Genomic DNA, 57,671 nt, shown 5'->3' with positions numbered 1-57,671 from the left:
ATGCCAATGAAAGCGTGGTTTATGAAAAAGCCAAAGCTAAAAAAATGCAAGATTTAGAACAAGAAAACACATCAAGACTTAATACTCAAAATGAGCAAAATAAAATCAACAATGATGATGAAATGAGCGAAAAAATCCTTTTGATTTTAAAAGATAATAATTTTTTAGAAGAACAAAATTTAAGCAAACTTAGCCAAATGGTAAAAAATGCCTTAAATAAAGATGAACGCCTAAGCGATGATAAACTAAAAAGCATTTTACAAAACGCACAAAAAGCCAGCGCAAAAGCTAAGGCAAATTTAGAAAATGCAAATTTTATCAATAAATTTGCGATTTTTTATTATCAAAAATTATTAGAGTATTTTTTTCATACTCCTGCTATGATAGAAAAGCCTTATTATGATTTGAGTGATTTTTACGCACTCATTTTTGTATTTTTAGCTATCGCTTTTCCTTATGTTTTAATCGCTACGATTAATATTTATTTTGCAAGTGTTTATGCTTTTAAATGGCGTGAAGCAATGACCTTTTCTTATCTTAAATTTTGGAAAAATAAAAATGATAATATAGAAGGAAGTTCGCAAAGAATTCAAGAAGATACTTATCGTTTTTCTAAGCTTGTTGAAAGTTTGGGGCTATCTTTTATAAGGGCTTTGATGACTTTGGTTGCTTTTGTACCTATCTTATGGGGTTTAAGCGATATGGTAAGTGCAGGATTGTTTGCAAATTTAGACAAAAATTCGCCTTTTTATTTTTTAAAAGATACAAATGGCTTGCTTGTTTATGTCGCACTTTTAATTTCTTTGGGCGGACTTGTTATCTCTTGGTTTGTAGGTATTAAACTGCCGGGACTTGAATACAACAATCAAAAAGCCGAAGCAGCTTTTAGAAAAGAATTAGTCTATGCAGAAGATGATCGTTTAAATTATGCTAAAAAAGAAACCATGATAGAGCTTTTTACAGGGCTTAAATTTAATTATAAAAGGCTTTTTTTACATTATGGTTATTTTAATATTTGGCTTTATTTATTTGAGCAAGCCATTGTTATCGTTCCTTTTATCATTATGGCACCTAGTCTTTTTGGCGGACTTATCATGCTTGGAGTTGTGATACAAATCAACAATGCCTTTGATCAAGTTAGAAGTTCTTTTAGTGTTTTTATCACAAATTGGACTAGTATCACCGAGCTTAGAAGCATTTATAAGCGTTTGAATGAATTTGAAAAGAATATTGAGTATAAAATTTAAAAACCTCAGCCTTTTAAGGCTGAAACTATACGATTGTAAAGATGTATCATTCTGAAAATATTCCCTTTTAGAAATTAGCAAAAGTAAAAAATTCAAAAAAAAAAAAAAACAAATTTTTAGTTAAAATAATCTAAATTTTAATAATAAATTAAAAGGATTATTAAATGGCAAAAACAATCAAGAAAAAAGCACTCAAAGCTGCGATAGAAGAAGCAAATTTAGAAGAAGTGCAAAATTTACTCTCTGGTGGCGGAGCGGTGGATTTTGAATTCATTCAACAAGCCCAAAATATGGTAAGCGATTTAGAGCAAGAGTATTGGGACGATAAAGCTTTTTATAAAGGTATGCAAGTAGAAAATAGCGATATTTATAAAATTTTAAAACTTCTAGAAAAAGCTCCAAAACCTGTGCATAAAATCAAAGCAAAATTTTATACAACACAAGAATATAAACAAAATCCTTCACTTCTTAATATAGCGCATGATGAAATTGACAAAGCCCTATCGCGCGGTGAAGTGGAGCAAACAAAGGCGTATTTAGCACATTTTGATAAAAGTTTTTTTGACGGATATAAATTAGCTCATCCTAGTTCTTATTTTGCCACAGCTTGCGAATATCCCACAACAGAAATGATTGATGTTTTGCTTGAACTAGGCTTTGATCCAAACACGATAGATAAAGGTTATAACAACCATAACGCCTTACACCGCATCATTTCAAGTGCTGGGGTAAAAAATATCATTTATCTTGTGCAAAAAGGTTGCGATTGCTTACATTATGATCGTTTTGGTAGAACTGCATTGCATTATTGTAAAATTCCTATGATAAAAGCGGCAAAATCTCTTGGCTTAGATCTTAATGTCTTAACAAAAAAAGGCACTTGGATAAAAGAAATTGATTATGACAAAGAAGAAAGAATAAAAGAAGAAGTCCAAGAAAGCAATTTTTACTATAAATACGAAGCCGGTAGAACACCGCTTATATGTGCTGCTTTTGACGATAAACAACACGCTATTAATCTTTTAATCAAATTTGGTGTAAAAATGGGTATAAAAGATGCAAATGACTCTACTGCCTTAGATTATGCTCTCTCTTATCCAAAAACTGGTGCTTTTGTAAAAGGTGGAATTAATAAAGCTTTAGCAAAGGAGCAAATCAAAGGTTTTAAAACCCTAAGCTTTGCCACAATGAAAAGCAGTTATAAAAAATTGCAAGATATACTCGATGAAGGCGATCCAGAAAAACTTAAAAAATTCCTTAATAAATACGACTATGAAAGTGCATTTTGTAAATTTTTAGAACCTTTAAATGATAGCGCTTGGAATTTTGCTTACCTTCTTTATCATGCTTGTGAAGGAGCAAATTCTGAACAAATGCTAGAAACGATAAAAGAAACCACAAAAATTAACTTTAATTATCAAGATTTTGATGATAAAGATAATGTCTTGCATTATTTTGCTAAGTATAGTGATGAAGAATATTTTTATAGAAATTATTGCAAATTTAGAGCTAGAGATTTAAAGCAAGATAAAAAATCGCTGACTTATTTAGTGCAAAATGGTGCTTCGTTTAGTGCGATTAATGAATGTGGCTATACTCCATTTTTATCCGTGATTTTTCCCCCAATAAGCCCTATACGCCTTGCTCATATACAATTTTTTTTAGAACTAGGAGCTAATACTAATGATGTAATCGTCTGCGATGAAAATGTTGTAAATGGTTATAATGCCTTAATGTTTATTGCTGGAAATTTACGATATGACAGAAAAGAATTAAAGGATAATAAAGAAAAACTTGCATTGTATGAAACTTTAATTTTAGATCTTAAAAAATACGGCATTGATGTAAATTATACAAATAATGGCAAAAATGCGATAGATATTCTTTGCGAAAATTTCAAAGAAGAAGAGATAAAAGACTTAAAATCTTGGTTTGAAAATTTACTCAAAGCTTAAATACGAAAGGTTTTTTATGCGCTACACAAACTATGAAAAAGATAAAATTTGTTATTTTGAGATACAAGATACTGATGAGAATTTTTTTGATACTTTTGCAATGATTATGCAAAAAAGTACTTTTAGTGTAGAGATAGAAGAAAGAGAAAAGTATCAAAGCATTCCCTCAAGATTAGAAGAAAATGCACAAGCTATGCAGATCATACAAAATAGCGATATGATGCTATTTATCCGCTTACAAGGAGAGCTCTGCATTTGGTGCTATAAAGAAGGTGTAACTACGATTGTTTTTGATTATATTAATGCACTGAGTGAATTTATTTTAAAAGATTTTTTTAATCTCTATGAAAAATTTCAAAATGGTGAGCTAAATTTAGAGGAAGATGAAGATGATGAAGAATATGATGATAGTGATGAAGAAGACGAAGAAAATAGCGACGCAAATAAACTTGAAGCATTTCGTGGAATAAATCATTTTCAAGGAATTGATGAAAAACTTATGCTTGAATTTGCAAGGCAAATGGACGCAATGCAAAATTACTACAAAGACGAATTTGAGCAAAGTGGCGCAATGAAACCAAAAGATAAGGCACTTAAAATATTTAAAGAAAGAGCAAGACAAAATGCCTTGATGAAAGTTTTAAATTTAAGCTTTGAAGAATTTAACGCCCTTTCGCCGAGTGATTTAGAAAAATGCCAAGAAATAATCGACGAAAAAATGAAAGATTTTATAGCCTATGTAAAAAGTCGCCTTTATTATAAAGATGTTGATCTTATTTTATTTATGCCTTTGCAAAGTACAGAAACCAAACAAAGCGTGGGTTTTATCAAAAATGAAGAAAAAATCAATAACAATCATGAGTATTTTTATAATCTCTTAATAGCAGGTGCAAAAGTAGAGCATAAATATATAGAAACGATCAGGGAAATGAAAAATTTTTATTATTTTTTATTACACAGCCTTTGCGAATCTTATGAAAAATTACATAATATAAAAATTGATCATCAAGCACTTATAGTTTCTTTTCCTAGATATAAAATCTTAACAAAAATCGGCTTAGCTTTATATACTTGCTTGGTGACTAATGGGTTAGATCGCTTAAACGCACTTGAAAATATGGAAGATTTGGACTTAAATGAAAAATGGCAAGATGATGAAATGGTGGATTTTTTTCAAATAAGCTCAGATAGCAAGCCAAAACTTTTAAACTATCAAAGAGTAAATTACACACAAAATGGCAGGATAGAAACTCCTTTAATGGGCGATGAAGTTAGCGGTAAGATTGAGTGTTTTGACTATAAACTTTTAGAGAAATTATTAAAAAACAATCATTTAAATAACAAAAATAAGCCAGAACAAATCAAAACACCAAGCAGTTTTGAAAACGATGATGAAGAATTTATTTCAGATACAGCTAAAGAAAATTTAAATGAATTTTTGAATGAAAAATTAAATGAAAAACTTAGCATTAATGCTTTAAACATACTTTTTGAAGAAATTTTAGAGCAAGTAAGTGGCGAAAATTCGAGCCTTTATGATATTTTAGATGAATATCAAAGTTATGATTTGATTTATAGTGAAGAATTTGCAAATTTACTTCAAAAAAGCGTAAGTAAAAAAAGCTTAGAAAAAATAAATATTTTCGCAATTTATCCTGTTTTTGGTACAAATGTTCATTATGCGCTTAATTTAAAAAACAAAAGAATTCTTTTTGAGCTTAACCAACAAAGCTTTTTATGCTTACTAAAAAGTGGAGTAAAAATCACTGAAGAACAAATTGTACGACTTGAAAAAAGCAAAGAGCTTTATGAAAAAATGCAAATTTTAAATTTAGAACATTTTAATGAAAATTTAGAATTTTATAAAAACAATATTTTAGGACTTTTTGAAAGTGAAAAAGAAGCTTTACAAAAATTAGAAAAAATTGTTCCAAAAGAATTTTTAGTCAAAAACAAAACTTTTACAATGCTAGAGCAAATTTTAGAGCTTTTAAAATCTTGTATCAATTTAGATAAAGAAAAAAGAGTCAATTTCATACAAGAATTTGAGCTTAAAGATTGGCAAGTAACAAAGGGGGAAGTATTTGTTTATGATGAATTTAGCATACAAAATCGCTTTATGGGATTTTTAGGCAAAGAAAGTAAAGATATTAGCAAAACAAGACTTCTTTCTTGCTTAGAAACTGATGAATTTACAGAAATCCATAAATTTGGAAAAACCATTTATGAAAACTTTGTAAAAGGCGAAAAAATCTTTTGCGTAGAGCTTATTTTAAACATTTTAGGCATCATAAAAGAAAGTGAAGAAAAAACGCAAAATTTTGTTTCAAAGGAAAAAATGAGTTTCAAAGAAAAGATTTTAAGCTTTTTACCTTTTTACAAAAAAAATCAAACAGATGAAAAAAACGATTTAACTTTTAATACTCCTGAATTTGGCTTGATAGATAAGCTTAGTTTAACCGAAGAAGATAATTATCATTTAGTATATTTTTTAGATTCTCACAGGGTAAATAACATCATTTTTGCACAAAATGGTGGTGATGTTTTTAACATAATAGAACAAGCTTTAGAGCTTATAGATTGCAATTTTTCTATCAATAATATTGACAAAAATGCAAGCGTGCAATGCTTTATTTTTAGGGATAAAAACATTAAAGATTATACTTTAGCTTTCATTATCTTAGAAGATGCTCGAATTTGTAATGATTTTTTAGATGAAGATTATTTTGATAGAGCATTTTTTGATGGACGCCGTAAAGAAAATTTAGCTTTTTTAAAAAATCTCGCCCCAAAAGAAGGCTATATGATGTTGCATTCTTGTTTTTATCGAGGTCTTATGGAATTAGAAAATCTTAATATCCATCATTTTATTGGGCATTCTCAAGGTTTTTATCAAATTCATTTCAAAACACTTTTAAAACAAAAAAATTATATAAAGATTTTTATCACTTGTATTGATAGAAGTAAAAAAGTAGAATGCGAAAATCTCAAAACTACCTTTGATGAAGAATTTATAGACTATATTTGTGAATGCTATGAAGATAAGGAAGATGATTCTATTTTTCTTTACGAAAAGGATGAAAAGCTTTATATTTTGCTTTGTGAGGATACTTACTACACAAAAGAAGATCAAGACTTGCTTGTAAATTGCATAAGAAATGATTATGAATGTGGTGTTACGCAGCATGTAAGTGATAATTTTTACGAACTACTTTTTGGTAAAAAACTAGAAACTAAAACAGCTAATGATTTGCTTTTTAAAGCGATTACAACTTCAGATTTTGAACTTTTTAAGAAAGCTTTAAATCAAGGGGCAAATATAAACGGCAGAGTAAGTGATCAACAAGAAGTTAGCAAATATACTGATATAGATTGCACGGAAGGAACAAGTTATTATGTTGTGGCAATTTATAAAATACTTGAAAATATAGATCTTGAAGATTTTAGAGAAGAAGCTTTAAAAGAAGAGTGCAAAGAAGCTTTTAAAATTCTTTATTTTATGAGAGATTCTGTAAAAATAGATGAAGAAATGCTTGAAGAAGCTAAAGAAATGCTTGAAGATACGCATGGTGATTGGTGGTATGATACTTATAAAGAAGCAGATTTATGCGGATATGAAGGCAATTTAGATGATGAAGAAGCACTGATAGCTTGGCTTAGCCAAAATAAAGGCTTAAGATATTTTGAGACTTTAGGCAAAGATTTAGGGCTTGATTTAAAATTAAGCTGGAGATGATTATAAACAAGGAAAAATTATGGATTTTAATACCGATATTTTAGAAAGCTTAGATAATTTCAAAGCATTTTTAGATACAAAACCTAGCAAAGAGCTTTTACAAACAATAAAAGATTATTTAGATGATTTTATAAATTCTAATGAGTTATGGGATGCTGATCCTAGAGAGTATGCAGAGGACTTTGAAAACGATACGGGTATTGCTTATTATGAAGCAACTAGCAATGAATTTGATGAGTGGTTTCTTGAAAATTTTATTTTAGGAGATGATTTGGGTGAAATTTATAAAATGCTTGAATCACTTTTAAAAAATAAAGATTTAAGTAAAGCGCTTGAAAAAAGTGATGATGAGCTTTTAGAAGCGATAAAAAATGCGAAAATACTTGAAGCAGTGCGTTTAATCCACACAAAAAAAGATATAAAAATTTCACAAAATGCTATCGATACTTGTCAAAATCTCATAAAAAATATGGCCAAAGAAATCAATGAAGAGAGAAAATCATTTGCCCTAAAGATAGCAAATTCAAGCAGCATAGGAGAATTAAAAAATCTATTGGAAGATATACTTGGTGGGAAAAGCACAGAAAAAGCTCTTGAAAAATCCATTTTTTCTAAAGTGCTTAATGAAAATTTAATCAAAGAAAATTTAAGTTATTGCCCTACAAATAGCGATGAGTTAGTATTTTTAATAGAACAAGCGCAAGAAGAAAGAAATACACTTATTGATAAAGTAGCATTAAATTCAATTAGCCTTATATATCTTAATTCTTTACATAAAGTCTTTAGTTATGAGATAGCACAAGATTATAGTGGGATAGAAACTTGGGATGTTTCGCATATCAAAGATTTTAGTCAGTGTTTTTATGAGTGCAGTAATTTTAATCACGATATTAGCACTTGGGATGTAAGCAATGGCACAAATTTTGAGCGTATGTTTTTTCGTTGCTTAAATTTCAACCAAGATATAAGTAAATGGAATATGAAAAAAGCGAAAAAAATCAACGAAATGTTTGCGTATAGCAATTTTAATCAAAATATTGATTCTTGGCAAATTTCAAGCGAAACTATACTAAAAAATAAAGATATTTTTAAAAAATGTCCTTTGGAAAAAAATCCTCCGCGTTGGATAAAAGAATTTGATAAAAAAGCTAATGCCAACATAGGAATACTAGCAGTTCTTAAGCTTTTAGAGGATAATAGCGATGAATACAATAATAGGTATAATCATCGCCCCGAAAAAACTCTTAGAACCTTTAACACGCTAAAAGAAAGACTAAATAAAACATTAGAGGTTTTTCAAAACACAAACACACAAAAAAAGTTTAGCGACGCAGAACTTAGCAAAATTTATAAAAAAGCAATGCTTAATAAATACTACCGCACTGCTGATGATTATTATGGTGGGGTATTTGGTAGTATTTATATTATACCTTTTGAGCTTATAGAAGCTATTACCAAACTTGCCAAAAATCCACAAAAAGTGCTTATCGAATCAAAAAATACAAATTATCTTAAACTAGCATTGGAAAATGGTCGTGCAGATCTTGCTAAGCTTTTGATAAATTATGGAGCAAATTTTAAAGAACTTGTTAAAGATGATAAAATTTTGCATAATTTTTGGCGTAAAAGCATGGAATATGATTTTTATTTTATAGGTGAAAAATTAGATCTTAAGATACTAGAAAAACGCGAAGAAGAAAGGTGTGAAATATTAGAATTATATATGCAAAATGGTGCGGATTTTGAGCTCTTATTTTTCACTGATGAAAATACCGCAAAGCTTATTTTGGTAAAAAATTATTTTAAATTTGAAGAAAGTTTTTTAAGTGTAGAAAATTCTATATACAAAAGTCCTATACCTTTAATATTTGCATTGGTTGAATTGATAAGATTAGATAATTACTATATGAGCAATCGTCATTTTAATAAAGCTTTGCTAGAATATATGATATTTTTAGGTAAGCATAAAAACATAAAAAGCCCGGATAATGATTATGATAAACGCCTTGAGAATTTGGATTTTATCCAGTATTTAGCCCAATACATAGAATTTATAGAAATGGATAATGAAATAAAAGATTATTTTACTCTGCTTTTAAAATTCATTGATGCAGCAGAAAAACTTAAAAATAATCAAAAAATTAAAATAGAGGATAAAAATTTACTCATTATGCTTGTAAAGATTGATGAGATTAATTTGGGGCTTTTAGATGTAAGCGAATTAGAAGACTTATCTGGAGTTTTTGGGTCTTCTTATCGTAAAGATTACAGCGGGATAGAAACTTGGGATGTGAGCAAAGTTACAAATTTTAATAATTGCTTTAGCAACGCACATTATTTTAACCAAGATATAAATACTTGGAATGTAAGCAATGGCAAAACTTTTAGATCTACGTTTTACCAAACAAGATATTTTAATCAAAATTTAGATAAATGGGATATGAGCAAAGCACAAAATATCGACACAATGTTTCGCTCTGCCGTTACGTTTAATGGCAAGTTGGATACTTGGGATGTAAGCGAGGTAACTTCCATGGTAAGAACTTTTCAAGATGCTATTTGTTTTAATCAAAACTTAGACAATTGGAAAGCTATAAATCTAAAAGAATGTGAATCCACATTTGAAGGTATTCCTTTAGAATATAATCCACCAAAGTGGTATAAGTCAAAATAAAAACGATTTATAAAAATCGCGATTTTCAAACATAACGATGATTTATAAATTTTTATAAATCATTCATTTGAAAATTTATGATTTCACTACAAAAAAACAATAAAATTATTTATAATAATATCTAAACCTAATAAAAACAAATAAAATAATTAAAAGCAAAAAGGCAATCACAAAACACAACATCTGCCAGCCAAAAGTTTGGTAAAAAAAGCTTGGTAAAATAGATCCAAAAGCCCCGCCACTATAATAAAAACTTAAATACAAACCATTTGCGATGCCTTTTTTGTTTGAATTTAAATTCAAAAGTGCTGATAAAACGCAGTGGCAAATAAACATTCCACCACAAAAAACAAACATAGCTCCAAAAACCAAAATAAAACTTGGCAAAGCCATCATTAAAGTCCCTAAAATATAAAGCATAAGCCCTAAAATCACAACCCTAGTCTTTGAACCCAAAATTTTCGTAATTTGCGAAATAAAAGCAGAAACTACAATCCCCATAATAAATCCCATATACAAAAATCCAATTTGGGCTTGACTGATGTTTTCAAAATGGGTTTTAGCGTAAAAAGGCAAAAAAGACATAATGGCTTGGAAAGAAAAAAATACAACAAAAATACTACAAAAAATCAACAAAATTTTAAAATCTTTCACAAAAGGGATAAAATCAAAAAAGTTAGGTTTTTGAAGTTTTACTGTATTATTATCCTTTAAACGCACAAATAATAAAGCACAAAAAATCATACACACAGCAAAAAAATTAAGACTCATCTGCCAAGAAAATAAATCCGCTAAAAAACTACTCATTACCCGACCAAATAACCCGCCAAATGTTGTAGCACCCACATATAAAGCAACATTTTTTTGAACATTCTCACTCTGGGTTCTAGTCAACACAGTTAAAAGAGTCGTTAAAATCGCAGGAAAACACAAGGCTTGTAAAATTCTCAAAAACAAAAAAAGCTCAAAATCTTTCGCAAAAGTGCAAAAAATTTGCAAAATCCCACAAGCAAAAAGCGAAGTGATTAAAATATATTTTGATGAAAATTTTTCCAATAAATATCCATAAATTAAAGGAGCAAATGCCAAAGGAATTAAAGCAAAAGATATGATAAGTGAAACCTTATTTAAGCTGATGTTAAAATACTGAGCAAATAAAGGCAGTAAGGGTTGTGGAGCATAAAGCATTGCCAAAGTCAAAGCCGCCGAAAAAATTGTTAGAATTTTAAGCATTCTCATCACCATTTTAAATCTATATAATTTCTTAAGATTATAAATTTTAAGCTAAAATTATGCTTTAAATTGGATATAATTTTAAAATTTTATTCTAAGGAGTTTCATTGGACCCCAGTCAAACTGTTGCTACCATTGATGTTGGCTATTCTACTTTCATGATTCTTGTTGCACTGCTTTTAGTGCTTTTAAATGGCTTTTTCGTTTTATCTGAATTTAGCATTGTCAAAGTGCGTCGTTCTAAACTTGAAGAACTTGTAAAGGAAAAAAAACGCAACGCCAAAAAAGCTTTAGAGGTTTCTTCAAAACTTGATACTTATCTTAGCGCTTGTCAATTAGGCATTACTTTAAGCTCTCTAGCACTTGGCTGGATAGGCGAGCCCGCTATTGCTAAAGTATTGGAACATTTATTTTCTGGTATGAATTTACCTAACACACTCATTCATACTGTAGCTTTTGTGATTGCTTTTACTATCATCACACTCTTGCATGTTGTTTTAGGCGAGCTTGTCCCAAAAAGCATTGCCATAGCCATTGCAGATAAGGCTGTGCTTTGGATAGCAAGACCACTTCATTGGTTTTGGCTTCTTTTCTTGCCTTTCATTAAAACCTTTGATTTTTTAGCCGCCATCTCATTAAAAATCATAGGTATAAAACCTGCTAAAGAAAGCGAATTAACTCACTCAGAAGAAGAGATTAAAATCATCGCAAGCGAAAGTCAAAAAGGTGGAGTTTTAGACGAGTTTGAAACTGAAATCATACGCAACGCTGTTGATTTTTCCGATACAGTCGCAAAAGAAGTGATGACACCACGCAAAGATATGATATGTCTTAATAAACAAAAAAGTTATGAAGAAAATATGAAAATCGTTTGCGAGTATAAACACACAAGATTTCCTTATATCGATGCTTCAAAAGATAATATTTTGGGGATGATTCACATTAGAGATTTGATACAAAATGAATTAAGCGAACACAAGAAAAATTTGGATGATTTTGTAAGAAATATGATATTAGTGCCTGAAAATATCAGCATTTCAAAAGTTTTAGTAAGGATGAATAAAGAACGCATTCACACCGCTTTAGTGATCGATGAGTATGGCGGAACAGCTGGAATTTTAACCATGGAAGATATTATGGAAGAAATTGTCGGTGATATCAAGGATGAACACGATGATGCTATGGATAATTATAAAAAATTAGCCGACAATATCTACGAATTTCAAGGAAGATGTACCATAGAAAGCGTGGAAGAATTATTACTTATTAGCTACGATGAAAATCTTGAACAAGTTACCATTGGTGGCTATGTGTTTAATCTTTTGGGTCGCTTACCTATTGTGGGCGATCGCATCGAAGATGATCTTTGTTATTACGAAGTTAAAAAAATGAATGGAAATTCTATAGAACGCGTTAAAGTTGTTAAAAAAACCTCCCAAAATCAAGAATAACTCTGCAATTAGCAGAGTTTTCTCTTACATTTTCTTAAGCCACAAGTTGATTTCTTGCTTATCTGCAAAAGTAAGATAGCTTGCTTCACTGGCTAGATAAATTCTATTTTTATCTTTCAAATACCCGTCATCTTTTTCAAAAGCTGCATGTATATCAATTCCTTTTAAAATTTGTGCATTAGGAGCAATTTTTCTTATATCATCAATACAACCCTCGATACTATCTTTTACTTGAGTGCAAAATGGAGCAATAATCTTAGAGCTAAAATCATACTGACTTAAAAAAGTTCGTACAGGAGAAGCAATTCCGCCTGACCAAATAGGTGTTCCTAAAAATATCATATCATAATCATCAAAATTAAGTTCCGCATTTAGGAGTTCTGGTTTGAAATTTTCCTCTCTTTCTTGTTTAGCAATTTCAAGCATTGCTTCAAAATTACTAGGATAATGATAAGTAGTTTGCAAACGCATCATATCTGATTTAGTAATACTTTGTAAATATTTAGCCAAAATATGAGTGTTTAAAGTTCTACTATAATACACAATCAAACTCTTTTTAGCTTCTACTTCCGCCATACTTAATTGCGGATAATACGCCAAAGCACCTAACAAAAATGCTTGTTTTAAAAACTGTCTTCGTGAATTCATGTTTTCCCCCTATCAAATTGAAATTCAAAAAAATTATATAACTTATAAATTAATTATAAATAAATTCATTAAAAATATTTATATTATATAATACTTTTATATTTTTTTAATTTTAAAGATAAAAATTATCTCAATATTTACAGAATTTTAATTCAAATAAGAATTTACCATATTAAAAAATAATTTAAAAATGTAAAAACTTGATATTTTTAAGATAAGATATTAAATCGATTAAAAGAAGTGGCCGGGAGAAAGGGATTCGAACCCCTGGAGGTGTGACCCTCAACGGTTTTCAAGACCGCCGCTTTCGACCACTCAGCCATCTCCCGAAAAGTAAGATTTGAAATTTTATCGCATTGGAGGCGACATCCGGATTCGAACCGGAGATCAAGGCTTTGCAGGCCCATGCCTTACCGCTTGGCTATGTCGCCTTGAGTTTCACCAATATGGTGCCCGAGGCCGGACTTGAACCGGCACGGAAGAAAAATTCCGAGGGATTTTAAGTCCCTTGTGTCTACCAATTCCACCACCCGGGCAGGTGTTGGAGCGGGAAACGAGATTCGAACTCGCGACCCCAACCTTGGCAAGGTTGTGCTCTACCCCTGAGCTATTCCCGCGTTTAAAAATCATAATTTTATCAAACTAAACTTAAAAACATTTGAAGTTTTTAAGTTTAATGAAGAAATCTCATAAGATAAATTTTACTCTAAACAAATCAACTAATTATTAAAGCTTGGAAATTTTTTGTAAAAAATTTTAATTTAACGCTTTAAATAATATATTTTTATATGCTTTCATCAAGCAAAATATTAATTTTGCAAATTTGTACTTCCATTTATTAGCAAGATAAATTTACAAAAGCCACTCGCTATCAAATTCGCAAAATTCCATTACATACTATTATCATTAAAATAAATCTAAAAGCCTACAAATCTTCTATAATCTCACTCGATCAAAGTTTTATCGCATAAGGCTTATTGATTTTTATGTAATTTTTCATTGCAAAATAACATTCAAAAACAAAACATTTAATTTTTTAGCAAAATAAATTTATTTTAAATGATTGCATTTATGATGATTTTAGTTAGAATTTTCATAATTAAACATTTTTAATTATTATAAGTATTTTATTAATAAAAATTTATTTTTAAATAGCAAAAAGCCTTTGTCTAAATCATTTCAAAGACAAAAGCTATTAAAAACTATTCACAAACAAAAGTTAAATTCACTCTTAGACTTTGTTCCTCTTCTTTTACAAGTGGTAAACTCGCCCCAAAGTTATCATTGCCTACTTCTGCACTTTTTATTGCATAAGGCCTCAAACCTGTGTTTGCATTAAGATTTAAAGCCTGCAAAGCACATCTTTTTTGCAAATTAGTTGAATAATATTTTTCATAAGTTAAAGCCTTTTTTAAAGCTTCATTATATAATACTTCTTGATTTTTATCCAATTCTTCCTTAGCAAAACTTGCTTGCAAAGCTGGTATAGACATTCTTATTAAAGTATTATTTTGTAAAATTTTATCTACATCATTAATGAAAGCATTATAAATTTCAAGTTTATCCTTACTAAATTCACATTCAAAACTCGCATTAAGTCTTTGCCCTTTAGGAATTTGCAAACCCTCTTTATACAAAAAAGTTGGCTCTATGCTGTAAGCCCCACCTACGCAAATTTTATCTTTTTGTGCTCTTTCTAAAAGTTCTTTGAAAGTTTGAGAAATACTTGCTTTATCTTCATTTTCAAGTACACTTTTTTGACTTAAAATTTCACTCGCATTTAAATTTAAAATAGCTTTGAAAGTACTAGGACTTAATTTATTTGAAACTTCAATCTGTCTTTGAAGTATAAGTTTATCATCTTTTGTTTTTAAAAACTGCACATTAAAAATCACGCCCGCAACAAAAAACAACAAACACAAAAGCCCTATCCCTAATCCTTTAAAAAAATTTTGCATTTTAACTCCTTGAAAATATTTTTGATATGCAATATAGCAATGAAATTGTATTCTAGCAAAAATTTACATAAAGTATTAAGTGTATTAAAAATAAAAACCATGAAGTATTAACTTAAATTGCCAAATAAGAATATTTTAAATATAAAGCTTAAATTAAGTCAGTATCTTTTCCACTTCCTCTTTAAAAATTTTGCTTTGAGCAAGTAAATTTTGAGCAGTAAAAAAGGGTAAATTTGTTATCTTAACTTTGGTGTAATTTTGTATGAATTCATCTTGCAAAAGATCTTTTTCGCCCATCATTACAAGGGCTAGAATTTCAATATTTCTTTGTTTTAAAGCTTCGATGCTAAGTAAAATATGATTGATGCTTCCAAGATAGTATTTTGCTACTAAAAAAGTAGGATGCTTAAAGCGCGCCATATAATCAATCACTGTTTTTTCATCATCTAAAGGAGTAAAAAGTCCACCCGCACTTTCTATAAGCAAATGTTCACTCTTTGGCAATGCTATATCAAAGGCTTTATAGTTTAAATTTTCTTTTTTTCTACCAAGATGAGGAGAGGCAGGAGTTTTTAAAAGCATTCCTTCTTTAAAAATACGCGTTTTAGGACAAAGTTTGCGTATAAAATCACTGTCCGTTGGCTCGCCTGCTTGTATCAGTTTAAAATAATCAAAACCAAAATTCGCACAAAGTGCCGCACTACAATGTGTTTTGCCTGCATCTGTATGTATACCACTTATATAAATTTTCATAGCTTTAACTTTCAAGAAACAAGTTTTAAACCTACACTGCACAATAAAATCAGCGCAATAAAAAAGAGTTTAAGAAAATTCTTATTTTCCTTAAAAAACACCACTCCAACAATAACTCCACCTCCAGCGCCAATACCCGTCCAAATCGCATAAGCAACACCCATAGAAATACCTTGCATTGCTAAAGACAAAAAACCAAAACTACACATAAACAGCATGATAATGGCAAGTAAAAAAATCTTTCTATTTGTACTTACAAATTTTTTCATCGCAATAACGCCAAAAATTTCCATACAACCTGCCAAAAGTAAAAATATCCAACTCATCTAATGCCTTAGTTTAATTTTTGCAAACCCTCATCAAGCTCATCAAGCCCTAAATTTTGCGCGAGTTCATTAACGGTATTTTCATCATTTTCCTTACTGACGAATTTTAAGCCAATGACACTTAAAAGCAAAAGGGCGATTAAGGAGATTTTTAGCAAAGAAAAATTTTCATTGAAAATAAGCATTTCAGATAACACAACGCCACTCGTACCAATGCCCACAAAAACAGCATAAGCTACGCTAACTTCAATGTGTTTCATCGCAATAATGGCACAGCAAAAAGAAATTAAAATTCCAATACCTGTAAATATATAAAGCGTGAAATTGTCAGCGTATTTCAAACCACTTACCCAAAAGCACTCCACAATGCCACCAATGATAACTAAAATCCAAGCGATTTTTGAATTCAATTTAACTTGTGCCATAAAGCTCCTTTAAAATAGGCGATTATAGCACTTAGAAGATGAAAAATCAAGGCAAAAAACTAGCCTTGATTTTTAGAATTTTTTGCGTTTAACATCACTGACTATGGTATTTGCCATAATATCGATTTCATTAGCAACCAAATGAGTGGTTTTTACAAAATCTGTATTTTGCTGCATAATATGATCAATTTCTGTGATAGAGTTATTAATCTGATCAATACCTTGTGCTTGCTCTTTTATACTTTCATTCATTTCGTTGATAGACTGAAGTAAAACATTTACATTAGCTTCAATTTCTTCAAGTGATTTTTGCGTTCTTTCAGCCAAATTTCTAACCTCATCTGCAACAACAGCAAAACCTCTTCCATGCTCACCAGCCCTTGCAGCTTCTATAGCAGCATTTAATGCCAAAAGATTGATTTGATCAGCTATATCTCTAATAACATTAGTTACTTCTCTAATATCATCGCTTTGTTTAACAACTTCTTCAGTGCGTCCTGCAACTGAATTCATTGATGCATTCATTTGATTAACTGCTGCGACACTTTCTTGGATGGAGCTGACTTGATTATCTGTTCTTTGCGATACTTGCTCCATGTTTTCTTTTAAAATACCAGCTTTATTTTTAAGATCTTCTCCACGACTTAAAGACGCATGAAGCATTTTTCGAATTTCCTCACCTAAGATATTGGATACTTTTTCTACTTCGCCCTTAGCTTGTGCAATGTTTGTCGTAAAATCAAGCTCTTTATAGCTATCAAAAACTCTTTGAATTTCATTGATATTTGTTCCTATGCGAGTTTCTAAAATTTCAAACATAGAGTTTAAAACTTCTTTTAATTCTTGTAATTGTGGGTTAATAGGATTTTCACTAATTCTTAAATTTAAATTTCCTGATTCTATATTTCTGCCTATGCTAGAAATTTGACGCACGGTGCTAATATCTTTTGCAAGCGATTTTTGGATAGAATGAATATTTTCATTAATTTCTAGTGCCATATGACCAAATTCATTTTTACTTTGACAATCAATAAGCACAGGCTTTTCGATCTTATGATTAAGATAATCAAAAAAAGAATCAAGACCTTTAGAAATCGCCTTAATTGGTTTTAAATTCGCAATAATAACAAAACGCATTAAAATAAATGCCACGATAATTGCCACTATACCTATTAAAATTTGTTTTACTAAAATAGCATTAATCGCATCAGTATAAACAGCCTCCTCGGCAATATTACAAATGCTATATTTTGCATTTGAAGATCTATCACAAACCACAGCCTTAGGAGTACCAACATTAACAAGTAAAGGCGTGTGAGCCGGTCTTGCTTTCATTTGATTATTTTGTAAATATTGTTTTGCTATTGCTTTGCTAAGCTCTGTTGAACCTAAAAGTTTTGCAGGATCTTCGCTGAAAATAATTACACCTTCATCTGTTAAAACCTGAGTGTAGCTTTGTGGAGTTTTACCATAGGCCAAAACATCATTAGAAAATTGTTGCATATCATAATCTGAAGCCACAACACCGATAAATCGTCCATTTTCATAAAGTGGCAAAGCATAAGTAACGGTGATTTTACCACTAGAAACTGATTTATAAGGCTCTGTAACTATTAAAACTCCAGCATTTTTTGCTTCTATATACCAAGATCTTTTTCTTGGATCATAATCACTAGTTTGTGGACTTTGATGGTTTTTATTTGATCTTAGCATCAAACCACTATCTTCAAAACCCACATAAGTAAGCTCAAATTTAAAACTTTCTTGAGTATTTTTAAGTAATCCGTAAACTTTATCTATATTTTCTTGAGTATAATGAAAATCCTTTAAACCTTTAGCAAGAACATTTAAAGCATTTTTTCTTTCCAAAGTGTAACGATTAAATGAATTTGAAACACTGTTGACCGAACGCTCTTGATTTGCCACCAAAAGTTTGTAAACATTTTCTTTTGACTCAAAATAACTAAATGCAATAGTTATCAACAAAATTAAGGTAATTAGTAAACTAATAACCAAAGTAAGCCCGTTAACCAAACCCATTTTGTAAAAAATATTTTTTAAAGCCTTAGGCATTAAAAACTCCTTTCAAAATTAAGAATATGTTAACTAAATTATAACTCTGAAAAAATAAAAAATATCTAAATATGATAAAATAAGTCTTTAATAAGAATTTTGAGTAAGTTTTTTTGCTAAATTCACACAAGTTTTCAAATCTTGCTTTTCACAAATGTAAATATTTTTAAAATTTGAAAGTTTTTTGGCTGTGCTTTGTCCTATTGCGATGATTTTATCTTCATTGCTTAAAGAATAATTTTGCAAAAAATTTTCCACACCCAAAGGTGAAGTAAAAATAAAAACTGCCGGTTGCTCTAGTTTTTTTTCGCTTTTTTTAAAAATATTTTCATAAACAATGATTTCGCTTAAATTAATACCATAATTTTTAAGATCTAAATTTAAAGTAGAAGCAATATTTTTAGCTCTTAGATAAAGACATTTTTGATTTTTTAGCTCCTCTTTAAATTCATTAAAAAGATTCTTACCATAAGCAGCTTTAGGAATTTTAATATTTTTAAAACCTAGACTTTTAGCGAATTCAGCTGTGCTTTGCCCTACTGCGTATAAATTAATATTTAAATTTAAAATAATTTTAGCTTTTTCTAAAGCTTTCAAAGCATTTTTAGAAGTACATATCAAGGCGTCAAATTCACTCAAATTCACGCTAAAATCATAAAATTTAATTTCATTTAAAATCAGATTTTCTACACCTTCAAAAGGAGTTTCATTTAAGAGATAAATTTTCATCGATTTTTTGTTTTAATTCTTTGGCCGCTAAAAAAGTATTTTTAGCATCCATTATCGCACGAACGACCGCAACACCGCTTATTTTAATGCCTTTTAGCTCTTTAATCACTTCTTTATCAATCCCACCAATTGCCACTACGCCAATGGGACTTTTTTCACAAATTTGGCTTAAAATTTCAAGACTTATTAGCGAACTTTCTTTGGTTGGAGTGGTTTTAATCGCACCACAACCTAAATAATTCGCCCCTTGTATGTAGTTTAATTGCTCTAATTTTTTAAGGCTTAAACCTATAATTTTTTCTTCCCCTAAAAGCTTTCTAGCGATGCAAATTTGCAAATCTTCTTGTCCTAAATGCACCCCATCAGCATTCAAAGCTAAGGCGATATCGACTCTATCGTTGATTAAAAATGGAATTTTATAAAATTTACAAAGCTTTTGCACTTTTAAGCCAAGCTGATAAAATTCCCTTGAGTTTAATTCTTTTTCGCGAAGTTGGATAATGCTAACTCCGCCTTTTATCGCTTCTTCAAGTGTATTTAAAAAAAGCTCATCGCTTTTTTTACCACGACTTGCCACAAGATAAAGGCTAAGATCGAGTTCATTTTTCATTTAAAAACCTAAAAAAATGATTAGTCGGGCCACAGCCTTTGCCTAAATTTAAAGAATAATAAATGGCATTTCTGACATATTCTTTTGCCTCGCTTACGGCATTAAATAAATCTTTGCCTAAGGCTAAATTGCTAGCAATGGCTGAAGAAAGCGTGCAACCTGTGCCGTGAGTATTTTTTGTTTCTATGCGTTCGCCTTTTAAAATAAAAATTTCTCTACCATCAAAAAGCACATCATTGGCATTTTCTTCGCTATGTCCGCCTTTAAGCAAAACCGCTTTTGCACCAAGATCGCATAAGTGCTTGGCTGCTTTTATCATATCTTTTTCATCGCTAATTTTAAACCCACAAAGAAACTGTGCTTCTGGGATATTTGGCGTAAGAATATCTGCAAATTTCACTATGATCTTTTTAAAAAAATCACAATTTTCTTCAGGCATTAAAGCAAAACCATTTTTTGCAAACATCACAGGATCAATCACGACATTTTGGGGTTTAAATTGTTCTAAATTTTTAGCCACACACTCCATAAGCTCGCATGATCCTATCATCCCTATCTTAGTTGCTTTTGGCACTATATCTTCAAAAACTGCAAGCATTTGCTCATCTACGCTTTTAGTAGGCACATCATGCACTGAAATTACTCTTGCGGTATTTTCAGCCACCACGCTTAAAATCACACTCATACCAAAAAGATTGTGTGCGCTAAAAGTTTTAAGATCAGCTTGCACACCTGCCCCGCCACTACAATCACTTCCAGCTATGCTTAAAACAGGGATTAATTCACTTCCTTTTGCTCTCATTTTTCTTCCTTTAAAATTTTTATCAATTCCTTGCCTTGATCGCTTAATTTTGCACCCTTAAAGGCAATTTTTCCAAAAGCAATGATTTGGGCGTGAAAAATTTGATAAAGCTCATAAAGCTCGTAATTTTTACCCAAAAGTTTATTTAAATTTTCACTTTCATTCTCAATGCCACTTTCAAAAAACTCTCTTAATTCTTCATAATTTTCAAATTCATAACCCAAATAAAAGCTAAGTCTTTGTGTGTAGCTATCTACGACTAAGAATTCTTTTTTACACAAATAATTTAAAATACTATCAACACTCTCATAGCCCAAGCCTTTAATATTTAAAAGCCATTCTCTACTTACGCTTTCTTTGAAATTTTCTAAATTTTCAAAAGTATTTAAAATATTTTCTACTAAACCCTTTAATCTTTTAGCCTTGGTATTATAAAATCCGCTTGGTTTTATAAGTGTGGCAAGTTCTAAATTTGACAAAGAAGTAATTTGTTCTAAATTTGAAATTTGTGCGTTTTTTAAATTTGCTAAGGCTTTTAAAACATTATTCCAATTAGTATTTTGTGTCAAAATTACAGAAATTAAAAGCTCAAACTCGCTAAGTCCTCTATTTTCAAGCCAATCAAACTCACCAAAATCAAGCTTTAAATCAATCAGCTTTGCAAAAATTTCAGCCCCATTCATTTAAAACTCTCCTTAAAAGCCAAATAAAACTGCTTAGCGGTTCGCCCACCCCTACTTGCTCTTAAATTTGCAAATTCCTTCGCTTTAGCGTGCAAAAGTTCTTTATCACACTTAATATCTTTAAAATAAAAATCAACAATTTCTAAATACTCGCTCAAGCTTCCTTGATAAAAACTAAGCCAAAGTCCAAATCTATCACTTAAACTGAGTCTTTCTTCAGCCGCATCACTTTGATGAAGTTCGCCGTGATTTACTTGCATATAATCATTATCGCTTTTATTTTCACTTAGCAAATGACGACGATTTGAACTTGCATAAATGAGTATATTTTTTGGCACCGCTTCAATGCTACCTTCTAAAAGTGGCTTTAAAAATTTATAACTATCATCATCTTTTTCAAAAGAAAAATCATCACAATAAAGTATAAATTTAAAAGGCTCATTTCTTAGCTCATCAATGATATCTGCTAAAGCAAATAAATCTTCTTTTGCGATTTCAACAAGTCTTAAATTTCTTTCTTTAAATTCATTAAAAATAGCTTTGATTAAACTTGATTTTCCTGTGCCTTTTGCACCCCATAAAAGTGCGTGATTTGCCCCTTTTTCTTCTATGAAATTTAAGGTATTTTCAAAAAGAGCCTTTTTTTGCTTTTCTATACCCACTAAATCCTTTAAAGAAATTTCATCAATCTCTAAAACAGGCTTTAAAATATCTTTTCTTGCCCTATAAATTGCTGCTTTATATTTTTGCCAATCCATCATCATTCTTTCTTAAATGTGTTAAAATCGCCTCTATGATATCATCATCGTCTTTGCTTTTTGCTTTGATGAGTTCTTTTTCATCGTTGATTTTTGTAAATTGTATATTTTGCTCAAAATTGCTTATACTCTTAAATTTACCCAAAGCTAAAATTTTAATCACAATAAGCGCTAAAAACTGCTTAGTATAAATATCAAGCTTGCCAAAACGATCTTCAATTTCTCCCTCAATCTCATAAACCTCATTTACACTGCCACACTTACTAAGCCTTCTATAAAGCTCAAGCCTTAAACGATCTTCGCTGATGAGTTCATGATTTAAAAAGGCGTTGATGTTAAGTTTTAAATCGATTTTTTTCTCTTCAAAGCTCTCTTTTTTTGTCAAGGCATTTAACTCATCTTCTAGCATTTTAAGATACAAGCTAAGTCCGATTTGTTCTATATGTCCGCTTTGATCTATGCCTAACAAATTCCCACCGCCGCGAATTTCAAGATCATGATATGCCAAAACCGAGCCTGCGCCCAAATAAGAATTGCTTTCTAAAGAAACAAGGCGTTTTAAGGCATCTTCTGTAATGGTATTTTTATCTTCGACTAAAAAATAACAATACCCCTGCCTGTCGCTTCTTCCCACGCGACCCCTAAGCTGGTGCAAATCTGCCATTCCAAAACGATCACTTCTTTCAACTATCATCGTATTTGCATTGGCTAAATCAATACCACTTTCCACAATGGAGGTACTTAAAAGCAAATCGTATTCTTTGTTTTCAAATTTAAGCATTTCTTCTTCTTGCACCTTAGCATCGATTTTAGAATGCAAGATAAGAATTCTTAAATTCTTAAACAAATCAAGCAAATGTTTTTTACACTGCTCTATACTTGCAATATGATTGTGAATATAAAAAATTTGTCCGCCACGCCTAAGTTCTCTTGCAATCGCTTCTTTTAGCAAAGCATCATCATTTTCCTTAACGAAAGTTCTAACATCTAATCTATCTTCCGGTGGAGTTTGCAAAACACTATAGGATTTTATAGAACTTAAAGCTTGGTTTAAACTTCTTGGAATTGGCGTTGCAGACATGGATAAAAGATGGGAATTTTGCGTGAGTTCTTTTAATTTTTCTTTCTGTTTTACTCCAAATTTATGCTCTTCGTCAATAATAACAAGGGCTAAATTTTCACATTCCACATTTAAAAGTGCGTGAGTTCCAACAACAACACAAGGCTTATTTTGCTCTAAATTTGCCAACAAAGTCTTTTTCTCTTTAGCACTTGTAAAGCGGTCAAGCTTAAAAACTTCAATATCAAAAGGCTCGAAACGCTTTTTTAAACTTTTAAAATGCTGATGAGATAAAAGCGTTGTGGGAGCAAAGAAAAAAGCACAAAAGCCACTTTTTACCACAGGATAAATAGCATTCATAGCCACTTCAGTTTTACCAAAACCCACATCGCCACTTAAAAGCCTATCCATAACTTTGCCATTTTCAAAATCGTTTAAAATTTCTTCACAAGCCTTGTTTTGATCCTCTGTATAAGAAAAACCGGCTTTCGAAACGAAATCAGCTTGATTTGCATAATCAATTTTGATTTCCTTTGGTTTTATCAAAGCTCTTTTTGCCGCCATTATGACAATTTGCGATGCAATGGCTAAAAGCTTGGTTTTTAATCTTTCCTTTAATTTAATAAAAGTCGTCTTTCCTAAACGATCTAAAAGTGGTATGCCTCCGCTTGCTCCTAAATATTTATCTATCATATAAAGATTTTCAACTGGCAAAAGAAGTTTGTCTTTGTTTTGATATTCAATAGCCACAAATTCTTTTTTAGCTCCACTAATGCTTATCATCTCAAGTCCTAAAAATTTCCCTACTCCATAATCTTCATGTACAATAAAATCACCACTTTTTAGTTCATCGATGATCAAATTAGCTTTGCGCTTATGTTTTTGTTTTTCTTTGCGATTTAAAGAAATGACAAGCTCTTCATTGCTGATTAAATTAACAATCAAATCGCTTTTAACAAAAGAAATATTTTGCGTATTTTCAAGCTCTAAAGCCTTAAATAAAGCTTCGTTTTTAGCTAGTATGGTGATTTTTTTATTTTGATGAAAAGAGAAAAAATCTTTATTATAAGAGCTTTTTAAATCCTTATAAATTTTAGCCTCAGGAATGATTTTAGCATTAATTTTAGCTAATTTTTCTAGATCTTTTTCATCATCAAATTTTTTAATGCTGATAAAATCAAGTTCTAAATAATCATAAAAATCATCAATACACCAAAAACCCAAAGAATTTATATCACTAATTAAAACATCGCTATTAAAATTCTCTAGTTTTTCTTTAAAATTTTCATAATTTTGACTTGAAAAATGTGTTAAAAAAGGGCAAATTTCCAAGCTTTCATACTCATTGGGAATAGATTTTTGAGTAATGGGGTCAAATTTTCTAATGCTTTCTATCTCATCTGCGAAAAGTAAAATTCTAGTAGGCAATTCTTCATTAATACAAAAAATATCAACGATTTCCCCACGCACACTTACTTCGCCCTTATCTTGGACTATATCGACAAATTCATAACCTAACCTTGCAAGCTCATCTTGAAATTCAATTAAATTAAAACTTTTATCTTTAGAAATGAAATAATTTTTAAGATGCGATTTGGAAGGTAGTTTTTTAAGCACAGTTGCAAAAGGAGAGATGAGAATCTTCTTTCCATCAACTTTGTGATAAGCATTTAAAATCTTACAAAGTTCAAAAAGTTCTTTAGAAAAGGCTCTTAAATCATCTCCGAACTCAGCTCTAAAATCAGGCAAAACAAAAGTTTTCAAACCTTTTAACATAGAAATTTGAGAAAGCAAAAAAGCTTCTTTATCATCCTCACAAAGCACTAACTGCGCTATTTTCTCACTTTGTAAATATTCAAAAAAATTAGCTTGCATTACTCATTAACAACATTAGCATTTTCTATCAAGGGCACATCATCTTTAATTTTGCTGTTTCCATTAAATTTACCACCATTTTCTATAGAAATTTCTCTTACAACAACATTGCCACTTACAATTCCACCTGCTAAAATTTCTAAACTATTTGCTTCTAACTCACCTTCAAAAATACCATTTACAACAACTTTATCGGCATTTAATTGCCCTTTTAAAGCCCCACTTTTTCCAATAACAACTATACTTTGTGAATTAATAGTTCCACTAATTTCTCCATCTAAGTGCAAAATAGAATCAAAATAAAATTGCCCTTCTATTCTTGCTCCTGATGAAATTACGGTTGTTTCTGTTGATACTGCTGCGCTAGTGACACTTGATTTATTAAAGATTGCCATGGCACTCTCCTTTCTTGATTAAAAATTTCATTAATATTTTTTCTTTCTAAATTCATAAAATTTAAAGGTTCTAAAGTTTTATTTACAAAACGAATTTCATAATGCAAATGTGGTCCAGTAGAAAGTCCTGAATTTCCTGTATAACCTATCAAATCACCCTTATTGACAAATTGACCTATGCTAACAACATTTTTTTGCATCATATGCGCAAAAACGCTTTTAAAACCGAAATTATGCAATAAAATTACTAAATATCCATAGCCATTATTATATCCTGCATACTCGACTACTCCATTAGCTGGCGCATAAATAGGCGTGCCAATCTCTGCTCTTAAATCAATTCCTGGATGAAATTCTCTTTTATCTAAAATAGGATGCTCTCTCCAACCATATTTCCCTGTCATTCCTTTATTTTCTATAGGCCAACCGCTTGGAATTTGCGTTAAAAAAGCAAGTTGCTGCTCATTGGTTAATCTTAAGGTTTCTAGTCTTTGTGCGATGCTTAAATTATTTTCTATTTCAAGTCCCAAACGCTCTTCTAAACTTGTGATTTTATCTTCAATAGCGGCATATTCTTGTGCTTTTTGTTCAATGCTCTCTTGCATTTGCTTGTTAATCAAAGAAAGCTCTTGTCTCTTATCCATAAGTTCTTGTTTTTTTTGTGTTAATTGCATCACTTTACTGTCAAGATAATGAATATAAAAACCGCTAAAAATTAAAAACACAAACACAAAACCCACTATATATAAAACAATTTTTTTAATGATTTGACTCAAATAAAAATGCTTTGAACCATTGATATCGGTAATGGTTATTGTGAATTTATTTTTTAGCAAAATATTCCTTTAAAAAATTTTCAACCAAAACAAAAGAGCCAAAAACAAGATATTTATTTTTCTCATCAAAAAAAGTAAATTTTTCACACGAAATATTTAACTCATTAGAAATTTGTTTAATCTGCTCTGTTGCAAGCTTTCTGTCTGTGCTTTCATATTCATAAATTTGAATTTTATCAATTATAGGCTTTAAAGTTTTTAAAACAGCAAAAACATCTTTATCTAAAAAACTATTATAAACAAGTATCAGTTTTTGCCCTAAAAAACGCTCTTTAATCGCTTTTGCTGCTAATTCATTATGACCTACATCTATAAATAAATTAGGTGTAATTTCTTCGCATCTTCCTCTTAGATCCAATTGGGGTAAAATTTTTAAAATATTTAATATTTTTTCTTTAGAATTTAAAAGAACACTAAAAGCAACAGAAGCTAAAGATAAATTATGCTCTAAAAAAGATGGCAAATAGTATTTTTGCGAATAAGTTTTAATTGCGAGCTTTAAATTCTCATCACACTCTTTTTGCATAATATGCAAATTTATATCTTTTAAAAGGGTGATTTTTGTAAGTTTTTCCAAAACTTCTTTTTCTTGCTCATAAGAGCAAATCGTTTCTTTTGCTAAAACCTTAAGCTTTGTTCTTGCAATACTTGTTAAGGTGTTTCCTAAAATTTGCATATGATCAAAACCAATTTTTGTTACTATACTCATTTGCTTTAAAAATACCGAAGTTGCATCATATTCTCCGCCAAGTCCTGCTTCAAAAATCACAAAGTCGCAATCCTTAAAAAGCATAGCTGCTAAAAAGGTAGCATATTCAAAATAACTTAATTTTTCTAAATCTTGCTTAAAAATTTCTTGCAATTTTTGATGTGCTATATTTAATTTTTCATCACTTTCAAGCTTATAATTTCGCCAAAATCTCTCATTAAAACTAAAAATATGTGGGCTAGTATAATGTCCTACATCAAAGCCACTCTCACAAAGCATTTGTGCTAAAAAACGACCTGTGCTGCCTTTGCCATTAGTGCCAATGATTTGTATGATAGGTTTTAATGAAAGATGATTTTTATACTTTTCATACATTCTAAACATCATAAAATAATCAATTTTTTGATAATTCATACTTTTAGAATTTAAAAAAGCTTTATAATCACTTATTATCATTTTCTATCTTTTTTAAAAGTTCTTCGTAAATATTTGCACTAGGATAGCTTTGCTTATCGATAAAAAAACTTGAAATTTTAGGGATAATTATATCTTGTTTGTAAATAAATCTCGTAGAAGTGATGGTTTGAATATTTTGTGCAATCATTTTTTCAAGTTCTTCTTTATTTTTACCACGCACAATTAATAAATAAGTATTTTCATCCATCATCCATAATTCACCATTTTTTGAACAACTCTCTTGCAAAATCCTCTTAAAACGCGAAAAAATTTCATTGAGAGTATCAAGACCATATTTTTCCATAATAAATTGATAATTTGCTACCGTATATATACACAAAGCGTAATTAATATTATAAAGCTTAAAATTTTCATCCATTTTTTCAAGCTCGTTAGTTATACCCCAAGTTTCAATATTTTCATTTTGAGAATCATTGATTTGCGTATTTAAAATTTGCAGTTTTTCATTTAAAGACAAAAATTTCATTTTTAATTCTTCAAAACTTATCTTTACCTCTCCTTTTTCATCTTTAGGCAAAGCTTCGATAAAATCAATATGTTCTTGATTTAAATTTTCTAAGTTATGAAAAGCTTGAATGATATTTTTTAGATTTTTATCGAAAAAATTTAAATATTTTTGTGTATAAATATTATCATCCATAATGCGTTTATTAACCACATTCAACAAGGTGTTCTTAAAATCATTAAAAGAAAGCATAAAAGGTTTTTCTAAAAGTTGCTGTGTAAAAAGATCGATTTTTTTATCTTTAGCTAAAGAAGGTATTAAAGTAATACTAAGTAAATCAGCAAAATACTCATAAGATCTTTGCTCGAGTTGATTTAAAAGCTTTTTAATGCTAAGGCTAAATTCTTCATGTTTAATACCGTATTTTTTAAGTTCATTTTCAAGCTCCACATCATCGTATTTTTGTTCAAATTCTTGCCATTTTTTTTGAAGTAAATACATAGCTTCAGAATCCATAGCTTTACTAATGCGACTTGCACTCATACTTGCCATATCTTTGATTTTTCTATCTTTGCTTATTTTTAATATGTTTAAAATAGTATTTACAAGTTCAAAAAATTGATTAAACAATACTCCATTTTGCATATTAAGTCTCGAAACTAAAAAACTTAAAAATTCATCAACATTGCGTATATTTTTGCCCAACAATTCTTGCTGATACATAGGCATAAGCAAAGATTGATATTTATTTACCTTTGCTTTTGCACTTGTAATTAAGCCATATTTTTTACTTAATTCTTCAAAAATTTCTGTATAGTTTTCAGGAGTTGGTTTAAGTTTTCTCTCTCTTAAAAGACTTAAAGTTTCCCTAGCAATTTCATTGATGTTTGGCATTAATCTGGCCTTTTATTGCCATAATGGATACAAATTCATCAAAAGCCTCACTTGAGGCATTTTTGATTGCTTCAAAACGCGCAGTATCACTAATAATACTATTTGGTAAAATAGCAAAATCATAACTTCCACTCGTTTGCACAAAATCCTTAGTCCCATCTTGGTAAATAATTTCAAATTCCAAAATTAATTTGGCTTTATAATTAACCACATAACCATTTTCATCATAAATCAAAGGTATGAATACTAAACTATTAGTTCGCACATTGATTATAGTGTCAGCTTCATTTTTAGAAACTATTTTCTTATTGAATTTATTTAAAACAATCTCGCGGATAGAATCTATGATAAAAACACTGTTTCTTGGATCTTGCTGGCTGATTTCGACATTAACATAAATGCGTTCTCCAAAAATATTACCTACAATTTTACTTGTCGGCATATAACCACAAGCTCCAAAAAATAATACCCATATGCTTAAAATAATTTTTCTCATTTAATTACCAAATTCACAAGTTTTTGTTCTATATAAATTTCTTTAACCAAAGTCTTGCCCTCAAGCCATTTTGCTACGCTTTTTTTAGCAAGTTCTAAAATTTCTTCTTTATTAGCAGAGCTTGAAACTTCAAATTCAGCACGCTTTTTGCCATTTATACTCACGGCTAAATTTAAGCTTTCTTTTTCAAAGACTTCATCCTTAAGTTCAAGCTTTGAGAAATTTTGAAGTTTAAATAAATACTCACTTAATTCAAAACAAACATGCGGGATAATAGGCTCTAAAATATTTAAAATAATATAAAAACCCTCGATGCTAAGCTTTTCATTTTTAACAGAATTTAAAGCATTTAAAGCTTCCATACAAGCAGCAATTAAGGTATTAAAAGCAAAATTTTGCTCATACACTTCAAAAGATTTTTTCAAAGCTTCATAAACTTTTAATCTCGCATATTTTTCTTTTTTTGTAAGCGTACTATGATCTATAAGTGGAAATTCTTGAGGCTTAAGCCCCATAGCCCTATCAAAAAGCTTACAAATAAATCTATAAGCACCTTCGAGCGCATCATCATTCCATTCAAGTTCTTTAGCAGGTGGCGCTGCAAAAAGTATGAAAAGTCTTGCAGTATCTGCTCCATATTTTTTAATAATCTCATCAGGATCTACCACATTGCCTTTTGATTTAGACATTTTAGCTCCATCTTTTAAAACCATACCTTGAGTTAAAAGTCTGCTAAAAGGCTCATCATCACTTAAATATCCTAAGTCCCTTAGAGCTTTTTGAAAAAATCTTGCATAAAGCAAATGTAAAATTGCATGTTCAATCCCACCAATATATTGATCCACACTCATCCAATACTTCACACTTTTTTCATCTAAAGCCTTTTCTTGCCAAGTTCTCTCATCACTCGCAAAACGCGCAAAATACCAAGAACTTTCAAAAAAAGTATCCAAAGTATCAGTCTCTTTTTGTGCTTCTTGTCCGCATTTTGGACAAATACAATTTTTCCAAGTAGGATGCTTTTCAAGTGGATTTCCTTCGCCTGTAATTTCTACATCTTCAGGTAAGGTAATAGGTAAATTTTCTATTTTTTGAGGCACTATACCACAAGTTTCGCATTTAATCATAGGGATAGGCGCACCCCAATATCTTTGTCTTGAAACGCCCCAATCACGAATTTTAAAATTCACAACCCTTTTACCAATGCCATCTTTTTCAAATTTGGCTATGATTTTAAGTCTTGCTTCATTAGAGTCAAGTCCGCTAAATTCGCCACTTTCTATAAGCTTTCCTGTTTTTTGCGTAAAAGGAAGTGTAGCGTTTTCACTTTCAATAACTTGCTTGATATCAAGTTTATATTTACTAGCAAATTCAAAATCTCTTTCATCATGCGCAGGCACTGCCATAACCGCACCACTACCATAATCAGCCAAAACAAAATTTGCTACCCAAACTGGGATTTTTTCTTTAGTTAAAGGATGAATAGCATAAATTCCTAAGAAATATCCTTCTTTTTCACTGATTTGTCTTTCTCTTGGACTTTGATTTTGCATAGCTTTAATTTTATCTGCTATGCTTTTTTCTAAGTGATTTTTACTTAATAAATTTTGCACGATTTTGTGCTCTGGCGCTAAAGCCACATAAGAAACACCATAAATCGTATCTGCTCTTGTGGTAAAGACTTCAAAGCCATTCTCATTTGTTTTTTTAATGCTTTCTTCATCAAGTTTTAAACTAAATTCCAAACCTTCACTTTTACCTATCCAATTTTCTTGCATGGTTAAAACTTGAGAAGGCCATTTATCTTTTAAATTTTCAAGTTCTTTTAAAAGCTCATCTGCATAAACGGTGATTTTTACATAATATCCTGGCATTTTTTTCTGCACCACTTCATGCCCACAACGCCAACATTTTCCATCTTCGACTTGCTCATTTGCCAAAACGGTTTGATCTTGCTCACACCAATTAACATTTGCTTCTTTGGTATAAATCAAACCCTTTTCATACATTTTGATAAAAAATTCTTGCTCAAATTTTGTATAAAGCGGATCAGAAGTTGCAAGCATTCTTTTTTTAGAAAAAGAAAAGCCCAAAGAAAAAAGCTCATTTTGCATATAAGCTATATTTTCATAAGTCCAAGTTTTAGGATGAATTTTATGCTTTATCGCTGCATTTTCAGCTGGCATACCAAAACTATCAAAACCGATTGGATGCAAAACATTAAATCCCATTTTTCGATAATACCTAGCCATAGCATCACCTATACTATAATTTCTCACATGCCCCATATGAATACGTCCGCTTGGATAAGGAAACATCGATAAAATGTATTTTTTAGGTAAGGTTAAATCATCTTTTGGCTCAAAATAGCCATTTTTATCCCAAATTTCTTGCCATTTTTTTTCTATCACACTTGCATTATAAGCCATAATTTCTCCTTAAACTCTACCATTTTCATACATAGATCTAAGTTTTTCTTTATCTTGCTTTCGTTTTAGTTTTTCTAATTCTTTGTTTCTAAAATCCAAAACACTGAATTTAAACCAAAGCAAGGCAGGACTTGCTACAAAAATCGAACTCAAAGTCCCTGCTACCATACCCACAATCAAAGCTAAAGAAAAGCCTTCTATCATAGAACCACCAAAGAAATAAAGTATCACGACAGTAGCTAAAGTGAGACCTGAAGTTAAAACAGTTCTGGATAAAGTTGCCGAAACGCTTTCATTGATAATTGAAGGAAGTTCAGTGCTTTTGCTACTCTTAATTCCATCACGAATTCTATCAAAAATAATAATCGTATCGTTTAAAGAATACCCGAGCACCGTTAAAACTGCTGCTAGAGTATCCAAATTCACATCAATTCTAAATAAAGAAATAGCACCCAAAGTAATGATAACATCGTGAATTTCAGTAATAATAGCCGCCATAGCAAAACGCCATTCAAAACGCACAGCAATGTAAATTAATATCGCAATCAAAGATACTGCAATAGCCATTAAACCTTTATTTCTAAGCTCATCACCCACTTTTGGACCCACAACATCAGCACGACGAATTTCAAAATTCCCCGTTTGCTTTAAAAGCGAAGATATACTCTCGCCAATATCAGCACCAAGATTATCATTGCTTCCAGAAAAACGAATGGTTACCTCATCAGCACTGCCAAATTCCGTCACAGATAAATTCACAAAGCCACCCACTCCAGTTAAAATTTCTCTGATATCATTAATAGGTGCAGCTTTGTCGTATTTTAACTGGATTAAAGTTCCTCCACTAAAATCAATGCCATATTGCAAACCTCTGTCAAAAAGCAGATAAATCGATCCTAAAACCAAAAATGCCGAAAGAGAGATCGCAGCAAAACGCATTCTCATAAAATCATAAATTTTTTTCTGGCTAAAAAATTGCATCAAACTCTCCTATAACCAAACCAAAGTCTTGTATTATTGCTTTTTTCAATGCTACGCATAAAATAGTCAAACATTCCATGCGTTCCCCAAATCGCAGTAATCATAGACACCAAAATTCCAATCCCCAAAGTCACAGCAAAACCTTTGACTGGTCCTGTCCCATAAGCATAAAGCGCAACCGAAGTCACCAAAGAAGTTACATTAGAATCAATAATGGCTGTCATAGCATTTTTATAGCCTTGTTCTATACTGGTCTTTATACTTGCACCTTCGCGTAAAAGCTCGCGAATACGCTCATTAATAATCACATTAGCATCCACTGCCATACCTACAGTTAAAACAAGTCCTGCCATACCTGGTAAAGTTAGGGTTGCTCCAAACATTGCCATTACAGCTATAATCACAAGAACATTTACAAATAAAGCTATATTAGCAAAAACCCCTGCGATACCATAATACATCATCATAAAAACAACAATGGCTATTGACGCACCAATGAGTGCCATCATACTCATTTTAATGCTGTCTGCACCCAAAGATGGTCCTATACTTCTTTGTTCTAAAAGTTTAACAGGAGCAAGCAAAGCCCCACTTCTTAAAGCTACGGCTACATCTCTTGCTTCTTCAGTTGTGAAACTTCCACTGATTTGTCCACTTCCCCCACCTATGCGCTCATTAATAGAAGGTGCCGAATAAACTTTATTATCAAGTACTATAGCTAAACGCTTTCCAACGCTTTTTTCTGTGTAATCACCAAATTTCTTCGCCCCTTCTGAATTTAGAGTAAAATTAATCACAGGAGTATTGTTTTGCGAAAAAGCAACTTTAGCATCTGTAAGCGTAGAGCCATCAAGTATGGGTATGCTTTTAACAATGTATTTAATATTTTCATTTCTTGCATCACTTAAAATCACATCGCCATATTGCGCCGCATCGGCTTCGCTCATATTATAAACTTGATTCATTCTCGCATCATCGACTTCCATTAATTGTAAATGCGCAGCCTTTGTAATTCTTTCTTTAGCCCTTAGTTCATCTTCTCTGGTTTTAATCCCTGCTAGTTCGACTAAAATTTTATCTTCACCTTGCTTTGCAACTGTTGGTTCAGCCAATCCAAATTCATCAAGTCTATTGCGTATGGTTTCAACAGCTTGCAAAATAGCATAATCTTGCGTAGCTTTAATCTCTTCTGGGGTTAAAGAAATAGAATAATGCAAATTCGAAAAATTCACAGCCAAGCCATTGATATCTTTTAAGATTAGATCCATTTTCTCTACATCATTTTCATCAAGCAGACTAAAATCTATCCTATCATTGTCCACACTAAAACGATCAATAATGATATTTTCTTTTTCGATAGAATAATTTAGCGATGAAGCGATGGATTTGATTTTAGATTTTATTGCTTCTTCATTATCCACACCCAAAAGCATATAAAGTCCGCCTTGCAAATCAAGCCCTAAATTAATCTTAGCACCACTTTGTGATTGCATAAATGAAGGCATTGCAAACACGATCCCAAAAACAAACACCGCTGTAAAAATAATCAAGCGATAAGTGATTTTAAAATTACGCATCAATTTTCTTTGCTACAAATTCTCTTGAAATTTTTGCGGTAACATTTTCTTCATTAAGTTTAACTTTGATAAAATCCTCTTCTGGTTTTATCACTTCACAAATCAGCCCACCATTTGTGATGATTTTATCTCCTTTTTGCAAGGAATCAATCATCAATCTATGGTTTTTAGCCTGTTTTTGCTGAGGTCTAATAACCAAAAAATAAAAAATCGCAAATAATACGACAAGAGGTAACAATGAAGTCAAAATTGAATTTTCTGCCATTTTCTTCCCTTTTATTAGAAAAATTAAACCCTAATTCTACCATTTTTAAAATAATAAAAGTCTTTTTTGTAGCAATTTTACTTTCAAATCCTATATATTTTTCTTTTTTTGAAAATTTATTTTTAGAATTTATCAGCCCATTTTTAGCAATTTGGGGCTTGATACTTTTATTAAAATCTAGTGCCAAAGAATATTTTTGGACAGGGTTTTTTATTGGAATATTTTGGTTTTGGTGGGTAGGGCTTAGTTCTATTTATTTTGATTTATCTTATTTAATTCCTTTTATTATCTTGCTTATGGGCTTAATTTATGGGATTTTATTTAGAATTTGCCATCTTTTTAAGTATGATTTTTTAAGACTTTGTGCTATTTTTGCCCTTACTTATATTCATCCTTTAGGCTTTGATTGGCTTAATTGGGGAATTTTCACTGTTTATGGTGTGTTTGATGCAAGTTTTCGTGGCACGGTGGGAATTTTTTTAATCGCTTATTTTATCTATGAAAAATACATTTCAAGATATTATAAATTAGCCATTATTGCCATTATCTTTTTTTCATCTTTACAATACTCGCAAAAACAAGCAGAGCAATTAAATTTAAATTACGAACTTATAAACACAAATATTTCTCAAGATCAAAAAACACAAAGCCAATACTTTTTACAAAATTCAGAGCAAATTTTAGCTTGGGTTAAAGATGCTATCATTAAGAAAAAAGACTTGGTTGTTTTGCCTGAAACTTCCTTTGCTTTTGATATAAAATACGCTTATAATGGTCTTTATTTTGATACCTTAAAAGAGCTTTCAAGGGACATTATTATTGTCGTTGGAGCCTTTAACATACAAGAAGATAAAACCTACAATAGCACTTATATTTTTGGCAAAGGCGAAGTAAAAATTCTAAACAAATACTATCTTGTGCCCTTTGGAGAAGAAATTCCTTTTTTCAAAGACTTGGTACAAACTTATTTTTTACCAAATATAGAAGAATTTCAAAGAGGAAATGAATTTAACCAATATACCTTAAACAACCAAAACATAACAAATGCGATTTGTTATGAAGCAACCAAAGAAGTGCTTTATAAAAATTCAAAAATCATCATAGCCATTTCAAACAATGCTTGGTTTAATTACTCAAGTGAGTATAAATTGCAAAAATTACTCATACAATTTTACGCAAGTAAATATGGTGTAACCGTGTATCACGCCACTAATGGAAAAGAAAGTGGCATTATAAAACCTAAAGAAATATTTGTGCAAAAAATTAAAAATTATTTTAACAAGTAAGATGAAAATTAATACCGCTACAAAATGATTATGGCTGAGCGCATTGTCGATAAATTTTCTCATTAATTGAAATTTTAGTTAGGAAAAAATCATTTTTGCCGATTTATCTTGTAAATCTTATTTTACAAGGTGGCAAAAATGATTAATGGTATAAATTCTTATTCAAATTATAATTACACAACCACTTTAACCAATAATACTCCAAATACAAAATCATCTAATATCACAAATGATACTCAAACCTTGTTAGTGATAAATCGCAAGCAGTAAGCAAAATACTAGGCTATGGCGTAGATAAAGATGGTTTTTTTACAAGTGATTTTAACGAAGCTGCAGGATTACCTAAAGATTATAAAATTTATGCTAAAGATATGGAAAATTTTATTAACAAGCAACAAGATGATAATAACTATTCTTCAACTTACTTTCAAGTAGATATAGCAAAAACCTTAGGTAATGCCTATAAAGTTTTTTCACAACTTGTTCCAAAAACTTTAAATTCTAGCTTTTCTCAAGAAGAATTAACAAATATGCCTTATGCTTTTGTTATAGACAATAATCTTAATGTAATCAAAACAAGTTCTTATGAAAATTACAGTAAGAATATTTTTGGCAAAGATACAAGTGATAATTGGAATCTAAGCTTCAACACGCTTGAAGGAATTGGTTTAAAATTAAACCCAATAAATAGTAATAATATTTTCCACGCTACACAAGATACTGTGCTTATTAATAAAAATATCTATACTAATGCTGATGGCAGTATAGATAAAGGTGGTGTTTTGATGGCATTTTTGAATACTACTACACCCATAGGATTTCATAAAACAAACTCACTTTTAGATGGGGATACTAAATTACTTGGCAAAATAATCGGTCTAGATAAAAATATTGGCAATGATGAGCGTGAAGCTTTTATGAATTTTATGACTGCAAATAAATTAAATAGTGCCTTTATATATAATCCTAATAGCGATAACACTTGGAATATTTTTAAAGAGAAACTATCAATGAAGCTTTTTCTTAGAAGAAGCGATAACATAGGAAATATTGAACTTTCAAGACTTGCAATAGATTTAGATAAAGAATATCAAGAAATGATTAACTCTAATATGAGTTTAGAAGAATTTAAAAATAAATATCTTGATTTTAAACAAAGGCACGATGAATTTGTAAAATCACCAGAAGAAGTAGAAAAGGCAAAAAGTATAGATTATGATAAATATCCTACTGGAAAGCCTATTGATGATACAAAAGCAATTGAAGAAGCATAAAAAAAAGAGAAAACCCATACAAGCAGAAAGCAAAAGCGAAACTTACAAAGATGATAATAAAATGAATGAGCTTTTAAAAAAGCTACTAGAAACTAAATTTGGCACAAGCGATGAGCTAGAAATTCTTTTTGGCGAAAATTTTAAAAGTGAAATTAGTGATGATGATACAGGGGAATTTAATAAAATTCTTTCTTTAAATTCTGCACCAAAAAGTATAGATATTAGGGCTTAAGAATTATTTTTATCAACAAGGGTTTTAATATCCCTTGCATTTTTTTAGAGTCTTTAATCATCCCCCTATCAAGAAAAATCTTTGGCTTTATCTTTGATTTTAAAAGCTTTCTTATAAATCGTGGATATATTTTACAATTTCAATAAGCTATAAAATAAGTATTTTAGAGTTTTTATTTAAGCAGTTTTAGAAGAAAAAAGCCTTGAAAATTCAAGGCTCAAAAAATTATAATAATGTTTTAAATTGCTCTATCGCATCAAGCTTTTCCCAAGGATAGTCTTTTTGTCCTACTTGACCGCGTGCTGCAACATCAGCATATAAAAAAGTATCCTCACTTGGCTTATCAAGAGCAAATTTATCGCGAATCCAATTTGGTGTTAAAGGGAAATTTTTCATTACAAATTCACTCAAAACATCATCATTTGCACTTGTATTTGTCCCCATGCAATCTACACTTACAGAAGTTGGTTTTGCAACACCTATAGCATAGCTAAGCTGAACTATACATTTTTTAGCAAGCCCTGCTGCGACAATATTCTTAGCTAGCCATCTACCTGCATAGAGTCCGCTTCTATCAACTTTTGTATAATCTTTACTCGATTGCGCACCACCGCCTATTGGAGAATATCCCCCAAAACTATCTACTATGAGTTTTCTTCCGGTTAATCCACTATCATGCAAAGAAGAGTGATTGACATATTTTCCAGTTGGATTGATTAAAATTCTTGTTTTAGCTGGATCAAAAAGTTCTTTTGGTAAATTTGTTTCTAAAATAAGTTTATTAACCAAAGTTCTTAAATCTTCTATTTTCATACTTTCAACACAAGGCGCAGAAACAACTATAGTATGGATACTTTGCGGTTTGCAATTTTCAAAATTTACTTTTGTTCCATAATCAATCGTTACCTGAGTTTTGATATCCACACCAAGCTCATGCGGATTAGCCTTTGCATAAGCATAAACCTTATCGCAAAGCATTCTCGCATAAGAAATAGCTGCTGGCATATACTCATTAGCTTCACAACTTGCAAAACCAAACATAATACCTTGATCACCTGCTCCCGTTTCGCCATCTTCTTGATCAACGCCTTGATTAATATCAGGGCTTTGTTCATTTAAAAACACCATAACATCAACCTCATCAGGATGCAAACATTGCTCTTTACTAAAATGCCCACTTCCTGTATAGCCAATGTTTTTCAAAACATCTTTAACTAAATTATCGTAATCAAGCTTACCAAGCTTGTGATTTGACTTAACTTCGCCTCCTATCACAACCTTATTTCCTGCGACAAAAACCTCACTCGCCACCCTTGAATTTTTGTCATTTTTCAAGAGTATATCCACTATTGTATCAGCGATTATATCAGCACATTTGTCTGGATGACCTGCGCTTACGACTTCTGAAGTGAATAGATACATAAAAGTCCTTTCGTAAAAAATGAACTTTGCATTATATATAAAATATTTAAAATAAATATAAAAAAAATTCTGCTAAAATCAAAACTTGCAAATTTTCATTTAAGGCTTAAAATGTTTTTTAAACTTGTAGAAAAATACAAAAACGGAAATTTAATCTTACAAATTAGCATTGGTATTGTATTAGGAATTTTAGTGGGGCTTTTTTCAAAATATTTAGCTTCTTTTTCAATGCAAAGCTCGCAAAATTTAATCGAATTTGTTAGCATTTTTGGTAATCTTTTCACAGGCGCACTCAAAGCTATAGCTCCGATCTTAGTTTTTATTTTAATTTTAACTTCAATTTGCACCAAAGAATTCACTCAAAATAGTGCAAAAATGAAAAATATAGTCTTTTTATATATAATAGGCACTTTTTTAGCATCAGCAAGCGCGGTAATAGTAAGCTTCATTTTTCCTATAGAACTTATTTTAAATGGAGTTCAAAAAGCAAGCAATGCTTCTCCTGCTCACATTAGTGATGTGTTTAAGGATTTATTATTTAAGATTGTAGATAATCCCATCAACGCGCTTTCAAGTGGAAATTATATAGGAATTTTAGCTTGGGCAATAGGTGCTGGAATTGCCTTAAGACATTGTTCTAGTGAAGCAAAGCAAATTTTTATTGATATCAATGAAGGGGTTTTAAAAATTGTTAAATTTATAGTTAAACTTGCTCCTTTTGGAATTTTTGGACTTGTAGCAAATTCAGTCGCACAAACAGGTTCTGATGGACTTTTGAGTTATTTAAAATTACTTATAATTTTAGTTTTTACTATGCTATTTGTGGCCTTTGTGATTAATGCTTTAATTGTTTTTATTTATACGAAAAAAAATCCTTTTCCTTTGATTTTTATTTGCATCAGGCACAGTGCTGTTTTTGCATTTTTTACAAGAAGTTCAGCAGCCAATATCCCTGTAAATATGTCACTTTGCGCAAAACTTGGCATTGATAAAGATCTTTATAGTATTTCAATCCCACTAGGCGCTACGATCAATATGGCAGGAGCTGCCGTAACCATAGCCATTTTAAGTCTTAGTGCAGCTCATACTGTTGGTATTGAAGTGGGACTTTTTCAAGCTATTTTACTTAGTATCATCGCAACTTTCGCAGCTTGTGGTGCAAGCGGAGTGGCTGGCGGATCACTTTTGCTTATCCCTTTGGCTTGTTCTTTGTTTAATATAGATTATGATATAGCTATGCAAGTGGTTGCGGTAGGTTTTATTATAGGCGTGATTCAAGATAGCACAGAAACTGCTTTAAATAGCTCAACTGATGTATTATTTACTGCGATTTGTTCTAAAAATGAGTTAAACTATAATCTCAAATAAAGGAAAAAAATGAGACATTTAATCACAACAAAAGATCTAAGCAATGAAGAAGTTTTAAAGCTATTTAAAGATGCAAAAGAATTTTTAGATGAAAAACCAAGAACCTTACTAGAAGGAAAAAGCATTACAACTATATTTTTTGAAAATTCAACTCGCACTCTTTCTTCTTTTGAAAGTGCTGCTAGAAGGCTTGGTGCTAAGGTTTTAAGATTAGATGTTTCAAGAAGTAGCTCCAGTAAAGGTGAAACACTTTATGATACAGCAGCAAATTTAGACGCCATGGGTCCAAGTGCTATTGTGGTAAGACATCATCACTCAGGCGTTCCTCACAGTTTGGCTACCCATGTTAATTGTCCTGTTTTAAATGGCGGAGATGGTAAACACGCCCATCCTACTCAAGCCTTACTTGATCTTTTTACCATAATGCAGCATTTTGGTGAAGATGTAAAAGGCAAAAAACTTATTATAGTAGGAGATGTTAAAAATTCGCGCGTTGCTGCTTCAAATATGGAATTGCTTCCGCGTTTTGGCATTGAAATTTCTTTGGTTGCACCTCCGCATTTTATGCCAAATTATCCTATAAAACAATTCCACCAACTTAAAGATGCTATTGAAGATGCAGATATTATTATGAGCCTAAGAACGCAAACTGAAAGACATCAAACTCAAGTATATAGCTCTTTAAAAGATTACGCGAATGATTTTTGCATTAGCAAAGATTTAATTAAAGATAAAAATCTTATCATATTGCACCCAGGTCCAGTGCACCGAAATATAGATATTAGCGATGAGGTTATGCAAGATAAAAGGTGTAAAGTTTTAACTCAGGTTAAAAATGGAGTAGCGGTTAGAATGGCTGCTTTAAAAAAATTAATTTTAGAAAATGAGTAAATTATGAAAGAATGGAATTTAAAAGTTTTATTTGAAAACGAAACGGTCTTAGAGGAATATTTAGCACTTCATATTCAAAATGCTATTAACTTTAAACAAAATTACGAAAAGCAACTCAATGCCTTGCAAAATGATCAGTTTTTAGTTGCTTTAAAAGAATACGAAAATTTAAATTTAGCCATAACTAAAATTATGACTTATACATATTTAACTTTTGCTAAGGATACAAGCAAGGGTGCTTTTTATGCAAAATACGAAGAAGAATGCAAAAAAATAGAAGAGAATTTACTCTTTTTTGAGCTTGAATTTTGTGAATTAAGAGAAGAAAAAATACAAGAACTTATCGATTTTTGCCAAGATTATAGTTTTTATTTAAAAAATTTATTTAAAAATAAAAAATATAATTTAAGTCAAAAAGAAGAACGCATAATGCTTTATCTTTCTAGCACTGGAGCTGCTGCTTTTGCAAGGCTTTTTGATGAGAGCATGAGTGCGTTAAAAATTCCTTTTGAAAATCAAAATCTTAGCGAAGAAGAAATTTTAAGTAAACTCTATAGCCAAGATAGAAAAATTCGCAAAAAAGCCGCCAAAGAGTTCACTAAAGCCTTAAATAAAAACTCTAAGTTATTAACTTTTATACTTAATATGATTAAAACAGAACTTAGCAATATTTGCAAACTACGAGGCTATGAAAATGCCGAGACGCCAAGACATTTAAGAAATCAAATTTCTCAAAAAAGCGTTGATTCGCTTATTGATACCACTCAAAAGAATTTTCATTTAGTTTCTAAATTTTATAAGAGAAAAAAACAAATTTTAGGCTTTAACAAACTCAAAGATTACGATCGTTATGCACCTATTGGCAAAGAAGCAAAATTTAGCTTTGAAGAAAGTAAGCAAATCATTTTAGATGCGTTTTATAATTTTTCTCCTATTTTTGGAGATATTGCCAAAGAAGCTTTTGAAAAAGGGTGGATTGATGTTTATCCGCAAGATAAAAAACAAAGCGGAGCTTTTTCGCATTCTGCTACTCCCGATGTTCATCCTTTTATTTTATTAAATTTCACCGGAGGCAGACGCGATCTTTTTACCTTAGCCCATGAACTAGGGCACACTATACATCAAAAACTTTCTTATCAAGTTAGTTTTTTAAATCAAGATACCCCACTAACTACAGCAGAAACTGCCTCTGTTTTTGCTGAAATGCTAGTGTTTGATTTCATTAAAGATAAATTAAACAAAGAAGAACTTATAGCACTTTATGCTGCTAAAATCGAAGACATTTTTGCAACTTTATTCAGACAAATTAATTTCACTTGTTTTGAACGCAAAATTCATGCCAAAAAAGAAGAGCTTAGCACTAAAGAGATTAATGAAATTTGGTTAGAAGAATCTAAAAAAATGTTTGAAGATAGCGTGATACTAAGTAAAAACTACACCCTTTGGTGGAGCTATATACCACACTTTATCCATAGCCCATTTTATTGCTACGCTTATGCATATGCACAACTTTTAGTTTTGGCACTTTATGGGCTTTATAAAAGCAAAAAATGTGAAAATTTCAAAGAACTTTACATTAAAATGCTCTCACTTGGTGGAAGCTTGAGTCCAAAAGATCTTATTTCAATGTTTGATTTTGATATAGAAGATGAAAATTTTTGGCAAATTGGAACGAGAGAAATTGAAAAACTTATCAATGAATTTATGGAGCTTAGATGATAGAAAAAACCTTAGCTAATGCTGATTTTATTAAACTAATGCAAAAAAATTGTTATGAAATTTTACACTTTTTGACTAAAGAAAATACAGAATTTTCTATAGTTGTTAATCCAAAATTTGTTGATTTTGATCCAGCCTTGCCTTCCCATCTTGATCTTAGCAAAGAACCTTTTACGCGTTTTGTTTTAGGAGGTTATACTTTTGATTCTATTGTATTGAACGAAAAAAGTATTTGTTTTCACGCAGGTTTTGGACCTGATGATTTTGCTACTTTTGTCAATGTAGATTTAGGTGCTATCACACAAATCATTGTTAATGATGCAGTTATTTTCATCAATTTTAGTTTTTACACACGCAAAAAAGACACACAAGCTTTGGCTCAAAATTCAAAAAATATTTTTTTAAACAATCCTAAAAACAAAGAAAAATTTAAAAAATGAAACTTTTTGAAAATCTAAATCCAAGCCAAGAAGAAGCTGTTAAACATGTAGATGGTGCTATGCTTATATTAGCAGGAGCAGGAAGTGGAAAAACCAAAACCATCACCACTCGCCTTGCTTATTTAATTGATGAAGTGGGCATTGCACCAAGCAATACCCTAACCCTAACTTTTACCAACAAAGCTGCGAATGTAATGAGAAATCGGGCCTTAAATATGATGAAAAATACTCACGAGCAAAATCCTTTACTTTGCACTTTCCATAAATTTGGACTTTTGTTTTTAAGGTTGCACATTGAAAAACTGCAACGCAAAAATAATTTTCTCATCATCGACACAGAAGATAAAAAGAAAATTCTAAAAGATTTAATCAATGATGACAAAAGCAATTTTTCAAACATATCTGCTCAAATTTCACACTTTAAAAATCATTCTAAAAGCGTTGAAGATGTTTTTGAAGATTTAGATTTTTTTCAAAAAGACAAAGAAAAATTCGCCAAATTAGAAAAAATAGCCAAAATTTATCAAAATTACCAAAACTATCTTTTACAAAACAATTTTGTAGATTTTGATGATCTTTTGTGGCTTACAAATACCATTTTAGAAAGTGATCAAAATTTCGCAAAAGAGCAAAGCGAGCTTTATAATTACATTACCGTTGATGAGTATCAAGACACCAACACCTTACAATACAAAATTCTAAAAAATCTTTGCAATGCTCATGAAAATATCGTGGTTGTAGGTGATGATGATCAAAGTATTTATGGCTGGCGGGGTGCAAAAATCGAAAATATCTTAAATTTTCAAAATGAATTTAATAATGTCAAGCTTGTCAAACTAGAGCAAAATTACCGCTCCGTAAATACCATACTTCAAGCCGCAAATAATTTAATCGAACACAACCGAAAAAGACTAGGCAAAAAGCTTATCTGCACCAAAGATAAGGGTGAAGAGGTAAAAATTTTAGAAAATGAAGATGAAAAAAGTGAAAGTTTTAAAATCGCAAAACTCATCAAAGAATTATTAAAAAATAAAATCAAAGCTAATGAGATTGCCATTTTATTTCGCGTGAATGCACTCTCAAGAGCATTAGAAGAAGCTTTGATGAAAGAAAAAATTCCTTTTAAGCTCTTAAGTGGAGTTAGATTTTATGAGAGAGCTGAAATTAAAGATATTATTTCTTATCTTAGACTTTTGGCAAATTTAGATGATGATTATTCTTTCAAACGCATTATTAACCGTCCTAAAAGAGGCTTTGGTGATAGTAGTTTTGAAAAACTGCAAAAATACGCACAAAGTCAGAAAATTTCTTTATTTGAAGGTCTGTGCAATACCTATGGCACTTCGATGTATAGCACCAAATGTAATAATGAATTAGAACTTTTCATTGAAAATATTAAAGCCATCAAAGAATGCCAAGACTTAGGGCAAATCATTACTCAAATCGAACAAAGATTTAAAATCAAAGAATTTTACAAAGAAATGAGCGATGGTGAAGAAAGAATCTTGAATATCGATGAATTTTATGCAAATTTCAAGGATCAAATCAAAGAAGGAAAATACGAAAGCCTAGATGATATCTTAAACGAAATTTCACTGCTTAGCGATCAAGATGAACTTGAAGGAGAAAGTGTTTATATTATGAGCGTACATGCAAGCAAAGGTTTAGAATTTGATCATGTTTTTATCATAGGACTTGAAGAAGGATTTTTCCCTTTAAACAGCGAAACAAGTGATATTGAAGAAGAAAGACGCCTTGCTTATGTTGCCATTACTAGAGCTAAAAAATCTTTGCATTTAAGCTATGCAAATTCAAGATTTTACAAGGGCAGTCGTAGCAAGCTTGCCAAAAGTAGATTTTTAGGAGAAACAGGACTTATAGAAGCAAAACTCATCATTGAACAAGATCAAAAAAATTTCAGAAAAGGGGATTTAATCAAGCATAAAATTTTTGGTATAGGGCGCATTATTAATGTATCCAAAGTAGGAAATGAAGAAAAACTCGGCATAAATTTTGGCGGGATTGAACGCACTATTATGTCAAGTTTTGTAGAAAAAATCGTATGAATAAAATTTTTGTTGCTTATAAACCCGCAGGACTTAGCTCAAACGCTTTTTTAAATAAAATTAAAAAAAAATACCAAGTTAAAAAAGCTGGATTTTCAGGCACTCTTGATCCTTTTGCAAAAGGCGTTTTAATCATAGCTTTTAATCAATACACAAAACTTTTTCGTTTTCTTAAAAAAACTCCAAAAACTTACCGTGCAACACTTTGGCTAGGGGTGCATTCTTTAAGCCTTGATACTCAAAACATTCAAAACATCACACCCATAAAAGCTTTTTGTGATGATGAAATCATAAAACTTACCCAAGAGCTTTTAGGCGAGATTGAATACACACCGCCGCAATTTAGCGCCAAAAGAGTAGAAGGAAGAAGAGCTTATGACTTTGCAAAAAGGGGCGAGTTTGTTGATCTAAAACCTTGTACCATGCAAATTTATGATTGTAAAATTTTGCACTATACTCATCCTTTTTTAAGTCTTGAACTTAGCGTAAGCGAGGGTGCTTATATTAGATCTTATTGTGAACTTTTTGCGAGCAAATTAGGTATAAATGCAACCTTAAGTGCTTTAGAGCGGATAAAAGAAGGAGAATTTATCTATAATAATGAAAAAAGTTTAAATGTGCTAGAATACCTAAATTTAGAAGAAAATACCTTAAAAGATATAAGTAAATTAGAAAATGGAAGCAAGCTTGTTTTGGCTGATTTGGCAAAGCAAAATGAAGGGATTTATTATATTCAAAATAAGGATTTTTTTTCGATCATAGAAATTAAAGAGGCACAAGTGGCATACATTATAAACAAGGTAAAAAAATGTTAATACTCTCAAGAAAAGAAAATGAAAGCATTAAAATAGGCGAAAACATAGAAATAAAAATTATCCAAACTGGCAAAGGTTACACTAAAATAGGCATAGAAGCGCCAAAGTCTTTAATGGTTTTACGCAAAGAATTGCTTGACCAAATCAAAGATGAAAATCTACACTCAATCGCTAATGTCGATGATGCAAAAATCAGCAATCTAGGAAAAAAACTCAAACAATGAAAAGCTACGCAAAAGCCAACATATTTCTTAAAATCATAGGTTTTGATGATAGAAATTATCATTTATTAAGCTCGCGTTTTATACTTTTGGAAAATTTATATGATGAGCTTTTTTTGGTAAATGAAAAGCAAAGTGATGGTTTTGAAATTTTAAGTGATTTTAAATGTGAAGACAATATCATTGCCAAAGCTTTTAAACTACTATGTCAAAAAGGCTATCAAAAAGAATTAGAAGAGCTTTTTAGTCAAAAAAGTTTAAAACTAATCAAAAATATCCCAACTTGTGCAGGACTTGGCGGAGGAAGCTCAAATTGTGCTACTTTTTTAAAAATGATAAATGAAACACTGAATTTAAAACTCTCTAAAGAAAATTTAATTCAAATGAGTGTCGCACTAGGTAGTGATATTGCCTTTTTTCTTAGTGATTTTAAAAGTGCAAATGTCGGCGGCTGTGGGGAAATTGTACAAGAATTTGAAGATGATTTAGTGGAACTTGAATGGACTTTTCCCGATATAGCTTGTCAAACACAGGCTGTTTATAAAGAATTTGATCTAAGTTCTTTTGATTTAAATCAAAATTTAAAACAAGCTCAAATTTATGAAAAATTAAGCACTAAAGAATTACTTAGCTATAAAAATACCGCTTTAAATGACTTATTTATCCCTTGTGTATCTTTATATCCTAAAATGTCATTTTTCTTAACGCAAAATTATTTTTTAAGCGGAAGTGGAAGTAGCGTTTTTAAGGTAAAACAATGAAAATCATTGCAAGAAATAAAAAGGCTTTATTTGACTATAGTGTGATCGAAAAATTTGAAGCAGGCGTGGTATTAAAAGGTAGCGAAGTCGTTGCTTTGCGCGCAGGAAGAGCGAATTTAAAAGACTCTTTTGTTCGCATCATTAAAGGAGAGCTTTTTTTACTCAACGCTCATATTTCGCACCTTAACACAACGCATTCTTATTACAAACACGATGAAAGAGGCGCTAGAAAGCTTTTAATGCATAGAAAACAAATCGATAAACTTTTAGGAAAAGTAAGCATTGAAGGATACACTTTGGTGATTTTAGATTTGTATTTTAATGCCAAAAATAAAGTTAAAGCCACTCTAGCCTTAGCAAAGGGTAAAAATTTACATGACAAACGCGAAACCCTAAAGAAAAAACAAGCCGATTTAGAAGCAAGAGCGGCGATAAAAAACTACATCTAAGGAAAAATCATGAAAAAAACTTTACATTTTGTTTTATTTTTTGTTCTACTAAGCTTTTTTTATGCTTGTAGCAATGAAGAGGTTAAAAATGAGCTATTATTTGCGGAATTTAAGCCCAATGAAAGCCTTATTTTAAAAAATATTAACGGTGGGGAATTAACCCTAGTGAGAACAAAAAATGGCTTTGCCATTAAGGGCGAAGAGGATAAAATTTTAATGTTTGATTTTTTTGGCACTTTCTGCGCGCCTTGTAAAGAAGAAGCTTTGCATCTAAGTCGCTTACAACAAGAAAATTCACAAAAACTCATTTTAATAGGTCTAAGTCATTTTGAAAGCGTTGAAGATAAAACCGTCAAAGAATTTGCGGATAAATACGGAGCTTATTATTTTTTAAGCAATTCTAAGCAAAACGATCGCATTATAGCTCAAATTTTAAAAGATATTAATTATCAAAGTATGGAGCAATTACCTTTTAAAGTTGTAATTAAAAATGGTATTTATCAAGAATTGACAAATTATTGGGAGGCTGGTGTAAAATCACTCTTTTATATAGGAAAAGTACCAACATCTACCATACAAGAAGATTTAAATCGTATTATGGAAAAATAAATGCCACAAAGTCAAATTCTTGAAAAAACAAAACTCGAACAACCTAAAATGTTTAAGGTTTTATTGTTAAACGATGATGTTACGACTATGGATTTTGTTATAGAAATTTTAATGAAAATTTTTCATTTTAATCTCGAAAAAGCCCAACAAATTATGCTAGAAATTCACCACAATGGTAGCGGAGTTTGTGGGATTTTTACTGAGGAAATTGCCCTTTCAAAACAAAAACAAGTTAAAAATGCAGCTATGTTAGCAAATTTTCCACTTCAAACAAGGATAGAACCTGTATGAAATACGAAGAGAATTTAGAAATTTTTTTAAAAAATGCCTACGAACTTTGCAAGGCAAACCATCACGAATTTATCACTTGTGAACATATACTTTTTGTATTAACAAGACTAAGCACAGATTTTAAAAATCTTTTTGAAAAAATCGCTCAAACAGAAATTAAATTTTTAGAAAATGATTTAAAAATTCACATTTCTAAAAACAATACCTTTTTAAGCCAAGAAATCAACCCTGAATATTCAGTTGTTTTAGATGAAATTTTAAATTCTTTAGACAATTTTATTGTTTTAGAATTTTTACAAAAACTTTGCAATGAAGAAAGAACTTACGCGCAAGTTTTGCTTAAAAAATATCAATTTTCATACGACAAACTTGCAGAATTAAAATCTCAAAATGAATTTGAAAATCTAAATTCATACACACAAAATTTAAACACCCTAGCTCAAAAAGGCAAAATCGATCCTTTAATAGGAAGAAAATTTGAACTTGAAAGAATCATGCAAATTTTATCAAGACGCAAGAAAAACAATCCCATCTTAGTAGGCGAAGCAGGAGTTGGAAAAACAGCCATTGTAGAAGGCTTGGCCTTAGCAATCACACAAAAACAAGTCCCAGAGCATTTGCAAAATGCACAAATTTATGCCCTAGATTTAGCGGGTTTATTAGGAGGAACAAAATACCGCGGAGATTTTGAAAAAAGGCTTAAAGATATACTCAAAGAGCTTGAAAAAATTCCAAATGCGATTTTATTTATCGATGAAATTCACACCATAGTAGGTGCTGGAAGTAGCAATGAAAACCACAGCGATATGTCAAATCTTTTAAAACCAGCACTTAGCAATGGTTCGTTAAAATGTATAGGAGCAAGCACTTTTATCGAGTATAAAAACACCTTTGATAAAAACAAAGCCTTAAGTCGCCGTTTTGCAAAAATCGATATTGACGAGCCTAGCAAGGAAGAGTGTTTGCTTATCATAAAAGGCTTACAAAAACAATATGAAAATTTTCATCACATTAAATACAGCCAAGAGGTAATTGAAGCGAGCGTAGAGCTCGGCAAAAAGTATTTTAATGATAAATTTTTGCCTGATTCTGCTTTAGACTTGCTTGATGAGCTTGGTGCTTCATTTGCTTTAAAACAAGAAAAAAATAAAAAAGCAAATCTTAAAGATCTAGAACAAATTTTAAACAAAATGACAAGATCTCACAAAATTTTTGAACTTGATTTCACAAAATGCTTGCAAAATTTAGAAAAAACACTCAAAAAACAAATTTTTGGACAAGATGAAGTGATAAATTCGCTTTGTAAAAGTTTAAAGCAAAGTTATGCGGGGTTAAAAAATTCCCATTCTCCAAAAGGAGTATTTTTATTTACTGGTTCTAGCGGAGTAGGAAAAACAGAGCTTTGTAAAGCTTTAGCACAAGCTTTGGGCTTAAATTTAGAACGCTTTGATATGAGCGAATATGCTGAAAAACACGCTATAAGCAAGTTAATTGGTGCTCCAGCAGGTTATGTGGGTTATGAGGATGGTGGACTTTTAAGCAATGCTATACGCAAAAATCCTTTTTCTTTAGTGCTTTTCGATGAGATAGAAAAAGCTCATCCTGACTTAAGCAACACTTTTTTACAGATTTTTGATAATGCAAGTTTGAGTGATAATACAGGCTTAAAGGCTGATTTTAGAAATACCATTATCATCATGACTTCAAATTTAGGCTTAAAAGAAAACAATGAGCTGGGCTTTTTAAGCAAAAATGAAGAAAAAAATAATCGTGCCATTAAAGAATTTTTTGCACCTGAATTCATTAACCGTATTGATAAAATTTTGCATTTTAAAGATTTAAATAACACAGATTTAAGCAAAATTGTCCAAAAAGAGCTTGATGAACTTTGTGCTAATCTTAAAAATATTCAAATCAAAGCCGATGAAAAAGTCAAAAGCTACCTAGCTCAAAAAGCTTATAAAAAAGAATTTGGCGTAAGACTTTTAAAACGCGTTATTTCTGAAGAAATTGGCGAAAAATTAAGTGATGAAATTTTATTTGGCAAATTAAAAAATGGCGGATTAATTAAATTAAAACTTAGCAAAAATGAAACCATCGAATTTATATACTGAACTCTTAAATGCACCTAAAAATGCTCCGGTTTTTTTAAGTCAAAAATTTGAACTTGATTTTTTGGTTAAAGCTTATACTTTTGGGCTTTTTCCATGGACGAGCAAACCCATTACTTGGTGGTGCCCCGATCCGCGTTGTGTTTTATTTCCTAATGAGATTTATATACAAAAAAGCATGAAAAGATTTTTAAATCGCTACACTATAAAACTTGATACAAATTTTAATTCCTTGATAAAACTTTGTGGAAAAAACCGAGAAAAAACTTGGATAAGTGAAGATTTTATCCAAATCTATACCGAACTTTTTGAAAAAAATATCGCTCACAGCCTTGAAATTTATGATGAAAATGAGTTAATAGGTGGAATTTATGGTTTAATAATAGGCAAAGTATTTTTCGGTGAAAGCATGGTAAGCTTAAAACCCAATGTTTCCAAAATCGCACTCATTAAACTTTGTGAATTTTTAAAACCTTATGATTTTATTATTGATTGTCAAGTTTATAATCCCCATCTTGAATTTATGGGTGCTAAAAACATTTCACGAGCCAAATTTTTAACTCTTTTACAACAAAAAGTTTGCCAAAATACTGATTTTAACTCTTTTAAAAATATTATTAAATATTAGATTATATTAATAAATAATAATTAATGTTTATTATTTATTAAGTTATATTTAACAACACTTATCTTAAAATTAAAGAATTTTATTTTCAAAAGGAGCAAATCAATGAAAAGAAATAAAGTTGGCAAAATTTTCTTGTCTTTATCTCTACCTACAGTTTTCTTTTTATCTCAAGCAAATGCTGCTGAACAAGGAATTTTACAAGAACAAAACACCTATATAATTCCAAAACATAAATACACCAATGAACAAGTATATAATGAAAATACCAATACTTTCAATCGCTTAAATGGAAAAAATTATTATGGTATAAAAAGCAATGGAAAGATTAACGATATCACTTTAATTTATAATAATCCAAAAACTCCAGGATATACAACAAAAGATCTTCCTTATAAACTAGAAATTCTTAATCCCGATTTTACAGATGAAAAAATATCTCCAGATGGGAATAATATTGAAGAAGGAACAGAATTTACACGAGTGCAAAAAGCCGTTTATATACCTTTTTTAGTAAGTGCATTTTCTAATGGGGGAGATGTGTATTCTAATAATCTTATTATAGCTGATGGGGAACTTAGTTCTGTATATTTTCTAAAACCAACGGATAAAGAAGTTCCTACTCCAGCTCGTACAGAAAATGATGATAGATTTGATTATCTCATCACTGCAGGATTTACAAAAAAAGGGGAATCTTATGATAATACCATTGAAATTAAAGAAAATGGCTATATTAATATGGGGGTTGAAAATACCTATGCCTTACCACTTAATGGTGCACCTTATGTAGTAGGTGGCATATCTTTAGCCGGAGAAGTACATAACAATAAAGTCATTTTTCAAAAAGATTCTGCCATTGATTTTCATGCTAGTAAATTCACGCAAATTAATAATATAAGAAAATACGATGAAAGAATAATGCATATTATAGGTGGACTTTCTTATAATTCTGATGTAAAAAATAACAAAGTTACTTTTAATGGCTCCAAAATCATTGTTCATGGTCCTGCATTTGCTTATTCAACTCTCGCAGCTGCACATATTGTTGGTGGAATTTGCACAGGTAAATTAAAACCTTGCAATGCTATAAATAACACCATAGAAATCAATAGCTTAAACCTTGACCTAAGGGTAGATAGTTCAGGAACTCCCCTAGCCTATGATGCAATAGCAAACGAAATATTTTGGGGTGGTAGAACTAGTCACGGAAATGCCATAGGAAATAAAATCATCATTAATGATTTGCAAACCATCCTTGCACTTAATGCATCTGTCAAAGTTTCAGGATTGGTTGAATTTTACGGAGGTTATGCCATTGATGGTGAAGCTAATAATAATACCATAGAAGCCAATCTTCAACACTCCATCAAAGCTCACGAAAATTTCTTAGGAAAAAATGAATTCACTTTATATGGTGGATATGCCACAAAAGGAGCAAGTGGTAATTCTATCAACATAAGACATAATCTCACTTCAGAGGATATGCCCGAAAATCACCAAGATAGAATTCAACTTGTAGCCGCTAATACCAAACAAGGTCAAGCAAATAACAACAAAATAAATATTTCAAATATCAATACAGCACTTCCGTTTTATATTTATGCAGTTGAAAAAAGGATGATGCAAAACCAAAAATATTACGCAGATAGTGCAGATTCAAACAGCATTGTTTTGCGAGATGTAAAATCCTCTAAAGCATTAAATTCAGTAATTGAAGCACAAACTCTAACAAACAATGCTATTAATTACAATGGCGTTCAAAGCATAAGCTCAATTAGTTCTACCTTCATTGCCTCAAAAGTATCCATTAGAGCAAATGAACTTTCTAATAACAATCTTGTCAATCTCAAAGATTATTCTTCTGCAGCAAGAGAAAACATTTATGTTATTCGCGGAGATAAAGAAGTTATGTATAATAAAATGTATCTTAATAATATTACCTTAGGAACAGCATCAGACAAAAGAGAAGGTATTATTGTGATAACTGCGGGACTTGGTGAAAAAAGTCATGATAATATACTTGCCATTACCAATTTAAATATTGATGAATATCACAATAATAGCCAAATTTACATCGCTCCATCTGCTCACCTAACACGAACAAATGCAAATTCTTCAAGTGATAATACCTTATACATGGGTGGAACTCATAATATCTTTCAAGACACTATTATCAATAACATTAGCGGAAGTTTCAATCAAACTGTAACAGAGAGCGAAAACACTGAAAATTACACTTCTGCAATCACTCCATCATCAAGTGCTTTCACAAAAGGTAATCATTTCATTGTTGATTCTAATGTAGTAGCTAATACTATAAATAATTTCGAACATTATACCTTCATTCTTTCTAAAGATATTGATATAAATAAAGCAATGATAGTTTCAAACTCTACAGCCTTAAATTTATCTAGTCAAGGTGCATTAAATTTGTATACCAAAGATAATTTTAATGTCAAAAAAGGTACAAAAATCAAAATCATCGAAAGTAAAGCTGGTTTTACAGATATTGAAGGTAGGGCTTTGGATATAAATAATCTAAAAAGTTTACTTACTACAATGAGTAAAAATACTAAACAATTTAGCACTAAGATGATTCCTAATTTGAGCAATAAAAAATTAAACAAGCTCAAATATACACTTGAAACTAATGAAAATGGCACGATCATTTATATGAATATCATCTAAAAAATTATAGATATTAGAAAAGTAAATAACTTTTCTAATATTTTATAAATATTTTAAAAAAAATAATAAATATTTATTTTATATGATATAATATTAGCTTTGTTGTTTATTAGTTAAAATTTAATTTGAAAAGGTTGTAAGAAATGAAAAAACTATTAATTATCCCTATATTGCTCGGCAATTGTTTATTTGCGCAAGCATCGCAAGAACAAAGCGAAATGGATATTTCTAAATTTGTTGCAAATGCAAATGATTACTCAATCGACCGCGAATATAGCGATATGATAGAGAATTCTCCTTATAAAAATGTCCCACAAAATAAAAACTTAAATAACACCTTAAAAACAAAAAATACCCCTATTAAAAATCAAGAAAATAATCAAACCAAAACTCCCAGTAGTCAAAATCAAAAACCAATAATAACAAAATATAAATTTCATATCGACAATGAAGGAGAAACTTTTGAAAGTCTAAAAGTAAGCGAAGAAGAACTCCAAGAATTATTAATAGACTTTAGAACAAAAAAGTTTGAAATTAAAGATCTTCAAGATATTTCAAACATCATTTCCTACTTTTTTCAAATCAATGGCTATCCATCAGCAACTGCTTATGTTCCACAACAAGAGCTAACAGACAGTATTCAAGTAAATATCGCTTTAGGAGTTTTAGGAAAATACATTATTAATAATCAAACCGGTACAAGAGACTATGCTATAGAAAGTAAATTAAATCAAAAACTAAAAGGTAAAATCATTACCATAAAAACCATAGAAGATTCTGTTTATAGAGTAAATGAAATGTATGGAGTAGAAGCTTTAGCTGCACTTCAAGCGGGTGAAAATTACGGAGAAACTGATATTGTTATCAATGTAGAGCAAACTCAAAAAGTAAGCGCTATGGTTTATGGCGATAACTATGGCTCACAAGGTGCGGGGATATACCGCGGAGGTATCAATGTAACCTTTAACAATGTCGCAAGACAAGGTGATAGCGGAAGCGTTTTCTTGCAAAGAAGCGATGAGCAACAAACCAACTATGGCATCAGCTATACAACTTTTTATGGAAATTTTAAAGTTACCACAGGTTATTCTCAAGGAAGTTATGCTTTGGGTGGAGAACTTGAAGATATGGGAATTTCTGGAACTTCAAAAGATTTAACAGTTAATGTTTCTTATCCTGTATTTTTAACCACAACAGCATCTTTATATCTAACCAGTGGTTTTGCTTATAGGGATTTAAAAGACTATATGATGATTTGGGGATTTTGGCCAAATGACACTTTTAAACACAGTTTTGCTTATAAATTTGGTATAGAAGGAACTTATAACGGCTTAAGCAATAATAATTTTTCTTATAGTGCTATCATCACTCACGGAACTGTAATAGGTGACAATGATAATGTAAGATATGCAAATCAACAACAAAGATTTTTAGGACAATTTGCAAAACTTAATGTTAATATCAATAACTCTTATTTTTTCCACCCTTTACTTACCCATGTAGCCACCATTTCTTACCAACAAGTTATCAATGGCGCCAAACTTGACTCTTCAGAAACTATGTCTTTAGGTGGACCTTATGGAGTAAGAGCTTATAGAAACGGTGAAGCCGATAGAGATAATGCTATCATTGGAAATTTTGGCTTGCGTTTTACTTCGCCTATACCAAATTTTTATATCACTCCATTTTATGATATAGGCTATGCTTGGTTTAATAAACACGCATATGGAGATGATTTGTTTATGGATGCTTTTGGACTTGAGCTTTTATACATCAAACCGGGAAGCTTTTATGCCAAACTTGATGCCGCTAGAGCTTTACACACTTATGAAGATAAAGACTTGGGTGTAAAAGATGGCAAACCAAGAGCTAGAATTTATTTTAGTGCCGGAAAATACTTCTAAAAAATTTTAAGGTGATTTCCACCTTAAAATTTTACAAATTTCATAATTTTTATATTAACTCTACTACAAATTAAAATAAAAACACAGTTAAAAAATAATGAATTTTAATTTATTTAGCAAAAATATTAATAATCCCCACAATAATCATTTTAACCCCCATAGCTACGATAAAAACTTGCGAAATTCTTGAAAATACATGTAAGATTAATTTCCCTACAACTTTTTCAACCGTAGCAGCAAAATGAAATAAAATAAACATAAAAGCAAAAGCCGCAATCACAGCACCAATAGCTATTTGCATCCCACTATCTTCAGATATCACAATCACAGTTGATAAAGTCCCAGGTCCTACAAGCATAGGAAAAGCCATAGGAACGATAGAATGTTTAAGCAATTCTTTTTCACTTAAACTCTGATAACCATCAAAGGTTTTAGTTACCTGTGAAGCTTGAAATAAAAGATTTTTTATCGCCATAATCACCAAAATAAGCCCACCTGCTATCCTTAAATCATCAAGTCCTATCCTAAACATATACTTCATGATATAAGGACCAGAAATAAGAAAAATCAAAACAATAATGCAAGCGGTGTAAAGAATATTTCTAAAAAGCTTCTGACGCAAATTTGTAGGTAAGTTTTCACACATAGCAAGAAATTGAGTTAAATTTCCAAAAGGATTTAAAACCGCAAGTAAAGTGATAGACCAAAGCATAATCGCTTCTAATTGAGTTTCTAAATAAAACATAAAAAACCTTTAAATGAAAATTATAACTAAAAAATAAAAATATCAGTCAAGTTTTAACGAAAAATAATATAATTTTATCTAAAATCCATTCAAAGAAAAGTTATGAAAAAAGAATTTTTTAGTACTTTAGAAAATATACTTTACGAGCAAGATTTCCAAACTAAAGTCTATAAATTTAACGATTTTTATGAAAATTTTAAACAAAATAATTTAATTTTCAATCACGAATTTAAAGCTATATTAAAAGATAATTCAAGAAAAGATTTAATCTTAGTCCATCCCACAAGGATACGAAGACCTAAATTTACAAACTCGACTCAAGCACTAGCAAAAACCTTGCATTCTATTGCACATATAGAATTTAGTGCGATAAATTTAGCACTTGACGCAAGTTATAGATTTACAAATTTGCCATTAAAATTTTATACAGATTGGCTTGAGGTGACAAATGAAGAAATCAAGCATTTTATGCTTTTACAAAAAGCTTTAGAAGATCTTGGCTATAAATATGGAGATTTTGCTGCTCACGATAATCTTGAACTCGCCCTAAAAGCAACAAAAGATTCTTTAAGTTTAAGAATGGGAGTGGTTCATCGTGGCTTAGAAGCTAAGGGACTTGATGCTAATCCCTTTGTACAAAAAAAATTACAAAGCAATAATCATCCTATAAAAAGCTATCTTAAAGAAGTGCTAGACATTATCTTAAATGATGAAATAAAACATGTGAGCAAAGGGGATTTTTGGTGGAATTTTTCCAAAAAAGACGATGAACAATTTATCGACTTATGCAAAAAATTCAAACAATTCTCACTTGTAGGTAAAAGCATCAATGAAGAAGCGAGATTAAAGGCTGGATTTAGCCAAGAAGAAATTAAAGCACTTCAAAAGATTGATTTTTATTAATAGCTTTATTTGTGATATCTATAAGGCATTGTGGTATTTTTTGAATTTCAGCTTTTACCTATTGTATAAAAATCAAGGCTCTATCTTTGCTATCTAAGAAGATTAATCTGCAATGTTTTTTAAATCATTTAAAAACTCATCAGAATAATGAATTACCACTAATGGCCTTTTTGTTTTAATTGTTCGTAAATTCGGTTTTGGAGTAAAATTTCAATTCTTTATTTTCAAGCTTATTAACTATATTTTTCAATCTAATAGTATCCACTTGACTTAAATTGCTTTGCAAGGTTTTAATCGTTATTGTCAGGTTCTACCACATTGATTTTTTCGCCAAAGAGTTGTTTTAAAGAA

The 57,671-nt window shown here is 30.6% G+C and carries 48 protein-coding genes, 4 tRNA genes and 2 pseudogenes (2 of these 54 cut by a window edge); 24 read left to right on the top strand and 30 right to left on the bottom strand.

Annotated elements, in window-relative coordinates:
* The 4 genes from ELQ16_RS00835 to ELQ16_RS00820 form a co-directional block, all read left to right on the top strand.
* Positions 1-1,247, top strand: partial view of a putative transporter gene (locus ELQ16_RS00835; protein ID WP_166739633.1) — the 3' portion only. It extends 247 nt beyond the left edge of the window; 1,247 of the gene's 1,494 nt are visible here — the last part of the coding sequence; its start codon lies beyond the left edge, outside the window; the stop codon is at positions 1,245-1,247.
* A gap of 164 nt (positions 1,248-1,411) precedes the next feature.
* Positions 1,412-3,202 carry a hypothetical protein gene (locus tag ELQ16_RS00830; RefSeq protein ID WP_134237683.1) on the top strand — a complete coding sequence of 597 codons (1,791 nt, stop codon included), beginning with the start codon at positions 1,412-1,414 and terminating at the stop codon, positions 3,200-3,202.
* Between the two features lie 16 nt (positions 3,203-3,218).
* Positions 3,219-6,938, top strand: a complete 3,720-nt coding sequence (locus ELQ16_RS00825; protein WP_134237682.1) for a hypothetical protein — start codon at positions 3,219-3,221, stop codon at positions 6,936-6,938.
* A gap of 19 nt (positions 6,939-6,957) precedes the next feature.
* Positions 6,958-9,612 carry a BspA family leucine-rich repeat surface protein gene (locus ELQ16_RS00820; protein WP_134237681.1) on the top strand — a complete coding sequence of 885 codons (2,655 nt, stop codon included), beginning with the start codon at positions 6,958-6,960 and terminating at the stop codon, positions 9,610-9,612.
* Positions 9,613-9,717: 105 nt separating this feature from the next.
* On the opposite strand, the gene ELQ16_RS00815 is transcribed toward ELQ16_RS00820, so the two are convergent.
* Entirely contained in the window at positions 9,718-10,845 is a 1,128-nt protein-coding gene (locus tag ELQ16_RS00815) for an MFS transporter (RefSeq protein WP_134237680.1), read from the bottom strand.
* Positions 10,846-11,003: 158 nt separating this feature from the next.
* Here ELQ16_RS00815 and ELQ16_RS00810 point away from each other — a divergent pair, with 158 nt between their 5' ends.
* Positions 11,004-12,296, top strand: a complete 1,293-nt coding sequence (locus ELQ16_RS00810) for a hemolysin family protein (RefSeq protein WP_134237746.1) — start codon at positions 11,004-11,006, stop codon at positions 12,294-12,296.
* A 24-nt stretch (positions 12,297-12,320) separates the two neighbouring features.
* On the opposite strand, the gene ELQ16_RS00805 is transcribed toward ELQ16_RS00810, so the two are convergent.
* The 26 genes and pseudogenes from ELQ16_RS00805 to yajC form a co-directional block, all read right to left on the bottom strand.
* Positions 12,321-12,944 carry a flavodoxin gene (locus tag ELQ16_RS00805; RefSeq protein ID WP_134237679.1) on the bottom strand — a complete coding sequence of 208 codons (624 nt, stop codon included), beginning with the start codon at positions 12,942-12,944 and terminating at the stop codon, positions 12,321-12,323.
* Positions 12,945-13,185: 241 nt separating this feature from the next.
* Positions 13,186-13,273: transfer RNA gene (locus tag ELQ16_RS00800), tRNA-Ser, on the bottom strand.
* 28 nt (positions 13,274-13,301) lie between these two features.
* Positions 13,302-13,375: transfer RNA gene (locus ELQ16_RS00795), tRNA-Cys, on the bottom strand.
* A 16-nt stretch (positions 13,376-13,391) separates the two neighbouring features.
* Positions 13,392-13,480, bottom strand: a tRNA-Leu gene (locus ELQ16_RS00790).
* 6 nt (positions 13,481-13,486) lie between these two features.
* A tRNA-Gly gene (locus ELQ16_RS00785) sits at positions 13,487-13,561 on the bottom strand.
* A gap of 585 nt (positions 13,562-14,146) precedes the next feature.
* Positions 14,147-14,902, bottom strand: a complete 756-nt coding sequence (locus ELQ16_RS00780) for a hypothetical protein (RefSeq protein WP_134237678.1) — start codon at positions 14,900-14,902, stop codon at positions 14,147-14,149.
* Between the two features lie 153 nt (positions 14,903-15,055).
* Positions 15,056-15,655, bottom strand: a complete 600-nt coding sequence (gene bioD / locus ELQ16_RS00775; RefSeq protein ID WP_134237677.1) for an ATP-dependent dethiobiotin synthetase BioD — start codon at positions 15,653-15,655, stop codon at positions 15,056-15,058.
* Positions 15,656-15,666: 11 nt separating this feature from the next.
* The gene (locus ELQ16_RS00770; protein ID WP_134237676.1) at positions 15,667-15,981 is read right to left on the bottom strand and encodes a multidrug efflux SMR transporter; all 315 of its coding nucleotides are present in this window, start codon (positions 15,979-15,981) and stop codon (positions 15,667-15,669) included.
* A gap of 8 nt (positions 15,982-15,989) precedes the next feature.
* Positions 15,990-16,406, bottom strand: coding sequence for a multidrug efflux SMR transporter (locus tag ELQ16_RS00765; RefSeq protein ID WP_134237675.1), 417 nt, complete (start codon positions 16,404-16,406; stop codon positions 15,990-15,992).
* A gap of 72 nt (positions 16,407-16,478) precedes the next feature.
* Complete coding sequence (locus ELQ16_RS10510; protein WP_407919952.1) at positions 16,479-16,931, bottom strand: methyl-accepting chemotaxis protein; 453 nt, start codon at positions 16,929-16,931, stop codon at positions 16,479-16,481.
* Between the two features lie 861 nt (positions 16,932-17,792).
* A pseudogene (locus ELQ16_RS10505) lies at positions 17,793-18,446 on the bottom strand (cache domain-containing protein); the annotation flags it as partial.
* Positions 18,447-18,566: 120 nt separating this feature from the next.
* Complete coding sequence (locus ELQ16_RS00755) at positions 18,567-19,208, bottom strand: uroporphyrinogen-III synthase (protein WP_134237673.1); 642 nt, start codon at positions 19,206-19,208, stop codon at positions 18,567-18,569.
* The gene (gene thiE, locus ELQ16_RS00750) at positions 19,186-19,818 is read right to left on the bottom strand and encodes a thiamine phosphate synthase (RefSeq protein ID WP_134237672.1); all 633 of its coding nucleotides are present in this window, start codon (positions 19,816-19,818) and stop codon (positions 19,186-19,188) included. The genes ELQ16_RS00755 and thiE overlap by 23 nt, the downstream gene beginning before the upstream one ends.
* Complete coding sequence (gene thiD, locus ELQ16_RS00745) at positions 19,808-20,620, bottom strand: bifunctional hydroxymethylpyrimidine kinase/phosphomethylpyrimidine kinase (RefSeq protein ID WP_134237671.1); 813 nt, start codon at positions 20,618-20,620, stop codon at positions 19,808-19,810. Before thiD ends, thiE begins: the two co-directional genes overlap by 11 nt.
* The gene (locus ELQ16_RS00740; protein ID WP_134237670.1) at positions 20,617-21,303 is read right to left on the bottom strand and encodes a 3-methyladenine DNA glycosylase; all 687 of its coding nucleotides are present in this window, start codon (positions 21,301-21,303) and stop codon (positions 20,617-20,619) included. The genes thiD and ELQ16_RS00740 overlap by 4 nt, the downstream gene beginning before the upstream one ends.
* A complete protein-coding gene (locus ELQ16_RS00735; RefSeq protein ID WP_134237669.1) occupies positions 21,300-22,061 on the bottom strand; it encodes an ATP-binding protein in 762 nt (253 codons plus the stop codon). Before ELQ16_RS00735 ends, ELQ16_RS00740 begins: the two co-directional genes overlap by 4 nt.
* Positions 22,042-24,996, bottom strand: a complete 2,955-nt coding sequence (locus ELQ16_RS00730) for a DEAD/DEAH box helicase (RefSeq protein WP_134237668.1) — start codon at positions 24,994-24,996, stop codon at positions 22,042-22,044. Before ELQ16_RS00730 ends, ELQ16_RS00735 begins: the two co-directional genes overlap by 20 nt.
* A complete protein-coding gene (locus ELQ16_RS00725) occupies positions 24,996-25,391 on the bottom strand; it encodes a polymer-forming cytoskeletal protein (protein WP_134237667.1) in 396 nt (131 codons plus the stop codon). Before ELQ16_RS00725 ends, ELQ16_RS00730 begins: the two co-directional genes overlap by 1 nt.
* Positions 25,331-26,227 (bottom strand): M23 family metallopeptidase, encoded by an 897-nt coding sequence (locus ELQ16_RS00720; protein ID WP_134237666.1) that lies wholly within the window; start codon positions 26,225-26,227, stop codon positions 25,331-25,333. Before ELQ16_RS00720 ends, ELQ16_RS00725 begins: the two co-directional genes overlap by 61 nt.
* Complete coding sequence (locus tag ELQ16_RS00715; RefSeq protein WP_134237665.1) at positions 26,214-27,392, bottom strand: Mur ligase family protein; 1,179 nt, start codon at positions 27,390-27,392, stop codon at positions 26,214-26,216. Before ELQ16_RS00715 ends, ELQ16_RS00720 begins: the two co-directional genes overlap by 14 nt.
* Positions 27,379-28,752, bottom strand: coding sequence for a hypothetical protein (locus ELQ16_RS00710; RefSeq protein WP_134237664.1), 1,374 nt, complete (start codon positions 28,750-28,752; stop codon positions 27,379-27,381). The genes ELQ16_RS00715 and ELQ16_RS00710 overlap by 14 nt, the downstream gene beginning before the upstream one ends.
* Positions 28,736-29,248, bottom strand: coding sequence for an LPS assembly lipoprotein LptE (gene lptE, locus ELQ16_RS00705; protein WP_134237663.1), 513 nt, complete (start codon positions 29,246-29,248; stop codon positions 28,736-28,738). Before lptE ends, ELQ16_RS00710 begins: the two co-directional genes overlap by 17 nt.
* Positions 29,245-31,677 (bottom strand): leucine--tRNA ligase, encoded by a 2,433-nt coding sequence (gene leuS, locus ELQ16_RS00700; RefSeq protein WP_134237662.1) that lies wholly within the window; start codon positions 31,675-31,677, stop codon positions 29,245-29,247. Before leuS ends, lptE begins: the two co-directional genes overlap by 4 nt.
* 9 nt (positions 31,678-31,686) lie before the next feature.
* Complete coding sequence (secF, locus tag ELQ16_RS00695) at positions 31,687-32,658, bottom strand: protein translocase subunit SecF (RefSeq protein WP_134237661.1); 972 nt, start codon at positions 32,656-32,658, stop codon at positions 31,687-31,689.
* The gene (gene secD / locus ELQ16_RS00690; protein ID WP_134237660.1) at positions 32,658-34,235 is read right to left on the bottom strand and encodes a protein translocase subunit SecD; all 1,578 of its coding nucleotides are present in this window, start codon (positions 34,233-34,235) and stop codon (positions 32,658-32,660) included. The genes secF and secD overlap by 1 nt, the downstream gene beginning before the upstream one ends.
* Positions 34,228-34,500 carry a preprotein translocase subunit YajC gene (gene yajC, locus ELQ16_RS00685; RefSeq protein WP_134237659.1) on the bottom strand — a complete coding sequence of 91 codons (273 nt, stop codon included), beginning with the start codon at positions 34,498-34,500 and terminating at the stop codon, positions 34,228-34,230. The genes secD and yajC overlap by 8 nt, the downstream gene beginning before the upstream one ends.
* Between yajC and ELQ16_RS00680 the strand changes: the two genes are divergently transcribed.
* The 3 genes and pseudogenes from ELQ16_RS00680 to ELQ16_RS00675 all read left to right on the top strand — a co-directional run.
* Positions 34,473-35,786, top strand: coding sequence for an apolipoprotein N-acyltransferase (locus tag ELQ16_RS00680; RefSeq protein ID WP_134237658.1), 1,314 nt, complete (start codon positions 34,473-34,475; stop codon positions 35,784-35,786). The genes yajC and ELQ16_RS00680 overlap by 28 nt on opposite strands.
* A gap of 138 nt (positions 35,787-35,924) precedes the next feature.
* Positions 35,925-36,056: a hypothetical protein gene (locus ELQ16_RS10380; protein WP_279586248.1), complete on the top strand. Its 132-nt coding sequence runs from the start codon at positions 35,925-35,927 to the stop codon at positions 36,054-36,056.
* A gap of 35 nt (positions 36,057-36,091) precedes the next feature.
* Positions 36,092-37,292, top strand: a pseudogene (locus ELQ16_RS00675) (Cj0814 family flagellar-dependent secreted protein); the annotation flags it as partial.
* A gap of 225 nt (positions 37,293-37,517) precedes the next feature.
* Here ELQ16_RS00675 and metK read toward each other — a convergent pair.
* Positions 37,518-38,714 (bottom strand): methionine adenosyltransferase, encoded by a 1,197-nt coding sequence (metK, locus tag ELQ16_RS00670; RefSeq protein ID WP_134237657.1) that lies wholly within the window; start codon positions 38,712-38,714, stop codon positions 37,518-37,520.
* Between the two features lie 111 nt (positions 38,715-38,825).
* Here metK and sstT point away from each other — a divergent pair, with 111 nt between their 5' ends.
* From sstT to ELQ16_RS00595, 15 genes are all read left to right on the top strand, one after another.
* A complete protein-coding gene (sstT, locus tag ELQ16_RS00665) occupies positions 38,826-40,082 on the top strand; it encodes a serine/threonine transporter SstT (protein ID WP_134237656.1) in 1,257 nt (418 codons plus the stop codon).
* 9 nt (positions 40,083-40,091) lie between these two features.
* Positions 40,092-40,973 carry an aspartate carbamoyltransferase catalytic subunit gene (locus ELQ16_RS00660; RefSeq protein ID WP_134237655.1) on the top strand — a complete coding sequence of 294 codons (882 nt, stop codon included), beginning with the start codon at positions 40,092-40,094 and terminating at the stop codon, positions 40,971-40,973.
* Positions 40,974-40,976: 3 nt separating this feature from the next.
* Positions 40,977-42,692, top strand: a complete 1,716-nt coding sequence (locus ELQ16_RS00655; RefSeq protein WP_134237654.1) for a M3 family oligoendopeptidase — start codon at positions 40,977-40,979, stop codon at positions 42,690-42,692.
* Positions 42,689-43,132 carry a hypothetical protein gene (locus ELQ16_RS00650; RefSeq protein WP_134237653.1) on the top strand — a complete coding sequence of 148 codons (444 nt, stop codon included), beginning with the start codon at positions 42,689-42,691 and terminating at the stop codon, positions 43,130-43,132. The genes ELQ16_RS00655 and ELQ16_RS00650 overlap by 4 nt, the downstream gene beginning before the upstream one ends.
* Positions 43,129-45,198, top strand: coding sequence for an ATP-dependent helicase (locus tag ELQ16_RS00645; protein WP_134237652.1), 2,070 nt, complete (start codon positions 43,129-43,131; stop codon positions 45,196-45,198). Before ELQ16_RS00650 ends, ELQ16_RS00645 begins: the two co-directional genes overlap by 4 nt.
* Positions 45,195-46,013, top strand: a complete 819-nt coding sequence (truB, locus tag ELQ16_RS00640) for a tRNA pseudouridine(55) synthase TruB (RefSeq protein WP_134237651.1) — start codon at positions 45,195-45,197, stop codon at positions 46,011-46,013. Before ELQ16_RS00645 ends, truB begins: the two co-directional genes overlap by 4 nt.
* Entirely contained in the window at positions 46,007-46,237 is a 231-nt protein-coding gene (gene csrA, locus ELQ16_RS00635) for a carbon storage regulator CsrA (protein ID WP_134237650.1), read from the top strand. The genes truB and csrA overlap by 7 nt, the downstream gene beginning before the upstream one ends.
* Positions 46,234-46,995: a 4-(cytidine 5'-diphospho)-2-C-methyl-D-erythritol kinase gene (locus ELQ16_RS00630; RefSeq protein WP_134237649.1), complete on the top strand. Its 762-nt coding sequence runs from the start codon at positions 46,234-46,236 to the stop codon at positions 46,993-46,995. The genes csrA and ELQ16_RS00630 overlap by 4 nt, the downstream gene beginning before the upstream one ends.
* Positions 46,992-47,444 (top strand): SsrA-binding protein SmpB, encoded by a 453-nt coding sequence (smpB, locus tag ELQ16_RS00625; RefSeq protein ID WP_134237648.1) that lies wholly within the window; start codon positions 46,992-46,994, stop codon positions 47,442-47,444. Before ELQ16_RS00630 ends, smpB begins: the two co-directional genes overlap by 4 nt.
* Before the next feature lie 9 nt (positions 47,445-47,453).
* Positions 47,454-48,053 carry a redoxin domain-containing protein gene (locus tag ELQ16_RS00620; protein ID WP_134237647.1) on the top strand — a complete coding sequence of 200 codons (600 nt, stop codon included), beginning with the start codon at positions 47,454-47,456 and terminating at the stop codon, positions 48,051-48,053.
* Positions 48,054-48,344, top strand: coding sequence for an ATP-dependent Clp protease adaptor ClpS (locus ELQ16_RS00615; protein WP_134237646.1), 291 nt, complete (start codon positions 48,054-48,056; stop codon positions 48,342-48,344).
* Positions 48,341-50,458 carry an AAA family ATPase gene (locus ELQ16_RS00610; protein ID WP_134237645.1) on the top strand — a complete coding sequence of 706 codons (2,118 nt, stop codon included), beginning with the start codon at positions 48,341-48,343 and terminating at the stop codon, positions 50,456-50,458. Before ELQ16_RS00615 ends, ELQ16_RS00610 begins: the two co-directional genes overlap by 4 nt.
* Positions 50,433-51,083: a leucyl/phenylalanyl-tRNA--protein transferase gene (gene aat, locus ELQ16_RS00605; RefSeq protein ID WP_134237644.1), complete on the top strand. Its 651-nt coding sequence runs from the start codon at positions 50,433-50,435 to the stop codon at positions 51,081-51,083. The genes ELQ16_RS00610 and aat overlap by 26 nt, the downstream gene beginning before the upstream one ends.
* Positions 51,084-51,185: 102 nt before the next feature.
* Entirely contained in the window at positions 51,186-53,768 is a 2,583-nt protein-coding gene (locus ELQ16_RS00600) for a hypothetical protein (RefSeq protein ID WP_134237643.1), read from the top strand.
* Between the two features lie 281 nt (positions 53,769-54,049).
* A complete protein-coding gene (locus tag ELQ16_RS00595; protein ID WP_166739637.1) occupies positions 54,050-55,672 on the top strand; it encodes a ShlB/FhaC/HecB family hemolysin secretion/activation protein in 1,623 nt (540 codons plus the stop codon).
* A 109-nt stretch (positions 55,673-55,781) separates the two neighbouring features.
* On the opposite strand, the gene ELQ16_RS00590 is transcribed toward ELQ16_RS00595, so the two are convergent.
* Positions 55,782-56,417 (bottom strand): MarC family protein, encoded by a 636-nt coding sequence (locus ELQ16_RS00590; RefSeq protein ID WP_134237642.1) that lies wholly within the window; start codon positions 56,415-56,417, stop codon positions 55,782-55,784.
* 102 nt (positions 56,418-56,519) lie between these two features.
* On the opposite strand from ELQ16_RS00590, the gene ELQ16_RS00585 reads away from it, so the two are divergent.
* On the top strand, positions 56,520-57,320 hold the full coding sequence (locus ELQ16_RS00585) for a ferritin-like domain-containing protein (RefSeq protein ID WP_134237641.1): 801 nt from the start codon (positions 56,520-56,522) through the stop codon (positions 57,318-57,320).
* A 290-nt stretch (positions 57,321-57,610) separates the two neighbouring features.
* On the opposite strand, the gene ELQ16_RS10375 is transcribed toward ELQ16_RS00585, so the two are convergent.
* A protein-coding gene (locus ELQ16_RS10375; protein WP_279586247.1) for a hypothetical protein crosses the window boundary here: on the bottom strand, positions 57,611-57,671 show its end. The gene runs 62 nt beyond the window's last position; the window shows 61 of its 123 coding nt (coding positions 63-123); the start codon falls outside the window, past its right edge — the gene reads right to left on this strand; the stop codon is at positions 57,611-57,613.

This window comes from Campylobacter sp. US33a (assembly GCF_004378855.1).
In the GTDB taxonomy this organism is placed as follows: Bacteria; Campylobacterota; Campylobacteria; order Campylobacterales; family Campylobacteraceae; genus Campylobacter_D.
This window is presented reverse-complemented; position numbering and strand designations above follow the sequence as displayed.

Excerpts from the sequence above, each read along its gene's own strand:
- truB (WP_134237651.1), top strand. The coding sequence starts at position 45,195 with ATGAATAAAATTTTTGTTGCTTATAAACCCGCAGGACTTAGCTCAAAC.
- aat (WP_134237644.1), top strand. The coding sequence starts at position 50,433 with ATGAAACCATCGAATTTATATACTGAACTCTTAAATGCACCTAAAAAT.
- smpB (WP_134237648.1), top strand. The coding sequence starts at position 46,992 with ATGAAAATCATTGCAAGAAATAAAAAGGCTTTATTTGACTATAGTGTG.
- yajC (WP_134237659.1), bottom strand. The coding sequence starts at position 34,500 with ATGGCAGAAAATTCAATTTTGACTTCATTGTTACCTCTTGTCGTATTA.
- thiE (WP_134237672.1), bottom strand. The coding sequence starts at position 19,818 with ATGAAAAATGAACTCGATCTTAGCCTTTATCTTGTGGCAAGTCGTGGT.
- leuS (WP_134237662.1), bottom strand. The coding sequence starts at position 31,677 with ATGGCTTATAATGCAAGTGTGATAGAAAAAAAATGGCAAGAAATTTGG.
- ELQ16_RS00830 (WP_134237683.1), top strand. The coding sequence starts at position 1,412 with ATGGCAAAAACAATCAAGAAAAAAGCACTCAAAGCTGCGATAGAAGAA.
- ELQ16_RS00730 (WP_134237668.1), bottom strand. The coding sequence starts at position 24,996 with ATGCAAGCTAATTTTTTTGAATATTTACAAAGTGAGAAAATAGCGCAG.
- ELQ16_RS00710 (WP_134237664.1), bottom strand. The coding sequence starts at position 28,752 with ATGCCAAACATCAATGAAATTGCTAGGGAAACTTTAAGTCTTTTAAGA.
- ELQ16_RS00725 (WP_134237667.1), bottom strand. The coding sequence starts at position 25,391 with ATGGCAATCTTTAATAAATCAAGTGTCACTAGCGCAGCAGTATCAACA.
- ELQ16_RS00585 (WP_134237641.1), top strand. The coding sequence starts at position 56,520 with ATGAAAAAAGAATTTTTTAGTACTTTAGAAAATATACTTTACGAGCAA.
- ELQ16_RS00630 (WP_134237649.1), top strand. The coding sequence starts at position 46,234 with ATGAAAAGCTACGCAAAAGCCAACATATTTCTTAAAATCATAGGTTTT.
- ELQ16_RS00655 (WP_134237654.1), top strand. The coding sequence starts at position 40,977 with ATGAAAGAATGGAATTTAAAAGTTTTATTTGAAAACGAAACGGTCTTA.
- ELQ16_RS00610 (WP_134237645.1), top strand. The coding sequence starts at position 48,341 with ATGAAATACGAAGAGAATTTAGAAATTTTTTTAAAAAATGCCTACGAA.
- ELQ16_RS00765 (WP_134237675.1), bottom strand. The coding sequence starts at position 16,406 with ATGGCACAAGTTAAATTGAATTCAAAAATCGCTTGGATTTTAGTTATC.
- csrA (WP_134237650.1), top strand. The coding sequence starts at position 46,007 with ATGTTAATACTCTCAAGAAAAGAAAATGAAAGCATTAAAATAGGCGAA.
- ELQ16_RS00650 (WP_134237653.1), top strand. The coding sequence starts at position 42,689 with ATGATAGAAAAAACCTTAGCTAATGCTGATTTTATTAAACTAATGCAA.
- ELQ16_RS00815 (WP_134237680.1), bottom strand. The coding sequence starts at position 10,845 with ATGCTTAAAATTCTAACAATTTTTTCGGCGGCTTTGACTTTGGCAATG.
- ELQ16_RS00825 (WP_134237682.1), top strand. The coding sequence starts at position 3,219 with ATGCGCTACACAAACTATGAAAAAGATAAAATTTGTTATTTTGAGATA.
- ELQ16_RS00595 (WP_166739637.1), top strand. The coding sequence starts at position 54,050 with ATGATAGAGAATTCTCCTTATAAAAATGTCCCACAAAATAAAAACTTA.
- ELQ16_RS00715 (WP_134237665.1), bottom strand. The coding sequence starts at position 27,392 with ATGATAATAAGTGATTATAAAGCTTTTTTAAATTCTAAAAGTATGAAT.
- ELQ16_RS00615 (WP_134237646.1), top strand. The coding sequence starts at position 48,054 with ATGCCACAAAGTCAAATTCTTGAAAAAACAAAACTCGAACAACCTAAA.
- ELQ16_RS00780 (WP_134237678.1), bottom strand. The coding sequence starts at position 14,902 with ATGCAAAATTTTTTTAAAGGATTAGGGATAGGGCTTTTGTGTTTGTTG.
- ELQ16_RS00810 (WP_134237746.1), top strand. The coding sequence starts at position 11,004 with ATGATTCTTGTTGCACTGCTTTTAGTGCTTTTAAATGGCTTTTTCGTT.
- ELQ16_RS00590 (WP_134237642.1), bottom strand. The coding sequence starts at position 56,417 with ATGTTTTATTTAGAAACTCAATTAGAAGCGATTATGCTTTGGTCTATC.
- secF (WP_134237661.1), bottom strand. The coding sequence starts at position 32,658 with ATGCAATTTTTTAGCCAGAAAAAAATTTATGATTTTATGAGAATGCGT.
- ELQ16_RS00620 (WP_134237647.1), top strand. The coding sequence starts at position 47,454 with ATGAAAAAAACTTTACATTTTGTTTTATTTTTTGTTCTACTAAGCTTT.
- ELQ16_RS00820 (WP_134237681.1), top strand. The coding sequence starts at position 6,958 with ATGGATTTTAATACCGATATTTTAGAAAGCTTAGATAATTTCAAAGCA.
- metK (WP_134237657.1), bottom strand. The coding sequence starts at position 38,714 with ATGTATCTATTCACTTCAGAAGTCGTAAGCGCAGGTCATCCAGACAAA.
- sstT (WP_134237656.1), top strand. The coding sequence starts at position 38,826 with ATGTTTTTTAAACTTGTAGAAAAATACAAAAACGGAAATTTAATCTTA.
- ELQ16_RS00805 (WP_134237679.1), bottom strand. The coding sequence starts at position 12,944 with ATGAATTCACGAAGACAGTTTTTAAAACAAGCATTTTTGTTAGGTGCT.
- ELQ16_RS00770 (WP_134237676.1), bottom strand. The coding sequence starts at position 15,981 with ATGAGTTGGATATTTTTACTTTTGGCAGGTTGTATGGAAATTTTTGGC.
- ELQ16_RS00660 (WP_134237655.1), top strand. The coding sequence starts at position 40,092 with ATGAGACATTTAATCACAACAAAAGATCTAAGCAATGAAGAAGTTTTA.
- ELQ16_RS00755 (WP_134237673.1), bottom strand. The coding sequence starts at position 19,208 with ATGAAAATTTATCTCTTAAATGAAACTCCTTTTGAAGGTGTAGAAAAT.
- thiD (WP_134237671.1), bottom strand. The coding sequence starts at position 20,620 with ATGAGAGCAAAAGGAAGTGAATTAATCCCTGTTTTAAGCATAGCTGGA.
- ELQ16_RS10510 (WP_407919952.1), bottom strand. The coding sequence starts at position 16,931 with ATGAATGCATCAATGAATTCAGTTGCAGGACGCACTGAAGAAGTTGTT.
- ELQ16_RS00645 (WP_134237652.1), top strand. The coding sequence starts at position 43,129 with ATGAAACTTTTTGAAAATCTAAATCCAAGCCAAGAAGAAGCTGTTAAA.
- ELQ16_RS00600 (WP_134237643.1), top strand. The coding sequence starts at position 51,186 with ATGAAAAGAAATAAAGTTGGCAAAATTTTCTTGTCTTTATCTCTACCT.
- ELQ16_RS00680 (WP_134237658.1), top strand. The coding sequence starts at position 34,473 with ATGAAGTCAAAATTGAATTTTCTGCCATTTTCTTCCCTTTTATTAGAA.
- ELQ16_RS00735 (WP_134237669.1), bottom strand. The coding sequence starts at position 22,061 with ATGGATTGGCAAAAATATAAAGCAGCAATTTATAGGGCAAGAAAAGAT.
- ELQ16_RS00740 (WP_134237670.1), bottom strand. The coding sequence starts at position 21,303 with ATGAATGGGGCTGAAATTTTTGCAAAGCTGATTGATTTAAAGCTTGAT.
- secD (WP_134237660.1), bottom strand. The coding sequence starts at position 34,235 with ATGCGTAATTTTAAAATCACTTATCGCTTGATTATTTTTACAGCGGTG.
- ELQ16_RS10380 (WP_279586248.1), top strand. The coding sequence starts at position 35,925 with ATGATTAATGGTATAAATTCTTATTCAAATTATAATTACACAACCACT.
- bioD (WP_134237677.1), bottom strand. The coding sequence starts at position 15,655 with ATGAAAATTTATATAAGTGGTATACATACAGATGCAGGCAAAACACAT.
- lptE (WP_134237663.1), bottom strand. The coding sequence starts at position 29,248 with ATGAGAAAAATTATTTTAAGCATATGGGTATTATTTTTTGGAGCTTGT.